This is a genomic window from Dysgonomonas sp. PF1-14 (genome assembly GCF_029892965.1).
Classification (GTDB): domain Bacteria; phylum Bacteroidota; class Bacteroidia; order Bacteroidales; family Dysgonomonadaceae; genus Dysgonomonas.
This window is the reverse complement of sequence record NZ_JARXWN010000014.1, coordinates 1-57671: the sequence shown is the minus strand read 5'-3', so window position 1 is coordinate 57671 and position 57671 is coordinate 1. Positions and strand designations below refer to the sequence as shown.

Here is a 57671-nt window from a genome sequence, read left to right as displayed (position 1 = left end):
CGTCCTAAATCGCTGTCCGGATCGAGAACCGTAAAATCTAACCCATATTCTATCATACGGCTAATAAGATTATTATATTCATCTATCGTTTCCAGTTCGATACCGACCAAAGCCGGACCATTTTCTTTTTCATTCTTCTTCATATATTCGAAACGGACAATGTCGTCACGTTCACCCAAAACCTTGTTCACAAAGTCTTTCAGTGCATTGGCACGCTGTGGGAAGCGAATGATAAAATAATGTTTTAACCGTTCAAATATAAGAGAGCGCTCTTTAATCTCCTGCATACGATCGATATCATTATTGCTTCCGCTAACAATGCAAACCACGTTCTTACCCCTGATCTCAGATGCATAATGATTCAATGCAGCTATACTTAGTGCTCCGGCCGGCTCAACTACAATTGCGTTCTCATTATACAGTTTCAGTATCGTAGAACAAGCCTCTCCCTCAGGTACAAGACAAATATCATCAACCACTTCAGAACAAATGGAATAAGTAATGTCCCCTACCCTTTTCACTGCCGCGCCATCCACAAATTTATCAATGTGCGCCAATGTCACCGGATGTCCTGCCTTGAATGCCGATCTCATACTTGCAGCACCCTCGGGCTCCACAGCTATAATCTTCGTCTGCGGCGAAAATTCTTTTACGTACGCACCGATGCCGGAACACAACCCGCCACCGCCGACAGGGATAAATATATAATCAATCGGAGTTTCACCCATCTGGCTAAGTATTTCTACAGCGATTGTACCCTGCCCTTCTATAATACGCAAATCGTCGAATGGAGGGATAAACGTCATACTATGCACTTCGGTATATTCCTTTGCGGCCTGTGCACAATCGTCAAACGTATCGCCGGTCAGTACAATCTCTATATTGCCATTACCAAACATACGGGTTTGCTTTATCTTTTGCTTAGGCGTGATCTTCGGCATGAAAACTACACCTTTTATACCTAGCTTATTGCAGCTATAAGCAAATCCCTGTGCATGATTTCCGGCACTGGCACAAACAACACCTCTTTCCAACAAATCTCTGTCGAGACTACTTATCATATTATATGCGCCTCTCAGTTTATATGAGCGTACTACCTGTAGATCCTCCCTTTTCAGGTAAACATTTGATTCGAAATATTCCGATAAAGTATTAATATATTGTAGAGGTGTTTGCTTTACAACATCCTTTACCCGCTGTTGGGCTTTTTGCATATCAAGCCCATATTTTTCAATAAGTTTTGAAGACATATTTTATTATTTATTCTTTTCAAAAAGTAACAACTATCAATTATAAAATCATATTTTATGTAAAAGTAACCGTTTTTTCGATTATTAGGAAGCAAAAAGGTAACAAAGGTTACAGCTTTTGTTGTTAGTAAATAGAACATATTATTCATCTTTACACTTTTGGCTGAGAATCATTTTAACTAAAACCTGACAAACCTTGCACATTTTACAGCATTATTCCAATGTTTTCTGACATTATCCGCTGACAACATCATTCTCCCTTATAGATAAAATCTCAGGAATATTATACACTCGTAAAACAGTCGTGCAATATAGTCGCATTATTGATTTTTTAAGACAAGCTTTCGTATCTTTTTTGTATATTTGCACCCTAATTTGGGGTAGTGCGTCTATTCCCATTTTTGAGATTATAATAAAGATATAAACACAGAATGAATAAAATACGTAATTTTTGCATTATTGCACATATCGATCATGGCAAAAGCACACTGGCTGACAGACTTTTAGAATACACCAAAACGGTAGAAGGAAAAGACTTACAAGCACAGGTACTCGACAATATGGACTTGGAACGTGAACGCGGGATCACCATAAAAAGCCATGCCATACAAATGGAATATGTGTATAAAAATGAAAAATATATACTCAATCTGATAGATACTCCCGGACACGTCGATTTTTCATACGAAGTTTCACGTTCTATTGCCGCCTGCGAAGGAGCTCTACTCATTGTAGATGCTGCACAGGGAATACAGGCCCAGACTATATCTAACCTGTACATGGCTATAGAACACGACCTCGAAATTATTCCTATACTGAACAAAATAGACTTACCCAGCGCTATGCCTGAAGAAGTCGAAGATCAGATAGTGGAACTGCTGGGCGTAAAACGTGAAGATATAATTCGTGCCAGCGGTAAAACAGGACAAGGAGTGTATGATATACTCGATGCTGTCATCGAACGCATACCTGCCCCGAAAGGTGATCCGGAAGCCCCTTTGCAGGCTCTGATTTTCGACTCGGTATTCAACTCTTTCAGAGGGATCATTGCTTACTTTAAGGTAGTAAACGGAAGTATCAAAAAAGGAGATCTTGTTAAATTCTTCAATACAGGAAAAGAATACGATGCAGACGAAGTAGGCGTACTCAAACTCGATATGTCTCCGCGCGATGTAGTCACCTGTGGAGACGTAGGTTATATTATATCCGGTATCAAAACGTCGAAAGAAGTAAAAGTAGGTGATACCATTACCCATGTGAAAAACCCATGTAAAAAGGCTATTGAAGGATTTGAGGAAGTAAAACCGATGGTATTCGCCGGAGTATATCCGATAGAAAGCGAAGACTTCGAAGACCTGCGGGCATCACTAGAAAAGCTGCAACTGAACGATGCTTCGCTGACTTTTCAGCCCGAATCGTCCGTTGCGCTCGGTTTCGGATTCCGTTGCGGATTTTTGGGACTGCTACATATGGAGATCATACAGGAACGCCTCGACCGTGAGTTCAATATGGATGTGATAACCACCGTACCAAATGTTTCGTACATTGTACACGACAAGAAAGGGAATACTAAAGAAGTACATAACCCTGCCGGACTCCCCGACCCTACCCAGATCGACTACATCGAAGAGCCTTATATACGCGCTTCGGTAATCACCAATACTACATATATAGGCCCTATAATGACCCTTTGTCTCGGCAAACGCGGCATACTTATCAAACAGGACTATATATCGGGGGACCGCGTGGAGATCATTTACGACATCCCTCTAGGCGAAATCGTTATCGACTTCTACGACAAACTGAAAAGTATATCGAAAGGTTATGCATCTTTCGACTATCATATGCACGATTATCGCGAATCGAAACTGGCAAAACTCGATATTCTGCTCAACGGTGAATCGGTAGACGCACTTTCTACACTTACACATGTAGACAATGCCGTAACATTCGGACGCCGTATGTGCGAGAAGCTGAAAGAACTGATCCCGCGCCAGCAATTCGATATAGCCATACAGGCCGCTATCGGAGCTAAAATCGTTGCGCGCGAAACGATCAAGGCTGTACGTAAAGACGTTACGGCCAAATGTTACGGAGGTGACATTTCCCGTAAGCGTAAGCTTCTCGAAAAACAGAAAGAAGGTAAAAAACGTATGAAACAGGTAGGTAATGTAGAAGTACCGCAGAAAGCGTTTTTGGCAGTATTGAAACTGGATTAAATAACAGGGAATTATGGCTGACTTCAAAAAAACGAACATAAAAGATTTCACACCCGACAGTTTCGGGCTAAAAAATAAATGGATGCTGATTACGGCTTCTAAACAGGACGGCACAGTCAATACCATGACAGCCAGTTGGGGCGGATTTGGTGTGATGTGGAACAAAGAAGTTGTCTTCGTGGTTATACGTCCGCAACGTTATACACGTGAATTTGTAGAAAACAGCGAATCGTTCTCGCTGACATTTTTCGACAAAGAGTATCTCAAAGACTTAGGATATCTGGGTAAAGTATCGGGACGCGATGAAGACAAAATAGCAAAAGCCGGACTTACTACCGTATTTGATAATGGAGTTCCGTATTTCGAAGAAGCACATACAGCTATCTTTGCAAAGAAACTCTTTGTACAACGCATAGAAGAAAATGCGTTCCTCGACAAAGACATTATAGATCGCTGGTATCCCGAGAAAGACTATCATTATCTGTATATAGCTGAAATAACAAACATTTTAGAAAGGGAATAATAATGGAACGTCAGGAAGTTGTATTGGAAAAGTTCGCTGTAGTAGGTGTTTCCGTTCGCACTACCAATCAGAACCATCAGTCGCAGGGAGATATAGCCGCGCTGTGGGAGGTATTCTTCAGGAATGCTTATTTGCAACAACTGATGCCTAATAAAGTATCGAATGATATTTACTGCATCTATACTGATTACGAAAGCGACTATACCGGCGAATACACGACTATTGTAGGCTACAAAGTATCTACACTGGAAGGCATTCCCACAAACCTGAGCCTGACAATAAAGGAAATTCCCGAAAGCAAATATTACAAATACGTTTCGGAGGGAGAGTTGCCCTATGCCATAGGCAGAACATGGGCACATATCTGGCAATCCGACATAGACAGGCGTTATCTGGCAGATTTCGATGTCTACGGAGAAGAAGCCAAAGACCCGAAGAACGCTAAAATAACGACATATTTATCAGTTAATCACCCCTCCCCGCCCCTACCCGAAAGGGAGGGAGACTGGAGTGGTAATAATTATTAATAACTAAAAACACTTTTCCCGCTCTCCTCCCCCTTTGGGGAGGCCGGGAGGGGTGATATTTATCACTTTACACAAAAGAATGAGAAAATGGCGCATCGAAGACTCGGCTGAGTTGTACAACATCGCAGGCTGGGGAATTAATTACTTTTCTGTCAACGAGAAAGGTAACGTTGTGGTAACTCCTCGTAAAGATGGAGTAGCTGTTGATTTAAAAGAGTTGATGGACGAATTGCAACTTCGTGACGTATCTGCTCCTGTTCTGATTCGTTTTCCGGATATTCTGGACAATCGTATCGAGAAAATATCGACATGCTTTAAACAGGCAGCTGAAGAATATGAATATAAAGCCCAAAACCATATAATTTACCCCATAAAGGTAAACCAGATGCGCCCGGTAGTAGAGGAATTGATCAGTCACGGAAAGAAATTCAATATCGGATTAGAAGCAGGTTCAAAACCCGAACTTCATGCCGTAATTGCGATCAATACCGATTCCAATTCCCTCATCATCTGCAACGGGTACAAAGACGAAAGCTATATAGAGCTGGCTCTTCTGGCACAGAAGATGGGTAAACAAATATTTATCGTAGTAGAGAAGCTGAACGAACTTCCCCTTATTACCAAAGTTGCCAAAAGGCTGAAAATAACTCCGAATATCGGCATCCGTATTAAACTAGCCAGTTCGGGCAGTGGCAAATGGGAAGAATCGGGAGGAGACGGCAGTAAATTCGGACTCAACTCAAGCGAACTGTTGGAAGCACTTGCATACCTCGAAAAAGCAAATATGCAGGATTCCCTGCGTCTTATCCATTTCCATATCGGAAGCCAGATAACTAAAATACGCCGTATAAAAACAGCCCTGCGCGAGGCATCCCAGTTCTATGTACAATTGCATTCGATGGGCTTCAAAGTAGAGTTTGTAGACATTGGCGGCGGACTGGGTGTAGACTACGACGGTACACGCTCGTCATATAACGAAAGCAGTGTGAACTATTCCATACAGGAATATGTAAACGACTCTATAGCCACTATGGTAGATGCAGCCAACAAGAACAATATCCCCCACCCTAATATCATTACCGAGTCGGGACGTTCGCTTACAGCACATCACTCGATACTCGTGTTTGAAGTATTGGAAACCGCTACATTGCCTGAATGGGACGAAAGCGAAGAAATAGCGGAAGACGACCACGAACTTGTACGCGAACTGTACGACATTTGGGACAACCTGAGCCAGTCGCGTATGTTGGAAGCATGGCACGATGCCCAGCAAATCCGCGAAGAAGGGCTCGACCTGTTCAGTTTGGGAATGCTTACACTGAAAACAAGGGCACAGGTAGAACGTCTGTACTTCTCTATTGCACGCGAAATATTCCATATGGCAGGGCGCTCTAAACATGCACCGGAAGAACTGAAACAATTATCGAAACTGTTGCCGGACAAGTATTTCTGTAACTTCTCGCTATTCCAGTCACTACCCGATTCATGGGCAATAGATCAGGTGTTTCCGATCATTCCTATCCACAGGCTTGACGAGAAACCCGATCATACAGCTACATTGCAAGATGTTACCTGCGATTCGGACGGGAAAATAGACAACTTCATATCTAACGGTAACCAATCATCATATCTGCCTGTTCATGGTAAAAAGAAAAACGAACCGTACTATCTGGGTGTATTCCTTGTAGGTGCATATCAGGAGATATTGGGCGACCTTCACAACCTGTTTGGTGATACCAATGCCGTACACATCTCCGTAGATAGTGACGGATACAAGATAGAGCAAATGATAGACGGTGAAACTGTAGCAGAAGTGCTCGACTATGCACAATACAATGCCAAAAAGCTTGTACGCACCGTAGAAGGCTGGGTTACCAGTTGTGTAAAACAAGGATCGATCACCGTAGAGGAAGGAAAAGAATTCCTGTCCAATTACCGGTCGGGGCTGTACGGATACACTTATCTGGAATAATTAATACACGATATCCCCTCCGGTCTGCTGTAAGATTGAGAGGGGATTTTTGTTTAATCTAAATAAATAATCCTGTGAAAAAATTAATAATTACAATCTTTTCTCTTTTCCTGTTACTTACCAGTTGCTCTGTATATGAAGACCTGTACTTTCTGGAAAACGGACAGGTAAAATATAACATGACCATAGATGCAGCCGAACTATTGGCAATAGCAGGTACTTCGTCTTTAAAAAACAGTAATAACAAATATCCGAAAGACAGTATTATGAATTTTTCGGAAATTATAAGAGAGACTGTAGATAGTATTCCATCCGGTATGGAGCAAGATATTAAAAATACGGAACCACTCTATATGAGGGTGCAAAATGACGATAGCCTGGGGATATTTAAAATATCAATTTATGGTGATTTCGACAATATAGATGCTTTCACAAATGCTTTTGCATCAATGTCTAAACTGGAAAAAGAAGGGAAAAGTAAAACGAATAATTCTTTTAGCAAGTTTTATGTAAATGATCCCTTTGGCAGGAATTCTTATTCATGGGACGGAACGATGTTCAAACGTGTTGTAACAGCAGCACCCGAAAAGATAGAATATGAAATAACTGACAATAATGGAATAAACGATGAGGAAGAGAATGACAATACAGGCCTAAGCCTGAAAAACAGTATTGATGGCTCTATGGACCGGTTATTCTCGCAAGGAAATATGGTAATAAAATATCATTTTCCTAAAAAAATAAAGAAAGTAAGCAACGAGAATGCTACTTTTTCGATGGACGGAAAAACGGCCATACTGAATTATTCTGCTGCCCTTTTCCTTAATGCCGATGAAAGATTGTCTATAGAAATTGAAACAGAGTAAAGAAGTCTCTTTTCACGTTAAAAGAACAAATGAGTAAACACAAAATCAGGCACAGTAAAACCTGCCTCAATTGCGGTAGTTTTGTAGAAAATAATTATTGCCCGAAATGCGGACAGGAAAATACGGAAAGCAGACTATAATGTTATTACTGATCACGATATTATACAGCCTGTTTACAGTCTATAAGATTTACGGTTAACCCTTCATATAGTTATTAAATTCCTGTGCTGCCTTATCTATCAGTTTCAGCATCTTCTTGTTTGGTTCAGAAAAGCATGAAGGTTCACTTATAACCTGATTCTTCTTCACTATCCTGTTCCAGATACCGATTACCTGTCCGTTATAGAATATAGTGGGCTTAAACACGCCGTTGCTTACAATGACTTTCTTGTGATGGTCTGTTGCCAAGACTTCTTTCCTGTCTTTATAGCTTACAAACAGCTCATCGAATGCCGGAAGGAAATGCACAAGATGATCTTCTATCTGGTGATCGAGACAGGAAGAATGAAATATATAGGTGGAATCTCCGACTGTTTCGAATATAAAATCCGGCCTGATCATCTCCAGCGCTTTTTTAGAATCTCCTGCCGTTAGTCCCGACCACCAGATAAAATCCTGTAATGTAGCCGGCCCATGACTGCGAAAATACTTATAAGCCAGTTTTCTTAATGCTTCATCTTTATCGAAAACTTCTGTCTTCGGTACTTTACGTTCGAGCAGATCATAGGTCTGTTTCTTCCCTCTGACTACACCGTTACATACCAAACCTGCCTGCTCAGCGTTGAACATGATATGGTTCAATATGGATGCATTTATAGAAATACCTGCTTCCACAAACTTCTCTCCTAATTCCTGCCGCGTCTGATTAGGTTCTTTTTCCAGAATATTCCTCAATAGCTTATGTGCGCGAGTCGTAATATCTTCTGTCAGCCCGATCATCTTATCATAGGTACGGCCTGTCGCCTTCAGGCGTGGAGCGCTCAATTCGAGCATCCAGTGTATATCGTCACGCGATACGAAGTGCCATGTAGGGCGAAGGATATGGGTACGTATTATTTCACCTTTGTTTACAGCATCTTCCACCTCTCTGTCGCTGATGCCGGGCAAGCGCGAGCCTACAGCCCATTTGCCCATATTGAAATCCTGAGCCTGTATAGCGCCCATCCATGAAACTACTTCGCGGGGTGTTTTCAATTCAGAACCTGCAAGCAGATGATTTGCAAGTCTCAGTTTAGCGATCAGTGAAGCATCCATAAGATCAGAGGGTATTATTTTTAAGCATATTAGTTGTCACGACTTTTAAGTCATGGAAAATTGATATATTGGATAATGACTTTAGTCGAAGTTACTTTGGCTAAAGCCTTTCTCCAACATTCCTTTTTCTCCTCCACTTAAAAGTGGAGGCAATTTGTATTACTTATATCCTAAATATTCCAAAGCATCGGCTACAATAAAGTTACTGCCTCCGATAAATATAAAGTCGTTAGCTGCAGCCCAGTCTTTAGCCGCCTGCACAGCTTCACCGACAGTAGCGTATGAGTAGCCTGTCAGGCCTTGCTTCTGAGCCAGTGTCTGTAACTCCCTTTCGTTCATCGAACGCGGTATAGATGCTTTTGTGAAATAATAAATGGCATTCTTCGGCAGCATAGCCAGAACGGCAGAAATATCCTTATCATTCACCATACCCAGTATGATGTGCAAAGTATGGCAGCGTTCGCTCGCAAGCTGTTCTACTATATATTTTATTCCGGCAGCATTATGGCCTGTATCACAGACTATCTTAGGGTTTATATCCTGGAGTATCTGCCAGCGTCCCATCAATCCGGTCAGTTCGTTCACGTATGCGAAGCCACTATATACAGCCTTCGATGGTATCACGTAGCCAACCTTTTGCAGTTCCTTAATGGCGCATAATACAGTAGCTGCATTCTTCAGTTGGGCATAGCCCGAAAGCTCCCCTTTAAGCTGTAAATAGTATTTCGTATCGAAGAGCCAGCCACTAGCTGTTTTCAGACTCGAAGTGATAATCTTTTCATCTTCGGCAAAGATTATAGGTGCTCCTACCCTTTCGGCTGTTTCTTCAAATACTGTACGTACTTCACCTTCGGCTTCTCCAATTATTACAGGTACATCTTTCTTTATTATACCCGCTTTTTCTCCTGCAATCTTCTCCAAAGTATTGCCAAGAAACTGCATGTGGTCGAAACTGATATTGGTTATAATGCTCAGATCGGGCGTAATTATATTTGTGCTGTCGAGGCGTCCGCCCAAACCGACTTCGACAACGGCGACATCGACTTCCATATCGGCAAAGTAGCGGAATGCCATCATCATAGTCAGTTCAAAGAATGAAGGCTGTACAGGCTCGAAATGCTCGCGGTGTTTTTCAACAAATTCCACTATATAATCTTTCGATATCTTCTCGCCGTTCACACGTATACGCTCCCTGAAATCGATCAGATGTGGAGATGTGTACAATCCCACTTTGTAGCCTGCTTCTTGCAATACGGCAGCAATGAGATGCGAAGTGGAGCCTTTTCCATTGGTTCCGGCTACATGTACCGTTTTATATTTACGATGTGGATGATCGAAATAATTGTCGAGTGTCAGGCTGTTGTCGAGCCCCTCTTTATATGCTGATCCACCTACCTTCTGATATACAGGTAGCCGGTTGTATAAATATTCTATTGTTTCCTCGTAATTCATTCTATAAAAATATAATAACCCACAAAAGGCTATAATTCAGGAATATATCATCAATTGCTTTCTACTATTTCTCAATCTGCCTGAATAAGATCGTTCAGGTTGTCCAGAAAGCGGGCAACATGGTAACCATCCATCAGTGCATGATTAGCCGTAACAGACACCGGAAGTTTCAAGGCAGCACCTTCTTTAAAAAGTTTCCCTGTCGATATTTTTGGGATAGAAAACTTCTTGCCAAACGAAGCCGGATGTTTCAGATCGGTAAACTGAATCCATGGCATCGGCGAATAGTGGATCACATCTTTCCGGTCGGTCTGCTCTTCGAATGTAATTCCGGTCAGGCTTTTTATCCGTTCCACCACTTTAGATCCTTCGCTGACAAAGGTATCTCTGTCAGTAAAATACTCCATTGTGGAAAAGCCGAATGTACCATCGGGTCTGCCTACTGTAGAAGAAGCATGGATAACATCGTAACATACAACATCGTCACCTTCTATCCTGTAGCGAAACTCTTCGGTCGCATTCGCCGCCTGCATTATTTTATGTAAGGAGAACAAAAAAAACGAGCTGTTTGTTCTCTTTGCCTCATTATAAACTGCTGTAAAATCTACATTGAAAGTAAGTCCGAACATCGGATCGTCGAAATCCTTAAAAAATTCGTAATGTTCTTTTCTTATCCAGGTATTTATGTCAATGATCTTATTCATCTTATTATTAAACTGCTCAAACTGCTAAGCGATTCCACCTTATAAAACTTATCATTCACAATATTTTCGTCCGCCACTTCATGCTTCCACATTGTATGGTATGGCACATAGGCAGCATACATACCGATGGACAATGGCGGGTAAATATCAGATTTCAGCGAATTGCCTACCATCAGTATATTTTCGGGCTGCGTATTCAGAGCAGATACAAGCTTACGGTATTCTTTTTCTGTTTTGTCGGGCATAATCTCTACATGATCGAAATACTTTGCCAGCCCCGAACGTACAAGTTTACGTTCCTGATCGAGTAAATCGCCTTTTGTGGCTACAACAAGTTTATATTTCTTACTGAAAGATGATAACGCCTCTTCCACACCATGGAGCAGCTGTATAGGCATATTGAGCAAATATTTACCTTTCTCAATAATCAGTGCTATCTTATCCGCAGAGATTTTATTACCACTCACTCTGAGTGCTGTTTCTATCATCGACAGCGTAAAAGCTTTTGCCCCATAGCCGTACAATTCCAGATTATTCATTTCTATATCGAACAGCGTGGAAGATATATGCTCCATATCGCCGTATTCGGTCAGCATGGTACATAATTCTTTTTCTATGCTCTGGAACAACGGTTCGTTGTCCCAAAGAGTATCGTCGGCATCGAATGCTATTATTTCAATATTCATTTAATCATAGTCTTTAACTAGCTGAACAACTGTCTGAAAGCCTCTTCTACTTTCCTCGCCTGAATAATTTCTATATTGACCTTCGATGTAAAGCCTTTCAGATTATTCTGGGGAATAAGGATTTTAGTAAAACCCAGTTTTTCGGCTTCCAATATGCGTTGTTCTATACGGTTTACGGGGCGTATCTCACCCGACAGTCCTACTTCGCCTGTCATACATACATGTTTCTCGATAGAAATATCGAGACTGGACGACAACACCGCACTGATAACCGATAAGTCCATTGCAGGATCATTCACTCTCAAGCCTCCGGCAATATTGAGGAATACGTCTTTTTGTATTAGTTTAAATCCGGCACGTTTCTCCAGCACTGCCAGCAACATATTCATACGTCGCAGGTCGAAGCCCGTAGCCGAACGCTGTGGCGTACCATAAGCGGCTGTACTCACCAGTGCCTGCGTTTCTATCAGGAAAGGGCGTATGCCTTCTATCGCCGCAGCAATAGATACACCACTCAGTCCTTCATGATTTTGTGTAAGCAATAGCTCTGAGGGGTTGCTCACTTCGCGCAACCCGTTCTGGCGCATTTCGTATATACCGAGTTCTGCCGTACTTCCAAAACGGTTTTTTATACTGCGAAGGATACGGTACATATAATGCAGATCACCTTCAAATTGCAGAACGGTATCTACAATATGTTCCAATACTTTGGGGCCGGCTATGCTGCCTTCTTTATTTATATGACCGATAAGTACAACAGGCGTACTCGTCTCTTTTGCAAACTTGAGTACGGCGGCCGAACATTCGCGCACCTGCGATACGCTGCCCGGTGATGATTCCACTGTATCGGTGTGTATGGTCTGTATAGAGTCTATAACCACAAAGTCGGGTTTCAGATTTTGTATATGCACGAAAATCTGCTCCAGATTGGTTTCGCAGACGATAAAGCAATTCTCACTGTTCGAATTGATACGGTCGGCACGTAGTTTGAGTTGTCGGGCACTCTCCTCACCCGATATATATAATGTCTTTATTGCATTCAGTCCCAGTACGGTTTGCAATACCAATGTAGATTTCCCGATACCCGGTTCTCCACCTATCAGTACCAATGATCCGGGAACAAGCCCGCCACCGAGTACCCTGTTGAGTTCGCCGTCGTGCAAGTCGATACGGGGTTCTTCACCCGTTTGTACATCTTTAAGCAGTAAAGGTTTGGCTTTGGGCGTCTCAAAAACATTCAGCCCGCTCTTAGCCGATGGCTTTTCTTTACTAATTACTTCTTCTACATATGTGTTCCATTCGCCGCAAACAGGGCATTTACCCAACCACTTGGGCGAGTCGTTGCCACAGTTACTGCAAACATATACTGTTTTGGTTTTTACCATAATATTTTTTCCCTCTTCGTAAGACCATTCACTGTCTTAATTTCTATAACATGAGCTGCACGGCGAATTAAATTCAGATTGATCGTATGCTCTTTTTCGCCTATATCTTTGCGGTCATACATTGTATTACCGTAAAGATTGATAAGCCTTACCCGGCTGATAGCATCGTCCGTATCGTACACGCTTACACGCAGATTCTTATTCTCGTCCAAAAAGAAATCTATATTCTGACGCACCTGTACATAGAGTTCTTTTGTCTTATTCCTTCCGTCTGTAATGGTCAGTACGGCATTACCCATATTTATGCCATTTATTGTAATCTCATTGCCTGATACACTCGCTGTAGCTATACGCTCATCAGCAGACGATATGCTATAGTTACCATTACCACTGAGAATGTTCACGACAGATGAAGACCTATAAATAACCTCTGCCTGTGTACGGTCTAAGACAAGCTCTTTATCTATGCTGTTGTTGTTATTCAGTCCAGCCAAGTTTTGCGCACCACTACCCAGCGGATCGAGGTATGTACTCATACGCAGGTTTGTGTCTGCCGATCTGTCGAAATGATACCAGAATTTGCCATAATAATCTGTCCCATCCGGATTTTCACACGAATTGCTTCCTCCCGAAAGGGTTCCTACTACCAATCCGTTCTGGTTGAATATAGCCGCACCGGAAGAACCTTTAGCAGTAGCTCCTTCCGAATAGTTAACCATCCAGAACGATTCTAACGGAGATGTGCTATCCCATCCTCCCGAACGTGGAGATTTATCGTATAATGTGATCTTTTTTATATCGCCTTTGGGGTGATGGAGTATTGCACCACTGGTCACACTATTTGTAGATGTCACCCTGTCCCATCCGTTAAAGTACACATCCCAGTAATCAGGAATAGTACCCGTCATCAACATCAGAGCACCATCACTTCCTCCATTCAGAGGATTAATGACTTTCACTTCCGCGCCTCTATGGTATTTATATGTAGGTCTCACACTGGTACAGGTAGGGGATTCATATTCAAAGAAAAAATGGAAATTATCGGACTGGGTAATATCTACATTTTCAAAACAGTGCGAAGCTGTCAATATGTAAGGTTTTTTATCTCCTGCCGTATTGTTTATAAGTGTTCCTGTACACAGGCTGAATATATCATCATTCCCACTGTCCTTTCTTTTCAGGCGAAGCCGTACAATGCCTCTTTTCTGGCTTTGCCACTGATCGCCCTGCGGACAGTTTACGTTGATCATGCATACATTATCCGAATGGTCGTATTCATCTTCTTTTCCGGACTGGTTGTCTTCGTATTTCAATCCTACATCCGCTATTTTTATACGGGGTTTTTCTGCTATTCCTGCGGATGCTACATATTCGAGCACTACATTGTCCCCTCTCAGGTTTTCGAGCGAGTAAGGACCGCCTTCCGGGTTATCCTCATGTTTGTATACTGTAGCTTCTTTCAGGTTATTACCGTTGTAAACATACAGGCGTGAACCTTCGGGCAAATAAAAGTCATCGAGACTAACGAAGAAGCCATTGGCATAAGGTGCTTCTATCTGTAGTTTCCATGTATTCTCAGATGAAGGCAACTTAGACCATACACCCAGCGTATCAGTATCTATCTTTAATGTGTATGATTTGGCTTCAATAAGCGGTTGTCCGCGTTTATTACTCAAGATATTGCTGACGGTGAATTTTGTTCTGTTAAAATCGACCTGTAAAGATACTTTAGACCTGTCTTCAGCTATTGTGTATTGTGTTTGTGAAATAAGCGGCATACCGTATGTAAACAATATTGCAGCACTTACAAAAAGTTTGTTCAAAAAATCAAATCTCATAATCGTTCTATTAATTGCCGTACATACCCCATTACGTCTTCGCGACTTACCAGTTCTTCGGTTTCAAATATTATCTCTGCCTGTGAATAGAACGGTTCTCTTTTCTCGAGGCTCTCTACAATGAATGCGTACAACTCAGCTTCATCTTTATCTTTTATCAACGGGCGTTTTTCTTTACATGTATTCAGTCGCGATGCCAATGCTTCGGGTTTAGCCTTTAGGTAAACAGTAGTGCCTACCCCGTTCATATATTCCATATTGTCGAAAAAGCAGGGAGCACCACCACCGGTAGCAATAACTACGTCTTCAAATTCTCCCACCTCTTTCAGTACATTACGTTCAATAACACGAAACTCATTTTCGCCCACATCCTGAAACAACTGACTAACAGTCTTTTGAAATCGAGACTGGATAAAATGATCAAGATCGATAAAATCGAGATTCAGCTCTTTTGCCAGTTCACGCCCGGCTGTTGTTTTACCGGCTCCCATATATCCTATAAGGAATATTCTTTTCATTTTTCAAAAAATCCGTTTAGCTATCGTACAAAAATAGGAATAAAAAAGCAAAGGCGATTATATCCTGTAACTTTATTATGCTTTCATATATATGTCTCGTCCTAAAAAATCGTTACAGTTTTTTTTAGGACTAGTCATACTTTATCTTTCCATTCAATTACGGCAAAATTACCTTTTGATATTTCATTCACTTTTTCTATCCATTGTATCTCACTTTGTGCCTTTGCTTTCAGGAACGGGCTGTTAGTCTGAGTAAGTAAGAGGCTCGAATTGACTACCCACCATTTATTTTTAATACCTGCACGCTGTAAATCCTGCTGTAAGCGTTGTGCCTCGAATACAGGCGTTGTTTCGGGCAGGGTAACGATAACTACTTCCGTTTCTTTCTCATTGCGTAAACGTGGCAAAAGGTTCTGAACGGCAGGGGTAATATTTCCCTGTGTACGCTCCACTTCCTTATGATAACTTTGGGTAGAATCTAATAATAACAAAGTATGCCCTGTGGGTGCTGTGTCTATTACCACTACTTCATTATCCGCTTTAGCCACAATTTCGGCAAAGGAATTGAAAACAGCAATTTCCTGTGTACATGGCGAACGTAAGTCTTCTTCGATATAGCTCAGGTCTGCATCACCCATTGTTTCCCTTGCCTTATCCAAAACATTCTTCTGATAGGCTGCCAATACCGCTTTTTCGTCTATATGGCTAACGGTGATACCGTTTACTTTTGTTTCGATGAAAGATAGATGGTTTGCAGGATCGGTAGTTGTCAGATGCACTTTTACACCTTTTTCTGCCAATCCTCTTGCTATATCCCCTGCAATGGTTGTTTTACCTACACCGCCTTTGCCCATTGTAAAGATTACACGTTTGTCCGAACTGTATAAGTCATCAATGATGTTATTTATGGTCTTAAAGTCATTTGTATTTATTTTTTTGTGTGTAACTTCTGATCGGACATCATTATTCAGCATATTACGTATATTATCAATGCCTGTCATATTGTAGGAACGAAGCGGAACTATATAGGTATTGAGTTTCAGCAAGGCTTCGGAACGGTTATTCAGTGCGCTTTGCTGTCGTTGGTATATCTGTTTTGATACCGTATCATTATCATCGTAATTTTCCAAAACTCCGTTTATAATCAGGTTTTGGGAAATAATATTCAAATCTAATAATTCATTGGATGAGCGTTCTACTTCTTTTAACGGGCTTTCATCGGGTCGACTTACGAGGATAAGCGTTGTTTGTTTACTATCAGATAATGTACTGACTGCATTTTTATATACTTCTTTCCTGTCTTCTAACCCAGATAGCTGACCTAAGCAGGATGCGCCTGTGGTATTTTCTGCTATAAAGGTATTCCAGGCAGACGGTAGTTGAAGCATCCGCAAAGTGTGCCCTGTGGGTGCTGTATCGAAGATTATAAAATCATAATTTTTTCTTTTTTCTTCATTGGTAATAAAGTCCGAAAACTCGTTGAAGGCTGCTATCTCCACAGTACATGAACCTGAAAGCTGTTCTTCCATATTCGTAATTACACTTTCGGGCAGTTTTCCCCTGAACGGTGCAATAACCGATTCCTTGTATTCGGCTGCTGCCTGTTCAGGGTCTAAGTTTACTACAGTCAGGTTAGGCACTTCTTTTATCTCTGTGCCTTTGTTATCCAAATCCATGTTAAAAACGTCCTGCAAATTAGATGCAGGGTCGGTACTTATTAAAAGAACTTTTTTCCCGTTATCGGCAAGGTTTACAGCTGTGGCACAGGCAATAGATGTTTTACCTACACCGCCTTTGCCTGTAAAGAATATGTACTTCGTTAAGTCAATACTTGAAGGATTATACTTTTTCATATCTTTTGTCTATTTAGTTGAGTTTTGAGATAATAAGCTCCCTTTCTGTTCTTTAAAAACAGATTTATTTGTTGATACAGAAAGGGTTTGAGATTTATTTTTTAACAGTAAGTTCTTCCTCTTTCACATTCAGCCATTCGGCTATCTGTGCATTTGACGGATATTGTTTTGTCAAGATTACTTCACCATCTAAAGTCGTGATAGGCAATACTTCTGCCGATTCTTTCATCAGGTATTCATTGATTACCTTATTATCGACATATACCTGTGGGTGGTCGCGTAGGTTAAACCTTTCAATAATAATCCCTTTCTTTTTCAGGCTTTCTATAACTACTGCTATACGCATTAATTCAGGGTCGATATTCACACCACACAATCCTGTCGGACAGCATAGTGCAGGGTCGTATATCTTTACCGCTTTGCGGGTATCTAATTTTAAATCTAACATCGCTTTATAATTTAATTGATTACTTGTTTTATTTCATCTTCGGTAGGTACATAGCCTTTTATTTTTACTTGACCATCAACAACTACGGCTGGAAGTGACATGATGTTGTATTTTACTATCTCCAGTATATCCTCTTCTTTCTTCAAAGTTGCTGTGCTCTTTGTATCTGCAATTACTTTGGCTACCCTGTCATAGGTTGTTTTACATTTGGCACAACCTGTACCCAATACGATAATTTCCATATCTTATTCTTCTATAAATTCATTACTATATAATATATTCCCACTATGATAAATACAGCCGAAACAATACGCCTAAACCATACTTCAAAGCTTTTCATTCTGTTGTAGAACTTGCCCACATTCGACATACTGTAAGCTAATAAATAAGCGATAATAATAACGGGCAGACCTGTTGCAATAGCAAATATAGGCGGTAGAAGCAAGCCTGATGCACTGCTGATTGTCATAGGTATAAGCACACCGAAATACAATACACCACTATAAGGGCAGAAAGCCAAGGCAAACAATACGCCCAAAAGAAAAGCGTTCAGATAGTTCTTTTTCATTTTCTTTTCGCTGACTTTCGATGTGAGTTTACTTAATGCAGGTATATTGAATTTGATTACATCTAACATCAATATGCCAATTATAATTAAGGCTATTCCCAGATACAGACCGCTAATGTTTTGCAGCATTTTGGCTACCTGGAATTTACTTGCACCAAAATAGAATAGCACTCCTAAAGCTGTATAACTGAAAGTACGCCCAAGTGTATAGAATATACCATTGAAAAGAACACGTTTTTTGTCGGCTATATCTTTACTCAAATAGGCTGTCGCCGTTATATTAGTAGCTAAGGGGCAAGGACTGATAGCTGTCATTAAACCCAGTATAAAGGCTGTAAGTACAGGAATATCCGAATTATCTACTATCTGTTGAAGGAACTCCATTAGTTAATACGTTTATTAACTTCTTCTTTTATAAGGTCGCTTAATACATCAGGGTTATTTACGGCATTGGCAAAAGCCTGCTCTGTAATATCAACGGAATTTTCGCCTTTGGCTATTATCAGAGCGTTCCACGATACTTCATATTTATTCACCAAATCTTCAAACTGTTTGTTGCTTGTATCAATTTCGATGAATTTTACTTTGTCATTGCCCGAATAAGTTTCTTCGATGGTTTTTTTCGCCAAATCACCTACGGCTATACAGGTTTTACAGCGTTGTTTACCATGAAAGTAATAGATATCCACAAGCGAAACGTCAGCCGTTGCAATGGTTTGGTTTTCCGCTTGTTTATTTTCTGTCTTGCTACCACAAGCGACAAAGAATACAGCTAAGAAAAGGACTAAAAGACTTTTGTTCATACGATTAATGATTTGTTCGTTTTATATGGTATTACTTATAATATTTCTTTTTCAGCCAAAAGGCAATATTTACCAAAAGGATAAGTACAGGCACTTCGACAAGTGGCCCGACTACACCTGCAAAGGCTTGTCCGCTATGTAAACCAAATACACCAATAGCGACTGCAATAGCCAGTTCGAAATTGTTGCCTGTGGCTGTGAAAGCTATCGAAGCGTTTTTATCATAGGATGCGCCCATTAATTTACCTGCAAAGAAGCTAAGAAAGAACATTACCACGAAATAGATAAGCAGTGGTATGGCGATACGCACCACATCTAACGGTATTTGTACAATTAATTCGCCTTTCAGGCTGAACATTAATACAATAGTAAATAATAGAGCTATAAGAGTGATAGGCGATATGGCAGGGATAAACTTTTCTTTATACCATTGTTCTCCTTTGATTTTAACCAATATCAGACGACTAAGAATACCCATGAGAAAAGGAATACCTAAATAAATAGCCACTGTTTCTGCTATCGTGCCAATGGATATATCCACTATCACACCTTCAAAGCCAAATAAAGGAGGTAATTTGGTTACGAATATCCAAGCGTAGAAACTGTAAAAGAATACCTGAAAGATACTGTTCAGGGCGACAAGACCTGCGCCATATTCGGTGTTACCTTCTGCCAAGTCGTTCCACACGAGCACCATTGCGATACATCTTGCAAGACCTATGAGAATGACACCAACCATGTATTCGGGATAGTCGTGTAAAAAGAGAATAGCAAGTAAAAACATTAATACAGGGCCGATAATCCAGTTAAGAATTAACGAAATAGATAATATCTTTACGTTTTTGAATACTTTCGGCAGTTGCTTATAATCCACTTTTGCCAGTGGTGGGTACATCATCAGTATTAGACCGATTGCCAAAGGTATGTTTGTTGTTCCGCTCGACATGGAATCTATATTGCTGCTGAAAGAGGGTACAAAATACCCCAATCCTACACCGATAGCCATTGCAAGGAATATCCAAAGGGTTAAGTTCTTATCCAAGAAACTCATTTTTCTTTTACTCATTGTAGTTTACATTGTTAATCCGTTCGTATTATACAAAACCACATCCATTCGCAATAACACGAACAATAAGGATAAATTTTTTATTTATTGTCGCAAACTTCTTCATTATTGATAGCAACAAAGAAAGAAGAAAACATATTTTTTGCTTTTTCCCAGTTCTCATGATTAATACAATATTTGACTGTCGGCAGTGTAATTGTACCGCGTATTAAGCCTGCATCTTTTAATTCGTTCAGATGCTGTGACAACGTACTTTTGGCAATAGGTAGTATTTCCGACATATCACCATGATAACAACATGATTGATTGGCAAGCATTTCCAAAATAGCTATACGAATAGGATGCCCCAATGCTTTTGCAAAGCGTGCAAGCTGTTCCTGTTCGGCTGTAAGTTCTTTCTTTGACATATCATTTTATATTTATCGTTCGCAAATATACGAATAGATTTTTAATTCGCAAGTTTACGAACGAATATTTAACAAAAAGATATAAACGGATATTTTTAGTTATTCAGATAAATGGAAAAGAATGCGAAATGTACTTTTCATAAACTCATTTTTTAATGTTACAAAATTACTGATAACTAAATAGAAATGAATTTTATGCGCTATTCCAAATTAGGTCAACATCCTGCCAATCTTGGACAAACTGCACCCCCTTCGTGTTTTTTCAAAAAGGGGGTACATTTTTTTACGTTGATCCCAAATTTGCACGACAGATGCACGACACTAAAAGAAAAACCTTGACAATCAATCGATTATCAAGGCTTTAAGCGGTATGGACGGGACTCGAACCCGCGACCCCCTGCGTGACAGGCAGGTATTCTAACCAACTGAACTACCACACCATTATTTGAACTTGCATTTTCTCTCAAATGCGATGCAAAGATAGGATAAGCATTTCAATCCTGCAATAGCTTTGAGAAGATTTTTTAATATAAAATTTCAATCTCCTGCATTTCAAGGATTTGAAAATGGAAGAAAAATCACAAAATTGTGGATTAGGTAGAGTTTAGCTAAAAAGATTTTAAATAAAATTCATATAGATTTCAATATTACAGGAAAATTATATTGATTTCTCAGTAAAATACTTTTAAGCTATTAGGGTTTTTCTATCTTCACCGATCTTAATAGTAGAAACCGGTTAATTTTCTAAATCACTTAAATCACACAGAAATGAAAACAATATACCTCAAAACAAAACGGTTGACTCTTTTACTGTTCGCATCGGCTGCATTTATTTCCATACAGGCGCAGATGTCATACACAACCATCAGCGGAGTGGTAAAAGATAAGAGAACCAACAAGAAACTGGAATATGTAACCATTACAGTTCCCGGAACCAGCATAGGAACGATAACCAATGCCGACGGCACATTCTCTATTAAAGTGAATGACTCACTACAGGCAGAAGTTCTCGAACTGCGACACATCGGCTACTCTAATCTGAGATTTCCGATAAAAGAGCAAATAGGCAGAGATGTAACCATATATATGACCTCTAACAGCAACCTGCTGAAAGATGTGATAGTGACACCTAAAGATATGGATGCACGCAAGGTAGTGCAAAGCGCGATACAAAAGATAGCAAACAACAACAGTCAGGCAACGAATCTGCTGACAGGATTTTATCGCGAAACAATTCGGAAAAGGCGCAATTATATAAACATATCCGAAGCTATCATCGATGTGTACAAAACACCATATACGCAAGGTGTAGCCGACGACAAAGTACAGGTATATAAAGGACGCAGAATACTCAGCCCGAAACCCGGTGATACCATTGCCGTTAAATTCATTGGTGGGCCAAACCTTTCCATCTTTCTCGATGTTGTAAAAAACAGGGATGTCCTTCTCGATGTAGAATCGCTGCCACTTTATAAATTCAAATGGGAAGAATCGGCTATGGTAGAAGAACGTCCACACTATGTTATCAGTTTCGAGCCACAGGCAATAGTACCTTACGCCTTACATTACGGAAAATTTTATATAGATCAGCAAACACTTACTTTCTCTCGCGTTGAATTCAGTCTCAGTATGGATGACCGCAACAAAGTGACACGAATGATATTACAGCGCAAGCCGTTCAATCTGCGCTTCAAACCCGAAGAAGTGTCATATATAGTTACTTATAAACTGGAAAACGGAATCAGCTACCTCAACTATATAAGAAACGAAGTACGATTTAAGTGTGACTGGAAAAGAAAACTATTCTCGACTGGCTATACCATCGTATCCGAACTGGTGATTACAGACCGGAAAGAAGGCAATGTAGAGAAAATACCGAACAAACTGGCTTTCGACAGGAAAAACTCATTATCAGATAAAGTAAGAGACTTTTACGATCCCGATTTCTGGGGCAATTATAATATCATAGAGCCAACTGAATCGCTGGAAAATGCAGTCAATAAATTGAAGAAGCAACAGAACAAATAACCGGTAAAAATTCATATATTTGATATTGATATTGTCTGAAATATAAGAATTATGCTGAATGATCTGATTGCATTCAAGAAGATAAAGGAAGGGGATATAGGCACGTTTGAGGAGGTCTTCCGGCGTTACTATGCCCCTCTTCATCTCTATTCATTCAGCATAACAGGCCGCAGGGATATATCGGAAGAGATAATACAGGATCTCTTTTATACCATCTGGAAAGACAGGGAGAATCTCAACATTCTCCGTTCGGTAAAAAACTATCTTTACGGAGCTGTCAGAAATCGCTCACTACAGTACATCGAACACCGCAATGTACAAGAACGCCACAAGGAAGCAACCCTGTATCAGGAAAATGAATTATACGACCCTACCCCTCACGAGCAACTGGAATACAAAGAACTGGAAGAAGTGATAAACCGCACTCTGGAACAACTCCCCGAACGCCGCCTCAAAATATTCAGGATGCACCGCATGGAGGGTAAAAAATATAAAGAAATAGCCGACTACTTCTCTGTATCGGTAAAAACTGTAGAAGCCGAAATGACTAAGGCATATCAGATATTGCGACAAGAAATAGAAAGATATACACATATATTATGACTTTAGATAATAAAAACGATAAGTTCACCGATCAAGCCTGGAATAAGCTCTACAGCCGCTTAGAACAAAATGGCTTGCTTGCAGACGCAACATCCGCATCCGAAGATCGGGGAAACATCATACACGAAGAAGCCAGAGAATCGATACAATTGATAGAAAGTATCGGGCTGAAATGGGTAATAAGCATAGCAGCCATCCTCACAGGTGTATTTATACTAGTACATATACTGTCCGACACCATCCCCGACAGGAAAATGTTTACCCTGCATAACGAGAAAGACGCCCCTACCCTTGTCACCACACTCGAAGACGGTTCTGTGATGTACATATCGGAACTCACTTCGATACAATATCCAATACACTTCGAGGCTGATAAGCGTGAAATAAACCTGCAGGGAGAAGCATTCTTCGAAATCAGCAAAAACAAAGACCGGCCGTTCTTTATAGATACCGAACTGGCTACAATAGAAGTACTGGGTACAGCATTCAATGTAGACAGCAAAGACAAATCCTACTTTTCATTATCCGTAAAGCATGGCGAAGTAAGGGTTACTATGAAAGAAAACAGCCGGTCTGTCAATGTAAAAGCCGGAGAAAGAGCATTGATACAATCGGGACAATTACGAACAGAACAATTTTCGGAAACTCATCTGTTCGACAGTTATTTCCGGCAAATACGATTCAAAGACGAACGGCTGGCCAATGTGATACATGCTATCAACATGAATTCAGATTCGGTACAACTGAAAGTATCGCCCGCCCTGGAAAACAGGTTGCTGACAATGACCATAACGAACGATTCGCCCGACACGACGGCAGAACTTATTTCGATGGCTCTCAATCTGCAACTAATCAGGGAGAAAAATGTTATAACAATAGTTGAAACGAAGTAATACATTTTCTTATTTATCTATACCATGTGCGGAACGGCTGAAAATACTTTTCATCGTTTATCTGTCTGGTTACTACTACTTTTCACAGTAGTATCGTTACAGGCAGACGATGGCAGTGTGCTGAACCGCAAAGTTAAACTCACCAAAAGCAAAGGGACAATCTATCAGCTTATCGATCAGGTATCGAGGCAATGCGGTTATCTCTTCATCTACGATAGCCAGATAATAGACAATGACAAAACGGTAAAGGTACGTAAGGGTGAATATACTGTCCGCGAGGCCATTTATACCATTACAGAAAACCGCAATCTCAGGATAAATGTAGTAGGAAATCACATCCTGCTACGTACGGCTGCCCCACAGAGCACATCTGTAACGCCGCCCACTACTAAAGCTGACATCATCGACAATAAACACTTTACACTCGAAGGCACACTTATCGACCGTATCACCAATGAGCCTATTATATATGGTACAGTAGGTATCAGCAACAGTACAATAGGTACAGTATCGAATCTGAACGGCGAGTTTAAACTTACGCTACCCGATTCCCTCAGGCAACACCCTGTCAAATTTTCCCATGTGGGCTATCAGACTCAGGAAATAGAAGCCTCGCTGCTTGCAGAACAGAATATAAAATTATCGCTCGATCCCAAAATAGTTTCCCTACAGGAAGTAGTAGTGCGTGTAGTAGATCCGTTAGCCGTAGTCAACGACATGCTAAGTAAACGCGTGCAGAATTATCCGTCAAAGCCATCGCTTATAGCTGCATTTTACAGGGAAGGCATCGAAATGAAAAACACAAACATAGACATGACCGAAGCTGTATTGCAGATTTATAAAACAGAATACAACAGAGCGACAAAGATAAACATGGATCAGGCAAGACTCGTAAAAATGCGGCGAATTACCAACAAACAGTTGACTGATACCATTCTTCCAAAAATGAAATCGGGAATAGAATCGTGCCTGATGCTGGATCTGGTAAAGAATCTACCCGACTTTCTCGAAGACGACAGAGAAGCCTATTTCAACTTTAGCCATTCCGATATCAGCATAATAGACGACAGGCGTGTAAATGTTATCTCTTTCGAACAAAAAGAGCACGTAAAAAATCCTATATATAAAGGAAAACTGTTTATAGATACCGAAAATTCAGCCTTAGTAGAAGCCCATTTCGAAATCAACCCTAAACACATAGAAAAAGCGACAAGCATGTTTGTCGAAAAAGTAAATTCGAAAGTAAAACTCACCCTTCAGCGTGTAGAATATATTGTAACATATCGTCCGGGCGGAGACGGTATATATTATATAAACCATATTCGCGGAGATATAAGGTTCAACGTGAAACCTAAAAAACTATTTTCATCCGGCTATCCCCTGCATCTGTGGCTGGAAATGGTAAGCTGCAAAACCGAATCGAATGAAAACATAAAAGGCTTTCCGCGTAAAGAGAGGTTATCGCCAAAGAAGATATTCTCCGAAACGAAATATCGTTACGACAGTGATTTCTGGGGCAGTTTCAATATCATATTGCCCGAAGACAGGCTGAAAAAGTCTATTTTGAACAATCTGAACGAGGTTATTGAAACCATTCCGTCAGAAAATCAATAACTATATGCAGCTTTTTGATCAATAAGTGCATCAATGCTATAGAACATCAAATAAAATTATGATTACGATGAAACTTATTTCGAGATTCCTCTTTATTACACTTCTACTTTTTACGGCAGCATGTTCATCCGACAATGATAACAGCAACTATCCGGATGCTAAACCGATAGTACTGAAAACGGAGTTTAACAATAAACTGCAAAACAGCGGCCGTTTTGCTATCGACCTGTTTAATGCCACCTATCTGCACGAAACCAAGACTAACATTTTCATATCGCCACTCAGTGTAGATATGGCACTGGGTATGGCATGGAATGGTGCGAACGGTGAAACCGCAAACGAAATGCAGGTTGCATTGCGCAATGAGGGTTATACACCCGAGCAGATAAATGAATATGCAAAAACCCTGCGTGAAGCACTGCTTAGTGTAGACCCCACTACCCAACTCAGGATAGCTAACTCTATATGGTATAAAACAGGATTTAGTGTAGAAAAATCATTTATAGACGTAAATCGTCTGAACTATAATGCCGAAGTCAACACTCTCGACTTCTCTTCAGGCGATGCTGTTACACGTATCAACAATTGGTGCGCTGATAATACAAATAACAAGATACCGCAAATCATTGAATCTATTTCCGATGATATGGTAATGTACCTCATCAATGCTGTCTACTTCAAAGGAATATGGAGATCGAAATTCGACAAGAGTCAGACAATTGACATGGACTTTACTACCGAAAACGGTACAGTACAAAGTGTGAAAATGATGAGACAAGAATCATTATTTCCTTATACCGAAGACCTGAATGCACGTTATCTGGAAATGCCGTACGGAAATAATGCTTTCAGCATGGTAGTCATACTACCGCAAGATGGTAAAACATTGGACAATGTTATTCATACCCTGAACAACAACTCATGGAATGAAGCCATAGACCGGCTAAGTGCACGCGATATAATTCTCAACATCCCTCGCTTTAAGGCTGAATGTGAATATAAAATGGAAAAAAAGATTTTACCTGAGATGGGTATGACGCTAGCTTTTCAAGCCGGTATGGCAGACTTTACAAAGATCAATCCGGCAGGTGGATTGTCCATTTCGGAAGTGATACATAAAACCTACATAAATGTAGATGAAGAAGGTAGCGAAGCAGCGGCAGCAACATCGGTAGGATTTGAATATACATCAGTACCGTCTACAACCAGATTTACTGTAAACGAACCATTCATTTTTGCCATTAGAGAGAAAAGTACAGGCGCCATTTTGTTTATCGGCAAAATAGGTGAAATAGAATAAAACAGGAGTAAGCCCAGAACAAATGAGAGAGTCCGGCCTAAAAACCGGCTCTTTTTGTTTTTATTATTTTTTTATACAATTTAATATAATAAATTTTATTACTTTTGTATCAGTATAAAAACACTATACAAAATACACAATAAACAGAGAGTTTAATAATTAAAGGAAATCCAGTACCAAATAACCGAAATATTATACCATAAGTCGACTATCTGAAATCTTTAAAGAAATAATCATATATTTGTATAGGTTTTACTGAAGACTACCTGAAATGGTTAGCGAAAGCATTTACGAAGATAGGGACAAGACACTATTGAATGAGACAATCTATACGCTGGACGACGATTTTAAGATATTTATCAATTCAAAATCAATCTCCATCCCCAAGTCTCCAATCTATCATCCGATGGGTATATTAGGTATTTGTCTTGAAGGAAATGCTTCAATAAAAGTACATCAGCAGGAATACCGCATCGAAAACGGCGGACTACTGGTAATACTACCCGGACAGGTAATCTCCTTAAATACGAAGAGTAACGATTTCAGGATAAGTTATTTCATTATATCCGAGTCGCTTATAAATGATGTATTGAGTGGAATATCGCGATTATCGCCTCTCTTCTTTATACATATACGTAAAGAATACTATTATAAGCTAGCTAAAGATGAAATATACCGGTACAATGAATATCACAATCTGATATACAGTAGGTTAACTTCCGGAAATGATTCGTTTCAGAAAGAGTTCATAGTAAACACACTACGGCTCTTTTACTTAGATCTTTATAATAATTATAAAAACAGTCTGTTGTCGCCGGATTTTGCTCGCGATAGTAGAAAGGAACAGTTAGCATACAGTTTCTTCCTGTTGATAATGAAGCACTATAAGGAAAATAGAGAGGTGACATTTTATGCAAAAAAGCTCTTTATTACACCAAAATATCTTTCGGCAGTTATCAAAGAGGTGAGTGGCAGAGCAGCAAAAGACTGGATTACAGAGTATATCCTGTTAGAGATAAAGTCATTACTAAAGACTTCGCCTCTGAACATACAGGAAATAGCAGTAAGAACTAAATTTTCGAATCAGGCTTCATTAGGTCGGTTTTTCAGAAAGCACACAGGCGTGTCCCCATCCGAATACCGCGTATTGGATGAACCAGATTAGAAAAAGGAAGATATATAAGGAAAAGCAATCACTCGATTGCTGTGTAGTTTTGTAAAGTTTGTGTTAAGGTTGAAGTCCTGTGAGTCGTGAGATTCACAGGATTTTGTTTTATATCTGTCCCTTACATCACCAACTCTTCGTACAATTTTTCGAATGTAGTATCCAGATTGTCCGAAAATCCTCTGTTAGAGCGCGATGTCTGTATAGATGTGCTGCGAACAGCCGTCAGCCAGCGAAAGCGTTCTGTTATATCCAGCGTAGCAATATATCCGCCTTGCCTGTCGCCCGAGCATATTTTATCAAATGCGCTAAGCCCCGAGCATAACGAATCCATATCCAGCTCGGACGAAAACAGATTCAGTTTCGCTTCATCTACAGAATAGCGGGCTTTGAGGTATTTCTCTCGTTTGCAAAGCATGATAATCCCCACATTTATAAACTCTTCGCGTTCGACTCTCGGCACAACACGAATAACGGCATATTCATATAAGTGTTTCCCTTGCATGCTGTGCTTCTTTAATAAATATATCGGAATGTTTCAGTCGTTCGTTCAGGAAGTCGATGTACACCTGCCTGATATCGTCGGGCGATTCCTCACTCCCACCCCAGTGCAGCCAGTCGTCAGGCAATAAGCCAACAATCTCCGTTATCTTTTCGGGTGTCAGTATTTTCTTAAATTCAACATCTACCTCATCCAGCATCGAAGCATAAGGCAACAGCACATGATCTTTCACCTGTACAAAAGGGCTCAGTGCATACTTTTTCCATCCTGCCCACGAATGATGAAAATAGAGCGAAGCCCCATGATCTATCAGCCACAGCTCTTTGTGCCACATCAGCATATTGGTATTCTTGGCCGTACGGTCTACATTGGTGAGCAACGCATCCATCCATACTATCTGAGAGGCTGTTTTTGCATCCACATTATTAACTACCGGATCGAAGGTAAGCGCCCCCGACAGAAAATGTAAACCCATATTGAGCCCTCTGCTGCCCTGCAACAGGTCTTGTATCTCCTCATCGCCTTCTAAGCGTCCGAAGGCCTCATCAAGGTTGATAAATACCATTTCGGGAAAACGAAAACCGAGCGTCTGAGCTACTGCCCCACCTACGAGTTCGCTCACAAGCATCTTTGTACCATGCCCCGACCCTCTGAATTTGACAACATACTTAAATCCGTCGTCAGCCTCAGCCAGTGCCGGCAATGAACCACCCTCGCGCAAAGGGGTTATATATCGTATTACATTTACTGTACGTAGTTCCATTGTTCTTTATTTATACCAATAAATATTTAATATTGAATTGAATAAACGTCTGATTTTTTTCTGCGCGCAATCACAGATTACTTGCCTCTTTTCTTCTAGAGTATGCACTGTCACAGATAGCTAAAAATTCTTCGTCCAACTCCTATTGTTACTTACACTTCACAGCTTTGCCATATATCGGCAACAGATTGATACCTTCGGGACAATCCTGAGCTTTTGAACAGACTGATAACATCAATAACAGTTACAACAATATACAGATTTGTATATTTACATCCCGGTTTACCGTTTAAAGTAGAGTTCGGTGAGTTGCTTATATCGTTTATCGCGGCGGATGTTTTTCAGATCGTCGTCCGAATCCATTTTCTCTTTCGTAAAGTTATACATCTTCGACTGGTATGCTCCGGCTTTGATCATCGACTTTTCGAGCCATTTGAAAGCCTCGTCTTTTTCCTTTATCAGCGAATAATAGCACGCCATATTGTAAGCTGCCGACTGGCTACCAAGCTGTTCGGCGCGGATAAGCGAAGTTTCCAGTTCAGTGCGGTATTTAGGATAATTCTTCTCGTATCGTCCAAGACTCAGATATGCATAACCCTTATCGCGCCATGCAGCCATAGAGTTTGCATCCTGCTCGAGCACCTTGTCGAACTTTTCTATACTCTGTCTGAAGTCGTCCGCCTTCTTTGTCTCCTTTGCATAATCAAGCAACGAACGTCCCCAATTCATATATGTTTCGGTTGCATTAGGTTCCAGTTCTACGGCTTTGGCAAATTTACTGAAGCTCTCGTCATACAAACTATCTTTCTTCGTTTCATGTGCATAGTATGACAGGCATATAGCCCATGTACTGTACACTTCGGCATAGTCTGGCTTTATTTCCAGAGCTTTACGGAACTTATCGAAACAGCTTTCCAGTAATTCGGTATTCTTGTTTTCTTCGGCATGTTTGGCTAGCACAAAACCCCATATCAGATAAGGGGATGCATCGTCGGGAGTAAATTGTACTGCCTGCTCAAACAGTGGATTAAACTCTTCGGGCTTACCTCCCTCAGCCTCTTTTTGTACGGCCATAGCTATCATCGACTCGGCTCTGAGCTTGTTATCCTGTGCATTAAGCGAGATTCCTAACAGAAAAATCAGAGTAAATACTAGTATGCGCATCTGTAAGCAATATTTTGTTTATGAGTGTAAAGATAATTATAATATTCTTATATTTGTTTATCTAGAAATAACCGTACTGGAAGAGGGATACGATACCTTCCTGAAACAACAACAGCCGAAAGAGTTTTTCACCGAACAGGAACTAAAATCGAAGAACATATCACTAGTCAACGAATGGAATATACGCTGCAAGAATCCGTCACAGTACGACCCTGCCATTTACGAAGCACCGATAGATTACAGTCCGACAACAGACTACGGGCTCAATGTGGAATGCAATATCTATATGTTCCTTAAGTTTATAAACGAAAAGTATAGTCTGAGACTGAAATAAAAAAGGCCGTTCAGTAGAACAGCCTTTTTCGTATAAATCATATTTCTTATAACGGAATTATAATCTTTTGTCCCGGATGAATCAAATTAGGATCTTTGATAGTATCCTTATTTGCCTCAAATATCTTTTGCCATGTCATATTCGGATATTTACCGGCAATTTTGCTAAGGCTGTCGCCCGGTTTGATTTCATAGATTTCCTCTCCGCCCGGTATAACTTCGATATTCAATACCAAGTCTCCGGCACGCATATCAGGATCTATTTCGTTGTATATTTTCCACATTTCATCTTTTTTAGATGATGTAGCTGATCCTGTGATATAAAGAACGTTGTTTTGCTCAGTAGCAACAAGATTCTCTACTCCCGATTGTTGCGCAAACTGAATCAGTCTGGCATATTTATCTGTCAAGCTCATTTATTTCAGATTTAATTTGTTGATTACTTGTTTAGGTTTAGCTTCGTTAGCTATCTGTAATACCTTCTGAAGGTCTGCTCTCTTAAGGTCACCTGTCAATGTAACGATACCGCTGTCAACAGCAGCTTTTACATCGGCAAATCCTCCGGCTGTAAGCAGGGTGGTAATAGCTGTAGAAAGCACTTCGTCAGGATTGATAACAACAGTGGGTTTTACTTCTACGTTGTTCACAACAGATTTCACATCTTTAAGAGCTTTCAACGCAGTTTCAGCAGCAGCCTTAGCCTCTTCTGACTCTACTGCACCCGAAAGTGTAACAACACCGTCTTTCACCACAGGAGTTACTGTAGACTCAATAGCTGTAAGAGCTGTTTCTACTTGTTTCTGAATTTTTTCGTCGCTTGGTTTACAAGAGAACAACATAACGCTTATTAATAATGCGCTAACATAAAATAAAACTGATTTTTTCATTTTCATTAAGGGTAAAGTTTATACTAAATAGTTTGCTTCTCTTTGATTTACAGTTCTTCTTTGTATAAGTCTTGTCAAATAAGTTTCAATCCAATGTTTTTCAACAGCACCAAAGATACAATATTATTATTATCTTCAAATATAAAAAGGGCAAAATTTTATAATAGATAAAATTGATATATAGTAAGATATTCCCTACTGCCTGCCGGATATATCCGATAATATATGTTTCTTTGCTTAAAATGCCGTTCATTTAGTAACTGTTTAAATTTGATTGGCACTCTTATTTTGTATTATTTCAAATATATTTTTTTCTTTTTATTCGCAGGTTTAGCGGGCTAAACCAAGAGTGGAAAGTAGAAAATAGAGAAGAAAGAAGAAAAATAAGAGCCAAAGAATAATCTGAAACAGTTATATGAAATATTTTCGCTCAAATTTAAACAGTTACTTATACGAATACCGTCCGTTTAACGTTCTGAAAATGTAAACATCTACCATTATGAGTGTCCCGAAATTTGTGATCGTCATTATATGTACATTCTCGGCAGGAGTATTAAATATATACTCTCAGGTAGACAGCACTTATATTGGTTTTTTCGAACAAGAATTTGCCATACGTCCCTACTTTCTGGATAAATACACCGCACTATCTCACGAAACAGAAGATGGTAAAGAAACAATATACCGCCCTAACGATCCCTATGCTTTGGGGATAGGCTTCACATATAAAGGGATTTCACTGAGCGGAGCTTACGGCTTCGGGTTTATGCGCGACAAAAAGCGTGGCAAAACCAAATCGCTCGATTTCCAATACCACTATTATGGACGTAAATTTGTAATGGATCTTTTCTTTCAGAATTATAAAGGCTTTTTTGTAGAAGACGAGGGTAATGACAAAAAAGTACATAACGATGATATATACCATCTTTATCCCGACATCAGGCTGGAACAGTATGGCGGATTTGCCCAATATATATTCAATGGCAACAAGTTTTCGTATCAGGCGGCATTCAACCAGAACGAAAAACAACTGAAATCGGTAGGAAGCTTCCTGCTCGGCGGCGGCATCTATTACAACAGGGCGCGCTCCGACAGCTCTTTGCTCTTCAATGACAAATCGGAACTTGATAATTTTCAGTTCGGCGTCAGCGGCGGATATGCCTTTACCTGGGTAATAAATAAGCGTGTGTATATCTCAGCCTCTATGTCAGTCGGTGCAAATGTAGGTGTCGACCACTCGGGCGAGAAAGATAAATGGAAAGTCTACCCTACCATGTTTCCGCGTATTTCGGCCGGATACAATCACGATAACTGGTCGCTGGGAGTATCCTTTGTCAACAACAGAATATATATACTGCATTCCGAACAATCGAAAATGTCGTTCGACACCGGCGCGCTCCAGTTCAGCTTCACCAGACGGTTTGGAAAAGCACCTAAATTTTTGGAAAAGAATCAGAAAATTATAGACACCTACAACCACTATAAGTTCTGGTAAGTATGTGCTTATCCGCACCGGTTATTCTTCCTTGATGAGCAATATACCACTCAGAATAAGGCTTATAATATCGGCTTTCTTGAACACCATCAGATGGTCGCCACCTTCGACAGGGAAAGCATTGCGAATAAGATCGTAAGGAAATATCTGATCGTTGGTGCCATGTATATGATACAGATGCTTTGTATCGGCAGCAGGTATCCATTCCGTTATCTGCTTAGCTGCCCATTTTATATATCGGGCATCGGTCACTGTCATATATTGAGCTAGTTCTGCATTAGGCATGTGATACACAAGGCGATTGAAGGTTTCGGTAACAAATTCGGTATCGGAATATATCTGGTCGGGAACCATGTCTACAAGATTTGTATGCTTCACCGCTTTGAACAGCATCGGGATCTCTTCCTTGCTTTTGAATGAAGAAATAATTACGCTTTTCTGAGGGTTGAGGAATGTATCCATCTCCTGCATGATGACTGCCCCAAACGAATAGCCAACCAGTATGAACGGACGCGATGTATCTATTGCCTGCGCCATTGTACGTGCATATTCGCCAAGCGACTCTCCGGCATGAGGTATATGCCATTCTATATATTTCTTGCAGAAACCTTCAGGAAGGGTAAGTTTGTCAAAAACATTACAGTTATAGCACATACCCGAAATGAAATAGACATTCACATCGGTTTTCCAGATACGTTTTACCTGTTTCCACATACCTGTGAACTTTCCGGATGCCCGCTGATTGGAATTCTTGTTTTGTGACATGATGTTCCTCTCTTATTTATTCAAGTATATAAAGATACTATTTTTAGTTTAAAGAACTCAATAAATGCACGCTCGCCATATTGTAAATATATCTTTCATATAGTTAAATAAATATTTTAACAGAACAATCTTAGTCCTATATTTTTTTATAATAAGTAATGAATAATAAATATTATGTATTACTTAAAAGGATTATAGAGATTTCAAGTTAAGATTTTGGTTATTAAAAAAGCACTTCATTATGACTAATATATTTGGATATTTCATCAGCAAAAATAAAGAAACCTACAGGGAAATTGCTAAAAAAGAGCAGATGAATCCATTGCGGGTATATCTGCTGGCACATGGTATGAGAGTAAAATCAGACAAGGATCATAAAGTTATACATTCGCTGATAGAAAAGGGAATTGTATCGGGATGGCACGGGTAAATACCATAATATGAGTAAAGCTTATCTGAAAACTATTTTATCTGCTTTCAGATAAACATTTGTTTCTCGTTATACGTTTAATTACTATAAGGAATCTTTACTATAAACGTAAAACCACAAAACAATGGCGACAATAAATCCTTACCTTTCATTCAACGGTAATTGCGAAGCGGCTTTCAACTTTTACCGATCTGTATTCGGCACCGAGTTTGTCTTTGTCGGGCGATATGCCGATATGCCAGCAGAGTATCCGGTACCCGAATCGGAGAAAAATAAAATTATGCATATTGCGTTACCTATAAGTGGCAAAAGTGTACTCATGGGAGGCGATTCGTCCGAAGCCTTTGGTGGATTATCCGATGCCGGAAGCAACGTTTCACTGTCGGTAAATACCGAATCGGAAGACGAAGCCAAACGTATCTACGGAGCACTTTCGGCAGGAGGCAAAATACTGATGCCTCTCGAAAAGATGTTCTGGGGTGCGTTATTCGGTCATTTTATTGACAAATTCGGTATCCTGTGGATGGTCAATTATGATTATGAAGACTATCCGAAAAAATAAAAGCAGATTTCCCAACTTATATCAAATTATTAAAATTACATTTGTTCCGTACTATTCCGTTGCGATTATTGGTTCAATCGACACGGATGGAAAGTACGGAACTTTCTTTTGTATAATCTTGAAATAAAAAGACCATGAATGAAAGCATTGTACACAGGTTGCAACTTAAAAAACATACCGATAGGCTTATCCTGAACAAGCCGGAAAACATACACCATTTTGATACGCTGCTACCGTATGATGCAGCAGAGAAAAAAGAGGCTTACGACCTTATCGTTGCCTTTGTATTCTCCCTCGACCAATTCATGAAAAATCTACAACATGTAATAGATAAAAAACTATTGAAACCCAACGGAGCTTTATTCTTTGCATATCCCAAAAAAGGTAATAAGGAATACAAAGAATATATAGGGCGTGACGATTTTTTTGAATGCGTAGAAGTAGATAATGACGGATATGTGAAAAGCAGTCAGCTTAAATTTTTCAAAATGGTCGCTCTTAACGATACATTTACTGTTATAGGATTAAAACATGAAGTTATACGCAAAAGCAGGGCAAATCAACTCAGCCAGTGTGTAAGTGACTATATAGACCGCATTCCCGACTTACAGAAATATTTTGCTGAGGAAAATGACATCCTTACATTTTTCAATAATCTGACTCCCGGCTATCAGCGCGGATGGGCGCGCTTTGTGTACAGCACCCGATAGGAAGCGACTATTGCTAAGCGTCTTGCCGAAATGCGGAATGTAATCAGTCAGAAATATAAATCAATGGATATGTACAAGGCTGCTAAAAGGTCACAATAGGAAATAAACGAAAGAAGGCCGCTTCGTCCCGAAGCAGCCTTTTTCACTGTGTAGAAAAGATTTAGAGAAATTGAAACTTAAAACACAAAATTTATCCTATTCTAAATATGGCTTAAAATGAAGTTAAAAACTACCTATACCTTATATATTTTTCTTTTTGATAACCTAATCTCTATTAGTCTTTATTAACTGCAATTTGATTTGTACTTGTTGTAATCCTCTCGACTACATTGCAAAGATCATATAAATAATAGCGTGAAGAAAGTCCTGTGATGCTGTAAAAATGTTCTATTTTTCGTATTTATACAAAAAGTGCCGGGTAACAGTGTATAGCCAATGTCCTGTTCTTCCTTTCATCTGTCCTGATAATCGGATAGGGTAAAAAAGAAAGGATGCTTCGAAATGAAGCATCCTTTCGGAATATTCTATAATTTAAGAGTCTGTGTAGGTTGTAAGGACTGCTTTTAGAATATAAAGCTTACACCAACCAAAGCCTGGCTAAAGTCGAAGTCGAAACCAAAAGTGTTTCTTTTCGCATTGCCCTCTTTGCTGTACTCATATCCTAAGAAACCGTATTTAGCTGACAAAGAAAGTCTGTCAGATACTTTAACGGCAACACCCGGTCTGAAACCGATTTCAAGATCGTGATTTTTTGTATCAGAACCTTTAGTTTTGCTGTACATATATCCTACACCTCCGTCAATAAACATGCTACCTATATCACCCTTAAGGAATGAGTAGCGTACGAAAGGATTAACCTTAAATCCGTCAGTTTTTCCTGTTCCGAAAAGAGTATTTCCTTCTACATCTTCGTAAGATACAGTTCCTTCATTATGTTCGTATCCCAAGCTAACAGCGATAGCTACATTGTCTGTAAGGATATAACCGATTTCAGGAAGGATTCTGTAGCTTGTGTTAGCATCCATGCCTTTAACTTTGCTCGATTTGATACCTACTGCACCTCCAACCCAGATTTGTCCCGGATTTTGAGCGTTAGCCATTGTTACTACACCAAACATAATTGCTAATGTAAATAGTAATTTCTTCATTTTCTTAAAATTTTAGTGATTATTAATTTTATAAAGTGCTAATTTTTAACTATTTTGTATTATTTGTACATACATTGCATATATAATATGTAACTCGTGTATGGTTTGTGTTCTGTTTAACTTCTTTTTGTTAATTTCGGCGACAAAGATATATGAAAATCTATAACCACAAACATAATTAAATGTTAAATAGGATTTTTTTATGAATTTTTGTTAAAATAATTTAATCTTTATATCTGTAACCTGCATTATTTCAGGCATATTATATAGTTATACCTAAAAAAGATTATGTTTGCCAATAGAGAAATTTTTATTTACACGCTGTTCGGCATCACAAAAATCAGTATCGTAATATGGCTTTAGCAAGAATACAACTCGATGAAATATCGGAACATATAGACCCTTATGCTATAAAGAACTTTATCATATCGGACAAGTCTGTAGCGCTGCCGCCAATGACATCCAACTACCCGTTTGTGGTAGACGGGGTAATATTTGCCATCTGCATAAAAGGCAGGGGGAAGATAAAGATTAACTTCAAAGAATATGAGATAAAAGCGAATACCATTATCACTGTCCTACCCTCTTTTGTGATCGAGTACCTCGAACGGACGGAAGACCTGATGGTGGAGTTTCTCATTTTCTCCATCGACTTTATGACTCAGATGCCTCCATCGACCAGAGACATAGACATTTCGCGAAGCCTTGTACAATCGCCCTGTATAGAGATTTCGGCTGACGAAGCAGAACGGTACGTCGAATTCCACTCGTTCATTGTAAAGCAATATAAACGAAAAGACCATCCTTTCAGGGTGCAAATGGCTAAAGGATTGTTGTATTCCCTGCTTTCCGAAGTGGGTGGGTTTTATTATAGCAGGATGCAGGAAACAGGTCAGGAAGTAAAAGCATCGTCGCATCAGGAAGAACAGGTATCTGCTTTCTTCAGACTCCTCTTGCAACACCATAAGGACGAAAAATCATTACAATTCTATGCCGACAAAATGTTCCTTACGCCCAAATACCTGTCTACAATCGTTAAAGACCGTACAGGGCGAACAGCCTTCACATGGATCAACGAAGCATTGATAGCATCGGCAAAATATTTACTCAAAACAACGAATAATACGATATTGCAGATTTCTGATGAACTTAACTTTCCGAATGCCTCATTTTTCGGCAGGTTTTTCAAAAAGCATACAGGACTAACTCCGGTGCAGTACAGGGAAAGGGATATATGAGGCTGTAAGAAGATAGGGACAAATTGTATAGTCTTATGAGATAAACTCTTTCAATAGTGGATTTTTGTCTATTTCGTCGTATTTGCGGACGGTAACACCCAGTTTTTCGAATAATCTTTTTACGATAGAATCTATATCTGTCACGTAAATTTCTTTGATACGCTTGGTCAGCAACCAAAGTGCAAGGTAGTTGATATCCTTTTTCACAACGATGTCCTTTTCTACTTCAACCACCGAATTATGATTCGTATGAAGTACAATTATCGCGATTGTATCCACATAGGCTTCATCTATCTTATCGTCTTTAAGGAACAATGCTATTTTCATCAGACTTTCTTTTGTGTAAAGTACATCAATTCATTTTATTACCGAAAGCCCTAAAGAACGCGGGATATGTTCTAAAAGTCGAAAAATCACATTAGAGTCTGTATCAAGAAACTATATAGGATTATTTCTTGTGAGTTTATCTGTTTCCACGCCTTTTAAGGCGTGGAATCGTATCTTTTATCAACATGACTTTAGTCAAAGTTGTTTTGGCTAAAGCCCTTTACCAATATTTTCTTACCCCCTCCACTTAAAAGTGGAGGCAACTAAGAGTCTGTTTAAATTTTACCAAAATATTTTATTACAGATTCTTTTTCATTCATTTTTAGGCTCTTTTGGTTTAATTTATCCCTTTTATCAGCTTAAATAGCCCGCTATTATCACCTCAAAAAAGAATAAATTATTCCCAAAATGGCTCTAAAAATCTGAATGAATAAAATTTAAACAGACTCTAAATTTCTTTATAGGTTATGCCTTTTCAGCCAGTCAAATATTGTATCGTGTACTTTTTGTCGAACGGTTTCTTCCGATAACATCAGGTCGTGAATACCTCCGCTTATGGAGACTGTTTCCACATTGCTGCCCATATCGCAGGATATACGCTCTATATCATCTACATTCAGTATAATATCCATGCTTTTTGCCTGTTCTTTATCATACCTATTGGTTCCCGACCTTTCAGAGTGCATCACCAGAGTAGGCTTGGCTATGATAAAGTTTTTCCTCACCTCCTGTTGCGCCCTGTATATAGCCCTGATCCAGCCCAGATTTACTTTTGGTGCGATATTGGGCTTCCACGATGTATCGTAGTTCCACTCGCCGTAGTAAGACTGATGGATGCTTTTACCATATTCTTCACTGAAACCGCCCGAAACCCGCACGCGAGGGAAAAAACGCCCGAGAAAAGATACAAAGGGCAGGAATATTTTAATATGGCGGCTGAGGTTGAAATCGAAGAACGGGCTGTTGAGTATAAGTCCGTCATACCGATCACTTTCGGGGTGGTCTTTAGCAAACAGTGTAACGATGAGCCCGCCTGTGGAATGCCCTACTAATATCACTTCGCTGTTCCCCTCATCGTGAATAATATCGAGTGCTTTCCGCATCTCTTCATAGTAGGCTTTCAGATCGCGTATGTCATTAAACTTCTGATGCGGAAGATAAGACCGCCCGTATTTGCGCAGATCAAGAGCATAAAAATTATATCCCTGATCGACAAAGCGCCCTGCCATTTCGGCCTGAAAAAAGTAATCGTTGAAACCATGTATGTATAGTACGGCTTTGGCGACACCGGCTTCTGCCTTTTTGCGTATAAGTGTTGCTACATTTTCACCTTCGTAATCGTCATTCAGCGGAATGGTAAGTTCCTCAAATCCGTTACGAAGAATATCTTCGGTATATAATAAACTTGCTGTCATATCTTCGATTTTTAGATATAAACTATGCGCATACAGGTTTTGTTCATTGCGTTAAGCTTTTGTATGTTAGTTGTTAATAAAACATTGTCTTGACTGTCATCAAGCAGTTGCCACGACTTTTAAGTCGTGGGTAAAGGGGGAACCATTGTCTCCAAATCGTAAAGGAGGATATAATTAGCGACAGATTCTTATTCATATATCCTGCCATCTTCGAGCAGATTGCCGATAAAAGACCAGTCGGGAATGGTTATTTCGTCATCATTGTCGAGCATACAGGTAACGCCACATCCGAGATTACCGAACGGATCGAAGTTATACCAGCGGTGACCTGTTTCCGAATCGATACCGAAATAACGGTATTCATCTTTCAACTGTTTATCATGCATTTTGTGAAGTTCGGCTATCTGAAATTTCAATACTTCCATCGTAAACTCCATCCCTTGAAGAGCAGACATATTCATTTTATCAAATTCGTCTTTCAAGTCAGGGCTTGTAAATTTACGGCTCAGCCTGTTGGCATCGGGACATTCGGTTATGCTCAGCCAACTATTATCAAAAGCAGCAGGCTCCGATCCGAAACACTCTTTCAATATACAGAGAATGAGTTCGAACGAAGGTTCTTCATTCAGATAAATAATCTGATTGTCGTTCAGGTTTTTATACAAGGCAAGCAGGTATTCTTCCAGATCCCTGTTTTTAAATTCGTCTTTAAGCTCGTAAATATAATCCGCAAACTCATTTAAAGTCATAATTATCCATCCTTATACAGTAGTGTAAAGGTAGTAAGAATCTTCGTTTTTTATTTTCCTATACTACGCTTATTCATGTTATTGATATAAACTTATACAACATTTAACAAAATTATAAAAACCGATTAAATTATTCGCCTGTTATAATCCTTAAGGTGTAAAGTATGACAAAAGATTTGCATTGTTAAGATTTTACAGCACCACTTCATATTATTTAATCACCGAAAGCAGCACATCATGAAAATTATTAAAAAAATCAGGACAATCCTTTTTTATATTCTCATTATCGGCGGATTCTCCGCTCTTGTGTATTGGATCATAACAGTAGGTAAAGGTCTCGAGAAGGGAGAAAAAATCACGACAAAGGCCATATCGGCCAATTCGTTCAATGAATTTACCGACTCGTTTGTCGAAAATCTGCACCATCCGGCAGGCATATTATTACTTCAGGTCATTATCATCATTATAGCCGCCAGGCTGTTTGGTGCCGTATTCAAAAAAATGGGGCAACCATCCGTCATTGGCGAAATACTGGCAGGAATCGTATTGGGACCATCTCTACTAGGGCTTTACTTCCCCGAAGTGTCACAGTTTATTTTCCCGGCTCAATCGCTTGGCAATCTACAGGTACTAAGCCAGATCGGGCTTGTCCTGTTTATGTTTATAGTAGGGATGGAACTCAACCTGAACGTATTGAAGAACAAAGCTCACGAGGCAGTCGTCATCAGCCATGCCAGTATCATCATTCCATTCGCGATGGGTGTAGGGTTGGCATATTTTATATACGCATCCTTTGCTCCTAAAGGAATTGAATTTGCCTCTTTCGGCCTTTTTCTGGGTATATCGATGAGCATTACAGCCTTTCCCGTTCTGGCACGCATTATTCAGGAGCGCAATATGCAAAAGAGCCGTTTGGGAGCTATTGCCATCACCTGTGCAGCTGCCGACGATATCACAGCGTGGTGCCTGCTGGCTGTTGTGATAGCTATTGTTAAAGCCGGATCGGTATTCAGTGCCTTATATACCATTTTACTGGCAGTGGCATACGTACTGATAATGCTGAAAGTAATACGCCCTTTCCTGCAAAAGCTCGGCAATACGCACGATTCGGCAAAAGGCGTCAGTAAATCGCTTATTGCTACCGTCTTCCTTGTGTTACTTATTTCTTCTTTCGTTACCGAAGCCATAGGCATACATGCCTTGTTCGGAGCATTCATGGCTGGAACCATTATGCCCGAAAACACGAAACTGAGAAGCCTGTTTACAGAAAAAATAGAAGATATAGCACTGGTCATGCTGCTTCCGCTGTTTTTTGTGATCACCGGACTACGAACACAGATAGGCTTGCTCAACAGCCCCGAACTGTGGGAGGTGACAGGAATGATTATTCTGGTAGCCGTATTGGGGAAATTCGGCGGCAGTGCTATTGCAGCCCGCTTTGTAGGGCAGAACTGGAAAGACAGTTTTACCATAGGCGCACTGATGAACACCAGAGGACTGATGGAACTGGTGGTGCTCAATATCGGTTACGATCTGGGGGTACTCAATGCCGAAATATTTGCTATGATGGTGATTATGGCACTCGTCACTACCTTTATGACAGGCCCTATACTGAACCTTATACAGAAAGCATATAAGAGTAGTACGGCGGCACAAGCGGCTTCTACAATGGATAAAACAATTTAAGCCCGGATTGTAAAATACTCCAAATTTGACTTGGTCGATTAAAAACAGAACTTAATAACTATGCAATATAAAGGGAGTATAAAAAACAAGAGTCCGCGACATCACATCGCAGACTTCCCTAAACTTTAACTCAAACTTTACAAAACTTTTATATACCTTTAGAACAACGATAGTCGAAATAAGTTCAGTCAGGATATATATATTTTTTCGATAAGCTATAAAATTCTATTTATATCTATTCACTAGCACTTTACATCTCCTTATATACCTGTTCGTTATACAAATATCCCTTCGTGAAAACATAAAACATAGCCGCCACAAAACAAAATCCGGCTACTGTAGAGAAAAGTGTAAGATTTTGAGCCACACTATCGACAGCCATTGCATCCATATTGGTACTTATCATGTATAATGTATAGTAGGTCTTTGCAATATCTGTGAGCAACGAAACTCCGTTGATAGCGGTAAATATCCCCAGCAGTCTGAGTCCTCCCACATAATATTCGTTATGCAAAAACAGTATCCCACCTACTACCACATACGTTAGAGCCCGTACAAAAACAAGAATATGGGATAACAACTGTAGTGAGCTTTTCACAGAAGATAGGCTCCCGGCAAACACCTTATAAAGCAATATATACACAAATACCTGCAACAGGAGTATACAAACTGCTGCATAGATCAACGAGCCTGCACCCTTTAGGTCTATTGCAGTCAGGTATTGCCCCAGCAAGAGCAATAAGAAAACATGCAAAAGACCGTACGGGACAAAAATCCAGGTACTGAACAAATCGATACCTAATTGCTCTGTCACATATTCCGATAAGATGACATCGGTGAGAAAAACCACTACTGATAAAATAATAGCCAGCAGTAAGTTCGGTCTTTCGATAGGTTGCAAAGACGCATTGTTTGCCTTCATTATTTCTTTGTCTTGTCTTGTTTGTCTTACTAAGCTGCTATACAGTCCATGTATCCCCCAAATACATTAAGAGCCTGTTTAAATTTTACCAAAACATTTTGTTATCGTTCTTTTTTCGTTCATTTTCAGTCTCTTTTTGTCCGATTTTCCCCTTTCTTCAGCTTGAATAGCCCGCTATTCGCGCTTCAGATAAGAAAAAAATCATTCCAAAAATAGTGCTGAAAACCTAAACGAATAAAATTTAAACAGGCTCTAATACCTTTCAGCAACTATTCTCTATCCATTTTTCTAATTCGTAATGTTTGTATCAATCAATAAAAGAATAAAGATAGTAAATAAATTAACTTAAATTCCTATAAATCAAAAAATAAAATATGATTTCCCGTTTAACACTTCATTATTTTTTTCCCGCTCGTTTATCTATAGAATAAAACAGCCTATGGACTTAGTATTTTTATGCATCGCCCTTGTTCTGACAACAGTAGTTTCTCTTTATTTCGGAAAAATATTATCTATAAAATTACCTGAATATCATAAATGGTTTGACCGAAAGCCTTTCAATTGCAGACCATGCCTTACATTTCACACAATATGTTGTATATCAACAATTATAAGCATATACATATCATACACAGGGATTATAGTATCAGGAATTTTTATAGCATTCGTAACATTTTTCATCCTAAAATTTATTGATAATAAAAAAATAATAAAATGAACAAAACAGACTTAAAACAAGAAGTAGAACAACTTTTAGCTGATATTGACAGAACACATCGCTACTCGATGAGCCGGATATACACCCTCGCGAATACAGTATTCAACAAAACAGACAAACCTCAGTCGTGCGCAAGCTGCCTTATAAGGAAAGTACGCGAACTCAGAAACTGGCTCGAAACTCAGAAAGTTGAAGAACAGCCAACAGCGACTAAAGTAAAGCCTAAAAGAGTAAACAGGAAAAAGAAAGATTGAAAATACCGCCCTCAACGGCAAAACTAAGTAAAAGCTTGTTGCTTTTTGTTAAAAAGATAGCGTTTTGCGGTTTATAATCAGAATAGTTTTTAGTAAATTTGTTATAAAAGGAGATCATAACAAATAAACACCAAAAATATGAAAGACAATCTGATTACATTAGCTGTACATACAGCTCCCAAAGCGCATATCTTACAACAGACGCTAAAGGAAAGAGGTATTGAGGCACATCTGATAGACATACCCGGCCCCGAAAACATATCGGGTGGCATAGCTGTAAAAATAGACGAAGCAGACCTGACCAAAGCACTCACGATCATCGAAGGTGTCGGGCTATTCAGATACAACGATGAAGGGATACATAAGATAGATGACGGACGCAAACGTATTCTGGTTGCTATCGACTTTTCCGACTACTCGCTCAAAGCCTGCCGCGCAGCATTTACCGTTGCCCATCAGATGAATGCCAAAGTAAAGATTCTGCATGTGTACAGATTGCATTATCCGATGACCTTTCCGTTCGCCGATGTGATAAACAACGACGAACACGATATGCTCGACAAGGCCAGAAGCAAGATGTTGAACTTCTGTCTCGAGATAGACAAGAAAATATCAGAAAAAGACTTCCCTTCTGTCAACTACTCCTATTCGCTAAGGGAAGGTATCGTAGAAGAAGAGATCGAAAACTTCGTGGACGAATACAAGCCCTTCCTACTGGTACTGGGGAAAAAAGGAGCCAGCAATGTCGCCGAGCATCCACTAGGTAATGTTACGGCAGACATCATAGAAATGACTAATGTGCCGGTGATGGCAGTACCCGAAAACTCGCCTGTGAAGAAAGTAGAAGATGTGAAACACATCGCATTCCTTACCAACTTCCAGAAGAAAGATCTGGAATCGTTCGACCATCTGGTAAACATACTCAGGCCATATCCCGAAGTTCGTATCACGCTGCTGCATATCAATGCCATAAATAAGAAAGGCGACAAATGGTCAGAAACCGAACTGCTGGGTATGAAAGAATTCTTTAAAAGGAAATATCCCGAACTGAATATAGGATATGAAATGATAGACAGCCCCGATATGCTTGAGGCTGTAAATTACTATATAGATACTGAAGAGGTAAGCGTTGTAGCAATGAATACACGCCGGCGCAATCTGCTGGGACGCATATTTATGCCTAGCTTGTCGCGCAAGGTACTGGTAAACAACAATGTGATACTGGTTATCTTTAGAGGATAAATATAAGAGCCTGTTTAAATTTTATTCGTTTAGGTTTTCAGAACTATTTTTGGAATGATTTTTTTCTTATCTGAAGCGCGAATAGCGGGCTATTCAAGCTGAAGAAAGGGGAAAATCGGACAAAAAGAGACTGAAAATGAACGAAAAAAGAACGATAACAAAATGTTTTGGTAAAATTTAAACTGGCTCTAAAAGGGGCGGAAATCTTATCCGCCCTGTATTTCCACCCTATATGTTAAAGCATAAATAATCTTAAACACTGACGGCATTTGCCGCTGTTATAAATAACTTGCGCAAAAAATATAACACTACGAATGTTTGCACGCATATTCACCATCGTATTCCTTATACTGCTGATTGCAGATATATACATTTTCGTACTTTACATCAGAAAGCTCACCGAAAAAACCTTGTTGCGCGTGCTCTGGTTTGTACCATCTCTGATACTGATGGGCGGATTGTATTTCTTCTTTTATGCTGAAGGCAGATACAGCCACAGGGAAGTGTTTATGATCATATTCATGGCAATAGCGCTCCCCAAGATCATTTTCACTATTGTCTCCCTACCCGACCTGTTGCTTCGCCCATTCTTCAAATGGAAAGCATATCCGTTTACCATACTCGCCCTGCTAGCCGGACTAGGCACTATATATGTCGTAGTCTACGGCAGTACCGTAGGCAAAACCCGCTTTACGGTAAGGGAAGTTGAGTTTTCTTCTCCCGATTTACCTGCATCGTTCGACGGTTACCGTATCGTACAATTGTCTGATCTGCATATAGGCAAATGGGAAGGAAAGAAAGAACCGATAAAACATCTGGTAGAGATAGTGAATGCGCAACGCCCCGATGCCATAATGATAACGGGCGATCTGGTGCACAATGTAGCTACCGAACTCAACGGATACGAGGATATACTGTCGGCACTGAAAGCTCCCGATGGTGTGTACTCGATACTTGGCAACCACGACTATGGTATGTATAAAAGCTGGGGCAGCAAGGCAAAAGAAAAGGAAAACCTCTCAAGCCTGAAAAAACGGCAACAAACAATGGGCTGGAAACTGCTCAACAATGACCATACTTATCTCACTAAAGACAACGAAAAGATAGCGCTGATAGGTGTTGAGAACGATGGAGCACCGCCATTCCCTAAGTATGGCAATCTGCCCGAAGCAATGAAGGGAACCGAAGATAGTAAATTTAAAATTCTATTGAGCCACGACCCTACCCACTGGCGGCGCGAAGTGTTGAAGACAGACATAAACCTTATGCTGGCAGGGCACACGCATGGCACACAGTTTTCACTTTGGGGCTTTTCGCCTGCATCGTTCGTCTATCCCGAGTGGGGCGGAATCTACAAGGAAGGTAAACAAGCATTGTATGTGAATGTAGGTATAGGTACGGTAGGTGTTCCGTTCCGCTTCGGCGCATGGCCGGAGATTACTGTTATTACACTAAGGAAGAAATAAAAGCTTTAAGTACAAGATGTAAATTAGTTTATATTATTTAACGTGAGTTCGATATAAAAATAGTATGTAATCAATTGTTTTCCAAAATATATGGTGCAAATTTCGTGCCCTTTGTGGTTTTTCTTTGTGTCCTTTGTGGTAAAAGAAATAAGATTTAACCACAAAGAGCACAAGGTTTTACACAAGGCTCACAAAGAAAACATATAACTAGCTGATATTTAGATACTATTATTTCGAACTCACGTTATTTAAAGGAATACTACATTCATAATTACATATGCTGCGCTCCTGTGACCGTTGGTTCATAATTCTTAATTCATAATTCATAATTTCTTTTTACCTCTTCCCTTTCATCAGGTTGCTCAGTGCATCATCGAGGTGTTCAAACCTGAAACGATAGTGCAGGTCTGTCAGGTGCTGCGGTATAGCACGTTGTCCATCGAGCAGCATTGTAGCCGATTCTCCCATAAACCATTTTACCAGAAATGCCGGAATACGGAATATCTGCGGACGGTACAACGTAGACGACAGTATGTTTGTAAACCGCTTATTGGTGACCGGATTGGGGGCAGTAAAATTGAAAACGCCACGCGCTTCGGGGGTATTCAACAGGAAAATAATACCATCTATCATATCCTGAATATGTATCCACGATATATATTGAGTGCCTTTGCCCAATACACTGCCCAGCCCCAAGCGGAAAGGATAAGTGAGCAAGGCCAGCATCCCTCCTTTTCGGGATAGGACAATCCCTGTCCTAAGCAGACATACGCGTGTGTGGTCACTATCGGCAGCTATAGCCAGTGCTTCCCACTTGCGGCAAAGCCGGAATGTAAATTCGTCATGCGGCTGGGCAGCTTCGGTTATCACATTATCGTCTTGTGCCCCATAGAATCCGATAGCTGATCCCGATATAAATACGGATGGCGGATTGTCACCGGCCTGTATCAGCTCGGTAAGCTTGCGGGTAATATTCCAACGGCTGTTGCACAGTTTCTCCTTTTGCTTATCGGTCCACCGTTTTCCTGCCATAGATTCACCCGCCAGATTTATCACAGCATCGTATTCGTCGAGCGATGGCAAGGCACCCAACGTGGAATACAGAGTTACTTTATCTCCCAGTTTTTTCATCGCCCTGATTTTATTACGGGTCAAAACGGTTATTTCGTGCCCTTGTTGCAGGAGTGTACGTATAAGGGCACTACCGATGAGTCCGGTGCCTCCGGTAATAAAGATGCGCATAGTAATTTACTTTTGTCAGACAACTTGTCTTTATAATAAACAGCGAAACAAGGGCTAATGTTTTTATTGGGCAGGCTTATTTTTGCCATATTGAGAAATAAAGCTAAATGGGCTGTAGAATAATAAATTGAATATACAATTTCAACGACTGATCCGCATTAATGACAGATAAAATAAGTGTACTGAATCACTTTTCCTTGTATTCGCGCCCTCCTTTAAAGGTAATCAACACGTTTTTGAATCCCATCGCTCCCAGTATCGGGCGAAGCAGTGTGACGGCATTGTCGCGGCTCTGTGTCTCTATATCCAGTTTCACTGCCTGTTCTTTCAATTGAGACTCAGCCGAACGGTATGCCTCGTCTACCAGTTCGGTTGTTTCCCACAGGCTAAACTGCATATTGTAGACGCGCGAACGTGAATGGTCTATCTTCACATGGCATATTTCGGGAGCAGGCAACTGTAGCCTGATGGAGTCGCCTGAGGTGTATATATCTTCCGGTTTCAGCTTAGTGAGGTCTATACAGCCTATCACTTCGCCTGAAACAATCAGTGCTGTTTTAGCATTTGGCAGCCACCGGCGTACCTTCTTATATTCCATTATGTCCTGAATGCTGAATTTCACCACCTCGAGATTGCCCAGACTTTCTATCTTCTCCACAATCATATTGTGCGAAACTTCGGCATTGCTGCTTTTACTCTTTCCACTGAAAGTGTACATCAGCAGCATACCGATAACAATGCCGGATATTAATATAATGATACCTGATTTTCTTTCTTTCATAAGTCCTTTTGCTATATGATGATAAAAGTACAAAAATGATCAGGCGGAAGCAAATTACAGTGTGTTTTCTTATATATTGTTATGTTACCGGATGTAGGATATATCACAGATTTATTCTTACTTTGTTCTCAAACAAAATAATACAGAAATGAGCTATTGCGATTATGTAAAAGAACATTGCCGATGCGGATAATGTACACAAAAAGTATCACGACCATCATTATGGTTTTCCTATCAGCGACGACAACGAATTGTTTGAAAGGCTGGTACTGGAGATCAATCAGGCAGGACTGAGCTGGGAAACGATATTAAAGAAACAGGCAGGCTTCAAAAAAGCATATCACAATTTTCACATCGCCACAGTAGCTGCCTACGGCGAAGAAGACCGCAACCGCCTGCTGAATGATGCATCGATCATCCGTAACCGCCTTAAAGTAGATGCCGCAATACACAATGCTAATGTTATATTGGGGCTGCAAGCCGAATTCGGCTCGTTCAAAAGCTGGCTCGACACGCATCATCCCAAGACTAAAGATGAATGGGTCAAGCTGTTCCGAAAGACTTTCAAATTTACCGGAGGAGAGATTGTAAACGAGTTTTTGATGAGCACCGGCTATCTGCCCGGCGCCCATGACAAAAGCTGTGTTATATACAAGGAAATAAGCAAATTAAGCCCTGCATGGATAATAGTTGATTAATTAACTATTTAAAGCGTTATTTTAACACAATATATTTTTAAGGAACAATATTTATATCTACATTTGGATAGAGAATTCGATATTAATATCGAAAAAGGGGATAAAAGGCCGATTCATACATTTATGACGTATTTGCTTTCCAATTTTTGTTCTTCATCTGCAAATACAGCCAAACGGTCTTTAGTTAAGTAACTTCACTTCTAGATAAAACTTGCAGTAACTATATATTTATATGGATATTGTAAGTTTGTTATGTTCATATAATATTGTTTATTAGATATAAGCCACCTTCCCCCTTAACAAACTATTATAAAACTTTACAATGAGTAATTGTTGGAAAAGCTTGTAGTAAAACAGATTTATTACAAGCTTTTTGCTTATAGAAGTTTAGTAACTATTTTAATTTAACCGAAAATATTTCATATAACTGTTTCTGATTATTCTTTGGCTCTTATTTTTTATTCTTTCTTCTCTATTTTCTACTTTTCACTCTTGGTTTAGCCCGCTAAACCTGCGAATAAAAAGAAAAAATATATTTGAAATAATACAATATAAGATTACCAAACAAATTTAAACAGTTACTTATTCCGGCCGGCATATCCAGGTGCCGGAAAAATATGTTCCTTAATGCGGGGTTGCACTATGTGATATCGTGCAACCCTTTTCTGCTTTGTTAACCTTATTTTATAATCTTCTTGTAGAATCGAAAAATAATGTTTTAATTTGCAACATGGTTAGTATCACTAATCTAAATATATAAAAGGCGACAAACAAGACACGCTTCGCTCTACTATCGGAAAATCTCGAATTTCAGATTTGTATAAGCCCAGAAGAATTAAGAATAAAAAAGACAGATACACAAAGAATTTACTATATAACAAAAGTAACTATAAAAAATGGCGGTCTTTATAGACCTTCCATCCGGCAACAAGAAAAAAATTATTACCTAAAAAATATAACGGAGCCCGTAACAGTTATACAGGAGTTTTTCCTGATACGGATTGCTTTCCTGTACATGTCTTCAGATAACTCACCATTTGCGAAAACCAGGGTCTATCGTCTGCAATCAGTATATATAACTGTTTGGCTTCGCTATATTGAAAAAAAAATCTATGCCTGTAAAAGCATAGATTTTTCCATTTATCTACTTACTCGAATTTATTTAACAGCATCGATAGCAGCCTGATAGTTTGGTTCGGTAGTTACTTCCGGAACCAGTTCGGTATATACCACCTTACCATCTGCATCGATAACGACTACCGATCTTGCCAAAAGTCCTTTCAACGGGCCATCTGTCATCAGCACGCCATAGTCTTTTGCAAAAGATGCATTTCTGAATACAGATGCCGGATGTACATTTTCGATACCTTCGGCCGAGCAGAAACGTCCTGCTGCGAATGGAAGGTCTGCCGAAACAGCCAGTACAACTGTGTTGGGCAGGCCGGCTGCTTCTTTATTGAATTTGCGTACAGAAGCCGCACATACTCCGGTATCGATACTAGGGAAAATATTGAGGACAACTTTTTTGCCTTTCAGGTCTTTCAACGACACTTCCGACAAGTCTGACTTTACCAGTGCAAAATCCGGTGCTACTGATCCTTTTGCAGGAAGTTCGCCACTTGTGTTTACCTTAATTTCTCCTTTAAATGTAATTGTTGCCATAATTTCTTTAATTTAAATTGGTTATATGTTTATTTTATTTCAATAAGAAAATCTTTTTTAGGGTGGCGCACTTTTTTCAGATTCACCAACCAGTCGTTTGCTTCGTCCCTGTAGCCTAGCGGCAGCATAAGGACACTCTTCAGACCGAGTTCTTCGAGGTGCAGCAAACTGTCTAATGCAGCATTGTCGAAGCCTTCCATCGGCGTAGTATCTACTTTCAGTTCGGCAGCCATAGCAATAGAGAATCCGAAAGCAATATATGCCTGGCGTGCAGTGTGAGCAAAATTCTCACTTTCGGCACGTTTCAGGTAAGTTTTTTTCAATCGGTCGACATAGCCTTTGTAACGGTCGGGCGCCTGCTCCCTGTCAGTAGTGGTATGCTGGTAAATAGTATCTATGCGATCTTCGGTATAGTTGTCCCATGCCGCAAAGACTAGCAAATGTGAACTGTCGGCTACCTGATGCTGATCCATAGCAATGGGAACTATCTTTTCTTTCAGTTCCTGATTGGTAATTTCTATCACCTTGAAGGGTTGCAAACCTGACGAGGTAGGGGCAAGCCATGCAGCTTCTACAATCTGATCGACTAACTTTTGATCCACTTTCTTTGCAGGATCGAATTTCTTTGTGGCATAACGCCATTTTAATGTATCGAGTAAACTCATATTATTCTTCATCTATTATTTTTGATAATATTTCTTTTATTTGCTGACGCAGATCATCTATCTGCACATCAGACATATTCAATCCTTTTTTTATAAACGGAGATATTTCTTCCGCTTCTTTTTGCAGTGCTTCGCCTTTGTCGGTGATGGTGATATCTACCAAGCGTTCGTCTTCGGCAGAGCGTTTCCGTACCAACAGATTATTGGCTTCCATTCTTTTCAGCAATGGGGTAAGCGTGCCACTATCGAGCCACAGCAACTCCCCTAATTGCTTTATCGTAACCGAATCATGTTCCCAAAGTACCATCATCACAAGATATTGCGGATATGTAAGCCCCAGTTTTTCGAGGTGGGGACGATACAGCGCCGTTATCTGTCGCGAGAGAGCATACAGGGGAAAACATAACTGATTTTCTAATTTTATATTTTCTGACATTATTTATTTATTCAAATTATATTTTGCAAAATTAAATAGTCTAAAATTATAAATGCAATTTTTTGAGTTAAAAAAGAATAAAAGATTATACGGAAAAAGTATTTTATGCACCCCATCTGTATCATTTCCGATATGGTATATGGTACACTTATGGCTACACTCTGCTATATGCTCGCCTGTACATTCACCAGTACGCTCACCTATACCATACATAAGACAAGAAAAGACAAGAATATTAAAAAAGAAAATTAAGATAAAAGAAAAAGATTGTTCTAATTTTTTTTTTGAAAAATCTGCATTTTTTTCAAACGAGATTATCTATAACGAAAACACAGAAGAAACAATGAAAAATATGGAACAATATCCGGCTGAAAACAATTATGCAGTGATAAAACTGTCTCAATCTGTAAAATCCTATCCTACATTCGTGAAAAACCATAAGGGATGGATAAATTATGACAACGACAATCTGCTGCCGCAACGCATCATCGAGCTTAACAACGAATCGGCTATCAACAAAGCGGTTATCAACAACAAAGTGACCTACATCTGCGGAACGGGTGTGAGAGAGGGCGAATACTACGGGCAACCCAATCCGATAGACGACTGGGATGCGCTGATAGAAAAGATAGCGACCGACTATGTCACTTTCGGTGGATACTGCTTTCAGGTGATACTCAACGAGAACGGTAAGACGGTGAGCCTGTATCATACCGATTTCAGCAAAGTACGTGTGGGCGAGGTGAATGAGTACGGTGCATACCTTAGTTTTTATCTGGCAAATGACTGGCGAAAAACCTATGGTAAATATGCGCCTGTAGAGATAAAAGCTTACGGATCGGAAGAGATGCGGAAAGGTGTGCCTTATCTTTTCTACTACAAAGATTATGAGCCAAGTCTCGACTACTACCCGATCCCTCAATATTACTCGGCACTGAGTTACATAGAAGCCGACGGGCTGCTGGGGAAATTTTACCGAAACTCTATCAACAACGGCTTTGTGCCCTCTACCATCATTACCATGCCGAGCAATCCCACAAGTAAGCAAAAGGAGCAGTTTCAGCGGGATATAGAAAACAGTTATGCAGGTACAAACGGAGCAAACAGCATTGTGGTGCTGTGGGGCGAAAGTCAGGAGATAAAGCCTGTGGTGACGTCATACACTGCCAGCAACAACGCCGACCTGTACAACAATGTGGACGAGATCATTTTCCAGAAGATCATTTCGGCTCACCGCCTCACCTCTCCTACCCTAGCGGGATTATCGGGATCGGGCAATCTGAGTGGAAATGCCAACGAGATCATCAATTCGTATATACTGTACAACCATACCGTAATACATCAACTAAGACGAAAGATACTGGACACGCTCAGCATATTCACCATCAACAATGGTTACCGGAAACTGGCGGTGGACGATCTTACCATAACTAAAGAACTGACAGCCGACAACACTTTATAAAAATACTACTAGTTTTTCACTGATATTTTGCCGGCAGGCATGGGCTGAGAAGTTCGTGCCTGCCATTTTTTTAGTGAATTTATTGTAAAAAACACACAATCGCAAACATTCTCCTTCCGTTAACGTTGGCAGTACCTTCCGGAATATCTATATTTGGTATGGTTGCCGATTTGCCCGAAATGCCGGTACGGCTGCAACGTCAGATTATTCATTTCACATTGTATAGATATGAAAAAGTATTTATTTATTCTATTGTTTTCTATCCTGTCTATAGGAAAATCGTTTTCGGCCGATCAGTTACCCGATATACTGATCATTGGAAATGATACGGTATTTCTGAAATCGTTTCCACTCGAAGACCTGAAATTCAAACTCTATCCGTTCGATTACGGCGGCGGTGTAGGTTCGCCCAACGATGCCTGCCTGAGAGGCTATCAGGCTACATGGGTAGTTATCGATTACAAACTGTATCTGAAACGGATAGCCAAAGTGGGTGCGCCGGACGAGACAGTCGACCTGCAACCTTATTTTACCAGAAACAGTTATACGCCCGAAATGAAGGACGGAATGATATTTGCCAACTGGTATTCGGCAAGCCTCGTTTACTATTTCAGCAACTCTACAAGGTATATATACAAGCCGGGACTACGTTTTTTCTGGGACAAACCAAAGGTGAAGTTCGAAAACGGTCTGATGACCATTAATATACTGAACGAGTCGCAGACTCCATAAAATAGCGCATCAGTTGCCTCCACTTTTATATTTAGGGCCTGTTTAAATTTTACCAAAATATTTTATTATAGATTCTTTTTCATTCATTTTTAGACTCTTTGGGTTTAATTTAGCCCTTTTATCGGCTTAAATAGCCCGACAGACTCTTAGGTTATTGAATAAAATAATGGGCTTACAAAAAGAAAGCTACTTCTTATTAGTCTGACATTGTTTGTTGCGAAAGGTTTAATAGCGGGAATGATATAAAAAACTTTGCTTGTGAATATTAAACTTCGGACGGAAAGGATAGTCTATATTTGTAAAGGAAACAGCCCCTCTTAGTCTCCCCACAGGGGAGACTAAGAGGGCAAAAAGACTATAATTATGAATAGCATACTATCCTATATCCGTTCCAAATCCCCCCTACGGGGGCTAGGAGGCCTATTGTTGGGCTTGCTTTTACTGACAGCCTGCGATGGCGGTGACGATCCTTACAATCCTGAACCAACGCCGACACCAACTCCCGAACCTACCCCGAAAGAAAATATCGTCTTCAACCTTGATGGTGACCTTATCCGTGCGGGAAAGGAAAAGTCGGGCGATGCCGTCTTTAACTTCGACGGAGACTATGTGCGTGCGGGAAAGGACAAAACAGGCGACATCGTATTCAATATAGACGGCAAACTGATACGGGCGGGAAAGGAAAAGACAGGCGATGCAGTCTTTAACCTCGATGGCAACTATATCCGCGCAGGGGCGGATGCCAAAGGCGATATTGTGTTTAATATAGATGGGAAGTATGTGAGAGGGGGTGAGGGGAAAATAGCTTCCTTATTATACACAATGAGTTTTGATAACTGGTCGGATGGATCGTTATATGCAGGTAAAATTTACATAGGCTCAACCTTATTATACACAATGAGTTTTGATAACTGGTCGGATGGATCGTTATATGCAGGTAAAATTTACATAGGCTCAACCTTATTATACACAATGAGTTTTGATAACTGGTCGGATGGATCGTTGTATGCAGGTAAAATTTACACAGGCTCAACCTTATTATATGCAATGAGTTTTGATAACTGGTCGGATGGATCGTTGTATACAGGTAAAATTTACACAGATAATTAAAGTATAAGAGGATATATCGAATTTTTGAACATAATCTTCGTCACTGGGGATTTATCATCCCCAGCAACTAAAAGATTAATCATATCCCCGACCAGCCATCTACCTGAGTCATTTCATCGTGTACACGCATAATATCCGTTACGGCAACTTTCATATTCATTGATTTTATTGCTTTTAGCAGTTCTTCGTTATTCATTGTCTCGCTAGGTACGTCTATAATGGGAGGCGTTAGGCGTCCGCCTACTTCAAAAATATTTCCCAAAACTTTGCTTGTGAATATTAAACTTCGGACGGAAAGGATAGTCTATATTTGTAGAAGCTAAAGATTAATAATTATGAAACAATTAATATATCTGTTTTTTATATGTAGCTTTTTCCTTTTCAATGCTTGTGGGGAAAAGGAGGAAATAGACTATGGAGATGATAATGAAGTAATACTTCCTTCCACAAATAAGATTACTTTTTATTATAGCTCTGATGAATTGAGTTATGCATATTTATATACGAAAGAAGACTCTTATAAGATCACTTTCTATTATCGTTATGACCAATTGGATTATGCACGTTTATATACAAAAGATGACTCTTATAAGATCACTTTCTATTATCGTTACGATCAATTAGATTATGCGTATCTGAATACGAAAGAAGATTCTTATAAAATCACTTTCTATTATCGTTATGACCAATTAGATCATGCACGTTTATATATAAAAGATGACTCTTATAAAATCACTTTCTATTATCGTTATGACCAATTAGATCATGCACGTTTATATATAAAAGATGACTCTTATAAAATCACTTTCTATTATCGTTACGATCAATTAGAGTATGCGTATATAATATAAAATAGCCGAAAGACTTCGGCTATTTTATATGGAATTATATTCCTGACCATCCATCAACCTGTGTCATTTCGTCTTGTACACGCATAATATCCGTCACTGCAACTTTCATATTCATTGATTTTATTGCTTTCAGCAGTTCTTCGTTATTCATTGTCTCGCTAGGTACGTCTATAATGGGTGGTGTTAGCCGTCCGCCTGCTTCAAAATATTTCCCAAAACTTTGCTTGTGAATATTAAACTTCGGACGGAAAGGATAGTCTATATTTGTAGAAGCTAAAGATTAATGATTATGAAACAATTAATATACTTGTTTTTTATATGTAGCTTTTTCCTTTTCAACGCTTGTGGGGAAAAGGAAGAAGGAATAGACTATGGAGATGATATCGGAGTAATAATTCCGTCTGCAAATAAGATCACTTTTCATTATAGCTTCAATATATTAGATTATGCAAATTTAAAAACCAAAGACGGAACTTATAGAATTGATTTCCATTATAGCTTCAATATATTGGACTATGCAAACTTTAAAATTAAAGACGAAACTTATAGAATTGATTTTCATTATACTTCCAACATATTATATTATGCAAATTTAAAAACCAAAGACAAAATTTATAAAATTGATTTCTATTATACTTCCAATATATTGGACTATGCGTATATAAGATAAAATAGCCGAAAAATTTCGGCTATTTTATATGGAATTATATCCCCGACCAGCCATCAACCTGTGTCATTTCATCGTGTACACGCATAATATCCGTCACTGCAACTTTCATATTCATTGATTTTATTGCTTTTAGCAGTTCCTCGTTATTCATTGTTTCGCTAGGTACGTCTATAATGGGTGGTGTTAGCCGTCCGCCTGCTTCAAAATATTTCCCAAAACTTTGCTTGTGAATATTAAACTTCGGACGGAAAGGATAGTCTATATTTGTAGAAGCTAAAGATTAATGATTATGAAACAATTAATATACTTGTTTTTTATATGTAGCTTTTTCCTTTTCAACGCTTGTGGGGAAGAGGAAGATATATCTTTACCTAATAAAGAAGAAGAAATAGAAATAAAACCATCATTAGGTAAAATAGACTTTCATTATGCTTATGATAGATTGAATGTCGGTTATATAACTGTAAATGATGAAAAATATAAAATAGACTTTCACTATGCCTATGATAGATTAGATGTTGCCTATATAACTGTAAATGATGAAAAATATAAAATAGACTTTCATTATGCTTATGATAGATTGAATGTCGGTTATATAACTGTAAATGATGAAAAATATAAAATAGACTTTCACTATGCCTATG

At 39.6% G+C, this 57671-nt stretch carries 61 protein-coding genes and 1 tRNA gene (1 of these 62 running past the window's edge); 29 read left to right on the top strand and 33 right to left on the bottom strand.

Annotation, left to right across the window (positions count from 1 at the left end):
- Nucleotides 1-1250, bottom strand: the 5' portion of a protein-coding gene (gene ilvA, locus M2448_RS15505) for a threonine ammonia-lyase IlvA (RefSeq protein WP_280647072.1). It extends 13 nt beyond the left edge of the window; only the first 1250 of its 1263 coding nucleotides appear in the window; its start codon is at nt 1248-1250; its stop codon lies off the left edge, out of view.
- A gap of 431 nt (nt 1251-1681) precedes the next feature.
- Between ilvA and lepA the strand changes: the two genes are divergently transcribed.
- The 5 genes from lepA (at nt 1682) to M2448_RS15480 (ending at nt 7357) form a co-directional block, all read left to right on the top strand.
- A complete protein-coding gene (gene lepA, locus M2448_RS15500) occupies nt 1682-3469 on the top strand; it encodes a translation elongation factor 4 (protein ID WP_280647071.1) in 1788 nt (595 codons plus the stop codon).
- Nucleotides 3470-3482: 13 nt separating this feature from the next.
- Nucleotides 3483-3992: a flavin reductase gene (locus M2448_RS15495; protein WP_280647070.1), complete on the top strand. Its 510-nt coding sequence runs from the start codon at nt 3483-3485 to the stop codon at nt 3990-3992.
- A gap of 2 nt (nt 3993-3994) precedes the next feature.
- Nucleotides 3995-4519 carry a GyrI-like domain-containing protein gene (locus M2448_RS15490; RefSeq protein ID WP_280647069.1) on the top strand — a complete coding sequence of 175 codons (525 nt, stop codon included), beginning with the start codon at nt 3995-3997 and terminating at the stop codon, nt 4517-4519.
- Between the two features lie 79 nt (nt 4520-4598).
- Nucleotides 4599-6491, top strand: coding sequence for a biosynthetic arginine decarboxylase (speA, locus tag M2448_RS15485; protein ID WP_280647068.1), 1893 nt, complete (start codon nt 4599-4601; stop codon nt 6489-6491).
- Nucleotides 6492-6565: 74 nt separating this feature from the next.
- A complete protein-coding gene (locus M2448_RS15480; protein WP_280647067.1) occupies nt 6566-7357 on the top strand; it encodes a hypothetical protein in 792 nt (263 codons plus the stop codon).
- Between the two features lie 195 nt (nt 7358-7552).
- On the opposite strand, the gene M2448_RS15475 is transcribed toward M2448_RS15480, so the two are convergent.
- From M2448_RS15475 to M2448_RS15405, 15 genes are all read right to left on the bottom strand, one after another.
- Nucleotides 7553-8611, bottom strand: a complete 1059-nt coding sequence (locus M2448_RS15475; protein WP_280647066.1) for a winged helix DNA-binding domain-containing protein — start codon at nt 8609-8611, stop codon at nt 7553-7555.
- Between the two features lie 159 nt (nt 8612-8770).
- On the bottom strand, nt 8771-10063 hold the full coding sequence (locus M2448_RS15470) for a folylpolyglutamate synthase/dihydrofolate synthase family protein (protein WP_280647065.1): 1293 nt from the start codon (nt 10061-10063) through the stop codon (nt 8771-8773).
- A 71-nt stretch (nt 10064-10134) separates the two neighbouring features.
- Complete coding sequence (locus M2448_RS15465; protein ID WP_280647064.1) at nt 10135-10767, bottom strand: chloramphenicol acetyltransferase; 633 nt, start codon at nt 10765-10767, stop codon at nt 10135-10137.
- Nucleotides 10764-11453 (bottom strand): HAD family hydrolase, encoded by a 690-nt coding sequence (locus M2448_RS15460; protein ID WP_280647063.1) that lies wholly within the window; start codon nt 11451-11453, stop codon nt 10764-10766. The genes M2448_RS15465 and M2448_RS15460 overlap by 4 nt, the downstream gene beginning before the upstream one ends.
- Nucleotides 11454-11470: 17 nt before the next feature.
- Nucleotides 11471-12838: a DNA repair protein RadA gene (gene radA, locus M2448_RS15455; RefSeq protein WP_280647062.1), complete on the bottom strand. Its 1368-nt coding sequence runs from the start codon at nt 12836-12838 to the stop codon at nt 11471-11473.
- Nucleotides 12832-14676 carry a trypsin-like serine protease gene (locus M2448_RS15450; protein ID WP_280647061.1) on the bottom strand — a complete coding sequence of 615 codons (1845 nt, stop codon included), beginning with the start codon at nt 14674-14676 and terminating at the stop codon, nt 12832-12834. The genes radA and M2448_RS15450 overlap by 7 nt, the downstream gene beginning before the upstream one ends.
- Nucleotides 14673-15194: a shikimate kinase gene (locus tag M2448_RS15445; RefSeq protein WP_280647060.1), complete on the bottom strand. Its 522-nt coding sequence runs from the start codon at nt 15192-15194 to the stop codon at nt 14673-14675. Before M2448_RS15445 ends, M2448_RS15450 begins: the two co-directional genes overlap by 4 nt.
- 134 nt (nt 15195-15328) lie before the next feature.
- Entirely contained in the window at nt 15329-17047 is a 1719-nt protein-coding gene (gene arsA / locus M2448_RS15440) for an arsenical pump-driving ATPase (protein WP_280647059.1), read from the bottom strand.
- Nucleotides 17048-17141: 94 nt separating this feature from the next.
- On the bottom strand, nt 17142-17495 hold the full coding sequence (arsD, locus tag M2448_RS15435) for an arsenite efflux transporter metallochaperone ArsD (protein WP_280647058.1): 354 nt from the start codon (nt 17493-17495) through the stop codon (nt 17142-17144).
- An 11-nt stretch (nt 17496-17506) separates the two neighbouring features.
- Entirely contained in the window at nt 17507-17737 is a 231-nt protein-coding gene (locus M2448_RS15430; protein ID WP_280647057.1) for a thioredoxin family protein, read from the bottom strand.
- 11 nt (nt 17738-17748) lie between these two features.
- Nucleotides 17749-18447, bottom strand: a complete 699-nt coding sequence (locus tag M2448_RS15425; protein WP_280647056.1) for an aromatic aminobenezylarsenical efflux permease ArsG family transporter — start codon at nt 18445-18447, stop codon at nt 17749-17751.
- A complete protein-coding gene (locus tag M2448_RS15420; protein WP_280647055.1) occupies nt 18447-18866 on the bottom strand; it encodes a nitrophenyl compound nitroreductase subunit ArsF family protein in 420 nt (139 codons plus the stop codon). Before M2448_RS15420 ends, M2448_RS15425 begins: the two co-directional genes overlap by 1 nt.
- Nucleotides 18867-18897: 31 nt before the next feature.
- The gene (gene arsB, locus M2448_RS15415; protein WP_280647054.1) at nt 18898-19932 is read right to left on the bottom strand and encodes an ACR3 family arsenite efflux transporter; all 1035 of its coding nucleotides are present in this window, start codon (nt 19930-19932) and stop codon (nt 18898-18900) included.
- Nucleotides 19933-20012: 80 nt separating this feature from the next.
- Nucleotides 20013-20339 carry a metalloregulator ArsR/SmtB family transcription factor gene (locus M2448_RS15410; protein WP_280647053.1) on the bottom strand — a complete coding sequence of 109 codons (327 nt, stop codon included), beginning with the start codon at nt 20337-20339 and terminating at the stop codon, nt 20013-20015.
- A gap of 366 nt (nt 20340-20705) precedes the next feature.
- Nucleotides 20706-20779: transfer RNA gene (locus tag M2448_RS15405), tRNA-Asp, on the bottom strand.
- A 409-nt stretch (nt 20780-21188) separates the two neighbouring features.
- Here M2448_RS15405 and M2448_RS15400 point away from each other — a divergent pair.
- The 6 genes from M2448_RS15400 to M2448_RS15375 all read left to right on the top strand — a co-directional run bounded on the left by M2448_RS15400 (nt 21189) and on the right by M2448_RS15375 (nt 27942).
- On the top strand, nt 21189-22367 hold the full coding sequence (locus tag M2448_RS15400; RefSeq protein ID WP_280647086.1) for a carboxypeptidase-like regulatory domain-containing protein: 1179 nt from the start codon (nt 21189-21191) through the stop codon (nt 22365-22367).
- Between the two features lie 51 nt (nt 22368-22418).
- A complete protein-coding gene (locus M2448_RS15395; protein ID WP_280647052.1) occupies nt 22419-22970 on the top strand; it encodes an RNA polymerase sigma-70 factor in 552 nt (183 codons plus the stop codon).
- Complete coding sequence (locus tag M2448_RS15390) at nt 22967-23863, top strand: FecR family protein (protein WP_280647051.1); 897 nt, start codon at nt 22967-22969, stop codon at nt 23861-23863. The genes M2448_RS15395 and M2448_RS15390 overlap by 4 nt, the downstream gene beginning before the upstream one ends.
- A 24-nt stretch (nt 23864-23887) precedes the next feature.
- Nucleotides 23888-25477: a carboxypeptidase-like regulatory domain-containing protein gene (locus M2448_RS15385; protein WP_280647050.1), complete on the top strand. Its 1590-nt coding sequence runs from the start codon at nt 23888-23890 to the stop codon at nt 25475-25477.
- Nucleotides 25478-25544: 67 nt separating this feature from the next.
- A complete protein-coding gene (locus M2448_RS15380) occupies nt 25545-26777 on the top strand; it encodes a serpin family protein (protein ID WP_280647049.1) in 1233 nt (410 codons plus the stop codon).
- Between the two features lie 271 nt (nt 26778-27048).
- Nucleotides 27049-27942, top strand: a complete 894-nt coding sequence (locus M2448_RS15375; protein WP_280647048.1) for a helix-turn-helix domain-containing protein — start codon at nt 27049-27051, stop codon at nt 27940-27942.
- Nucleotides 27943-28063: 121 nt separating this feature from the next.
- Here the strand turns inward: M2448_RS15375 and M2448_RS15370 are convergent, their stop codons facing one another.
- The 3 genes from M2448_RS15370 to M2448_RS15360 all read right to left on the bottom strand — a co-directional run bounded on the left by M2448_RS15370 (nt 28064) and on the right by M2448_RS15360 (nt 30371).
- Nucleotides 28064-28447 carry a DUF3037 domain-containing protein gene (locus M2448_RS15370; protein ID WP_280647047.1) on the bottom strand — a complete coding sequence of 128 codons (384 nt, stop codon included), beginning with the start codon at nt 28445-28447 and terminating at the stop codon, nt 28064-28066.
- Nucleotides 28425-29207 carry a HipA family kinase gene (locus M2448_RS15365; protein WP_280647046.1) on the bottom strand — a complete coding sequence of 261 codons (783 nt, stop codon included), beginning with the start codon at nt 29205-29207 and terminating at the stop codon, nt 28425-28427. Before M2448_RS15365 ends, M2448_RS15370 begins: the two co-directional genes overlap by 23 nt.
- A gap of 282 nt (nt 29208-29489) precedes the next feature.
- Nucleotides 29490-30371, bottom strand: a complete 882-nt coding sequence (locus M2448_RS15360) for a hypothetical protein (protein ID WP_280647045.1) — start codon at nt 30369-30371, stop codon at nt 29490-29492.
- On the opposite strand from M2448_RS15360, the gene M2448_RS15355 reads away from it, so the two are divergent.
- Nucleotides 30364-30705, top strand: coding sequence for a DUF6146 family protein (locus M2448_RS15355; RefSeq protein ID WP_280647044.1), 342 nt, complete (start codon nt 30364-30366; stop codon nt 30703-30705). The two genes, M2448_RS15360 and M2448_RS15355, sit on opposite strands and share 8 nt — an antisense overlap.
- A gap of 46 nt (nt 30706-30751) precedes the next feature.
- On the opposite strand, the gene M2448_RS15350 is transcribed toward M2448_RS15355, so the two are convergent.
- Together M2448_RS15350 and M2448_RS15345 are read right to left on the bottom strand one after the other, a co-directional pair.
- The gene (locus M2448_RS15350; protein WP_280647043.1) at nt 30752-31120 is read right to left on the bottom strand and encodes a LysM peptidoglycan-binding domain-containing protein; all 369 of its coding nucleotides are present in this window, start codon (nt 31118-31120) and stop codon (nt 30752-30754) included.
- Entirely contained in the window at nt 31121-31591 is a 471-nt protein-coding gene (locus M2448_RS15345) for a BON domain-containing protein (protein ID WP_280647042.1), read from the bottom strand. It lies immediately after the preceding gene.
- Nucleotides 31592-32090: 499 nt separating this feature from the next.
- Between M2448_RS15345 and M2448_RS15340 the strand changes: the two genes are divergently transcribed.
- The gene (locus tag M2448_RS15340) at nt 32091-33086 is read left to right on the top strand and encodes a DUF4421 domain-containing protein (RefSeq protein WP_280647041.1); all 996 of its coding nucleotides are present in this window, start codon (nt 32091-32093) and stop codon (nt 33084-33086) included.
- A gap of 21 nt (nt 33087-33107) precedes the next feature.
- Here the strand turns inward: M2448_RS15340 and M2448_RS15335 are convergent, their stop codons facing one another.
- Complete coding sequence (locus tag M2448_RS15335; RefSeq protein WP_280647040.1) at nt 33108-33851, bottom strand: alpha/beta hydrolase; 744 nt, start codon at nt 33849-33851, stop codon at nt 33108-33110.
- A 241-nt stretch (nt 33852-34092) separates the two neighbouring features.
- On the opposite strand from M2448_RS15335, the gene M2448_RS15330 reads away from it, so the two are divergent.
- The 3 genes from M2448_RS15330 (at nt 34093) to M2448_RS15320 (ending at nt 35553) form a co-directional block, all read left to right on the top strand.
- Complete coding sequence (locus tag M2448_RS15330) at nt 34093-34281, top strand: hypothetical protein (protein WP_280647039.1); 189 nt, start codon at nt 34093-34095, stop codon at nt 34279-34281.
- Nucleotides 34282-34405: 124 nt separating this feature from the next.
- Nucleotides 34406-34843, top strand: coding sequence for a VOC family protein (locus tag M2448_RS15325; protein ID WP_280647038.1), 438 nt, complete (start codon nt 34406-34408; stop codon nt 34841-34843).
- A gap of 134 nt (nt 34844-34977) precedes the next feature.
- The gene (locus M2448_RS15320) at nt 34978-35553 is read left to right on the top strand and encodes a YdeI/OmpD-associated family protein (RefSeq protein ID WP_280647037.1); all 576 of its coding nucleotides are present in this window, start codon (nt 34978-34980) and stop codon (nt 35551-35553) included.
- Nucleotides 35554-36116: 563 nt separating this feature from the next.
- On the opposite strand, the gene M2448_RS15315 is transcribed toward M2448_RS15320, so the two are convergent.
- Entirely contained in the window at nt 36117-36701 is a 585-nt protein-coding gene (locus M2448_RS15315; protein ID WP_280647036.1) for an outer membrane beta-barrel protein, read from the bottom strand.
- Between the two features lie 353 nt (nt 36702-37054).
- Here M2448_RS15315 and M2448_RS15310 point away from each other — a divergent pair, with 353 nt between their 5' ends.
- Nucleotides 37055-37939 (top strand): helix-turn-helix transcriptional regulator, encoded by an 885-nt coding sequence (locus M2448_RS15310; RefSeq protein ID WP_280647035.1) that lies wholly within the window; start codon nt 37055-37057, stop codon nt 37937-37939.
- Nucleotides 37940-37972: 33 nt separating this feature from the next.
- On the opposite strand, the gene M2448_RS15305 is transcribed toward M2448_RS15310, so the two are convergent.
- The 3 genes from M2448_RS15305 to M2448_RS15295 all read right to left on the bottom strand — a co-directional run bounded on the left by M2448_RS15305 (nt 37973) and on the right by M2448_RS15295 (nt 40430).
- Nucleotides 37973-38266, bottom strand: a complete 294-nt coding sequence (locus M2448_RS15305) for a hypothetical protein (RefSeq protein ID WP_280647034.1) — start codon at nt 38264-38266, stop codon at nt 37973-37975.
- 458 nt (nt 38267-38724) lie between these two features.
- Entirely contained in the window at nt 38725-39681 is a 957-nt protein-coding gene (locus tag M2448_RS15300) for an alpha/beta hydrolase (RefSeq protein ID WP_280647033.1), read from the bottom strand.
- A 188-nt stretch (nt 39682-39869) separates the two neighbouring features.
- A complete protein-coding gene (locus M2448_RS15295; RefSeq protein ID WP_280647032.1) occupies nt 39870-40430 on the bottom strand; it encodes a hypothetical protein in 561 nt (186 codons plus the stop codon).
- 237 nt (nt 40431-40667) lie between these two features.
- Here M2448_RS15295 and M2448_RS15290 point away from each other — a divergent pair, with 237 nt between their 5' ends.
- Nucleotides 40668-42116, top strand: coding sequence for a cation:proton antiporter (locus M2448_RS15290; protein WP_280647031.1), 1449 nt, complete (start codon nt 40668-40670; stop codon nt 42114-42116).
- Nucleotides 42117-42366: 250 nt separating this feature from the next.
- Here M2448_RS15290 and M2448_RS15285 read toward each other — a convergent pair whose 3' ends face one another.
- The gene (locus M2448_RS15285) at nt 42367-43038 is read right to left on the bottom strand and encodes a hypothetical protein (protein ID WP_280647030.1); all 672 of its coding nucleotides are present in this window, start codon (nt 43036-43038) and stop codon (nt 42367-42369) included.
- Nucleotides 43039-43752: 714 nt separating this feature from the next.
- On the opposite strand from M2448_RS15285, the gene M2448_RS15280 reads away from it, so the two are divergent.
- The 3 genes from M2448_RS15280 to M2448_RS15270 all read left to right on the top strand — a co-directional run bounded on the left by M2448_RS15280 (nt 43753) and on the right by M2448_RS15270 (nt 46718).
- Entirely contained in the window at nt 43753-44010 is a 258-nt protein-coding gene (locus tag M2448_RS15280; RefSeq protein WP_280647029.1) for a hypothetical protein, read from the top strand.
- A gap of 138 nt (nt 44011-44148) precedes the next feature.
- Nucleotides 44149-45252 carry a universal stress protein gene (locus M2448_RS15275; protein WP_280647028.1) on the top strand — a complete coding sequence of 368 codons (1104 nt, stop codon included), beginning with the start codon at nt 44149-44151 and terminating at the stop codon, nt 45250-45252.
- A 314-nt stretch (nt 45253-45566) separates the two neighbouring features.
- Complete coding sequence (locus M2448_RS15270; RefSeq protein ID WP_280647027.1) at nt 45567-46718, top strand: metallophosphoesterase; 1152 nt, start codon at nt 45567-45569, stop codon at nt 46716-46718.
- A 336-nt stretch (nt 46719-47054) separates the two neighbouring features.
- Here the strand turns inward: M2448_RS15270 and M2448_RS15265 are convergent, their stop codons facing one another.
- Nucleotides 47055-47960 carry a TIGR01777 family oxidoreductase gene (locus tag M2448_RS15265; RefSeq protein WP_280647026.1) on the bottom strand — a complete coding sequence of 302 codons (906 nt, stop codon included), beginning with the start codon at nt 47958-47960 and terminating at the stop codon, nt 47055-47057.
- 187 nt (nt 47961-48147) lie between these two features.
- Complete coding sequence (locus M2448_RS15260; protein ID WP_280647025.1) at nt 48148-48741, bottom strand: DUF4230 domain-containing protein; 594 nt, start codon at nt 48739-48741, stop codon at nt 48148-48150.
- 176 nt (nt 48742-48917) lie between these two features.
- Between M2448_RS15260 and M2448_RS15255 the strand changes: the two genes are divergently transcribed.
- The gene (locus M2448_RS15255) at nt 48918-49439 is read left to right on the top strand and encodes a DNA-3-methyladenine glycosylase I (RefSeq protein WP_280647085.1); all 522 of its coding nucleotides are present in this window, start codon (nt 48918-48920) and stop codon (nt 49437-49439) included.
- 1158 nt (nt 49440-50597) lie between these two features.
- Here the strand turns inward: M2448_RS15255 and tpx are convergent.
- Genes tpx through M2448_RS15240 form a run of 3 tightly spaced genes read right to left on the bottom strand, consistent with a single transcriptional unit; the run spans nt 50598 to nt 52202 of the window.
- Complete coding sequence (gene tpx / locus M2448_RS15250) at nt 50598-51101, bottom strand: thiol peroxidase (protein WP_280647024.1); 504 nt, start codon at nt 51099-51101, stop codon at nt 50598-50600.
- 29 nt (nt 51102-51130) lie between these two features.
- Complete coding sequence (locus M2448_RS15245) at nt 51131-51766, bottom strand: NAD(P)H-dependent oxidoreductase (RefSeq protein ID WP_280647084.1); 636 nt, start codon at nt 51764-51766, stop codon at nt 51131-51133.
- 1 nt (nt 51767) lies between these two features.
- A complete protein-coding gene (locus tag M2448_RS15240; protein ID WP_280647023.1) occupies nt 51768-52202 on the bottom strand; it encodes a MarR family transcriptional regulator in 435 nt (144 codons plus the stop codon).
- Nucleotides 52203-52307: 105 nt separating this feature from the next.
- Here M2448_RS15240 and M2448_RS15235 point away from each other — a divergent pair, with 105 nt between their 5' ends.
- The 4 genes from M2448_RS15235 to M2448_RS15220 all read left to right on the top strand — a co-directional run bounded on the left by M2448_RS15235 (nt 52308) and on the right by M2448_RS15220 (nt 55506).
- Nucleotides 52308-52454, top strand: coding sequence for a hypothetical protein (locus M2448_RS15235; RefSeq protein ID WP_280647022.1), 147 nt, complete (start codon nt 52308-52310; stop codon nt 52452-52454).
- A 91-nt stretch (nt 52455-52545) separates the two neighbouring features.
- A complete protein-coding gene (locus M2448_RS15230; protein ID WP_280647021.1) occupies nt 52546-53664 on the top strand; it encodes a phage portal protein in 1119 nt (372 codons plus the stop codon).
- 228 nt (nt 53665-53892) lie between these two features.
- Entirely contained in the window at nt 53893-54396 is a 504-nt protein-coding gene (locus M2448_RS15225) for a hypothetical protein (RefSeq protein ID WP_280647020.1), read from the top strand.
- A 363-nt stretch (nt 54397-54759) separates the two neighbouring features.
- On the top strand, nt 54760-55506 hold the full coding sequence (locus tag M2448_RS15220; RefSeq protein ID WP_280647019.1) for a hypothetical protein: 747 nt from the start codon (nt 54760-54762) through the stop codon (nt 55504-55506).
- Between the two features lie 79 nt (nt 55507-55585).
- Here the strand turns inward: M2448_RS15220 and M2448_RS15215 are convergent, their stop codons facing one another.
- Nucleotides 55586-55768: a hypothetical protein gene (locus tag M2448_RS15215; RefSeq protein ID WP_280647015.1), complete on the bottom strand. Its 183-nt coding sequence runs from the start codon at nt 55766-55768 to the stop codon at nt 55586-55588.
- 73 nt (nt 55769-55841) lie between these two features.
- Between M2448_RS15215 and M2448_RS15210 the strand changes: the two genes are divergently transcribed.
- The 3 genes from M2448_RS15210 to M2448_RS15200 all read left to right on the top strand — a co-directional run.
- Nucleotides 55842-56357, top strand: coding sequence for a hypothetical protein (locus M2448_RS15210; protein ID WP_280647018.1), 516 nt, complete (start codon nt 55842-55844; stop codon nt 56355-56357).
- Between the two features lie 289 nt (nt 56358-56646).
- On the top strand, nt 56647-57027 hold the full coding sequence (locus M2448_RS15205) for a hypothetical protein (RefSeq protein ID WP_280647017.1): 381 nt from the start codon (nt 56647-56649) through the stop codon (nt 57025-57027).
- A gap of 289 nt (nt 57028-57316) precedes the next feature.
- The coding region (locus M2448_RS15200; protein ID WP_280697171.1) for a hypothetical protein at nt 57317-57671 on the top strand (355 nt) is incomplete at its 3' end.

Bases quoted from the DNA above. Each gene is read 5' to 3' on its own strand.
- M2448_RS15365 (WP_280647046.1), bottom strand. From the start codon at position 29,207: ATGGAACTACGTACAGTAAATGTAATACGATATATAACCCCTTTGCGC.
- M2448_RS15470 (WP_280647065.1), bottom strand. From the start codon at position 10,063: ATGAATTACGAGGAAACAATAGAATATTTATACAACCGGCTACCTGTA.
- M2448_RS15425 (WP_280647056.1), bottom strand. From the start codon at position 18,447: ATGGAGTTCCTTCAACAGATAGTAGATAATTCGGATATTCCTGTACTT.
- M2448_RS15460 (WP_280647063.1), bottom strand. From the start codon at position 11,453: ATGAATATTGAAATAATAGCATTCGATGCCGACGATACTCTTTGGGAC.
- M2448_RS15445 (WP_280647060.1), bottom strand. From the start codon at position 15,194: ATGAAAAGAATATTCCTTATAGGATATATGGGAGCCGGTAAAACAACA.
- M2448_RS15300 (WP_280647033.1), bottom strand. From the start codon at position 39,681: ATGACAGCAAGTTTATTATATACCGAAGATATTCTTCGTAACGGATTT.
- M2448_RS15325 (WP_280647038.1), top strand. From the start codon at position 34,406: ATGGCGACAATAAATCCTTACCTTTCATTCAACGGTAATTGCGAAGCG.
- M2448_RS15240 (WP_280647023.1), bottom strand. From the start codon at position 52,202: ATGTCAGAAAATATAAAATTAGAAAATCAGTTATGTTTTCCCCTGTAT.
- M2448_RS15495 (WP_280647070.1), top strand. From the start codon at position 3,483: ATGGCTGACTTCAAAAAAACGAACATAAAAGATTTCACACCCGACAGT.
- M2448_RS15320 (WP_280647037.1), top strand. From the start codon at position 34,978: ATGAATGAAAGCATTGTACACAGGTTGCAACTTAAAAAACATACCGAT.
- M2448_RS15330 (WP_280647039.1), top strand. From the start codon at position 34,093: ATGACTAATATATTTGGATATTTCATCAGCAAAAATAAAGAAACCTAC.
- M2448_RS15340 (WP_280647041.1), top strand. From the start codon at position 32,091: ATGAGTGTCCCGAAATTTGTGATCGTCATTATATGTACATTCTCGGCA.
- M2448_RS15245 (WP_280647084.1), bottom strand. From the start codon at position 51,766: ATGAGTTTACTCGATACATTAAAATGGCGTTATGCCACAAAGAAATTC.
- arsD (WP_280647058.1), bottom strand. From the start codon at position 17,495: ATGTTAGATTTAAAATTAGATACCCGCAAAGCGGTAAAGATATACGAC.
- M2448_RS15290 (WP_280647031.1), top strand. From the start codon at position 40,668: ATGAAAATTATTAAAAAAATCAGGACAATCCTTTTTTATATTCTCATT.
- M2448_RS15390 (WP_280647051.1), top strand. From the start codon at position 22,967: ATGACTTTAGATAATAAAAACGATAAGTTCACCGATCAAGCCTGGAAT.
- M2448_RS15465 (WP_280647064.1), bottom strand. From the start codon at position 10,767: ATGAATAAGATCATTGACATAAATACCTGGATAAGAAAAGAACATTAC.
- speA (WP_280647068.1), top strand. From the start codon at position 4,599: ATGAGAAAATGGCGCATCGAAGACTCGGCTGAGTTGTACAACATCGCA.
- M2448_RS15260 (WP_280647025.1), bottom strand. From the start codon at position 48,741: ATGAAAGAAAGAAAATCAGGTATCATTATATTAATATCCGGCATTGTT.
- tpx (WP_280647024.1), bottom strand. From the start codon at position 51,101: ATGGCAACAATTACATTTAAAGGAGAAATTAAGGTAAACACAAGTGGC.
- M2448_RS15205 (WP_280647017.1), top strand. From the start codon at position 56,647: ATGAAACAATTAATATACTTGTTTTTTATATGTAGCTTTTTCCTTTTC.
- M2448_RS15395 (WP_280647052.1), top strand. From the start codon at position 22,419: ATGCTGAATGATCTGATTGCATTCAAGAAGATAAAGGAAGGGGATATA.
- M2448_RS15305 (WP_280647034.1), bottom strand. From the start codon at position 38,266: ATGAAAATAGCATTGTTCCTTAAAGACGATAAGATAGATGAAGCCTAT.
- M2448_RS15275 (WP_280647028.1), top strand. From the start codon at position 44,149: ATGAAAGACAATCTGATTACATTAGCTGTACATACAGCTCCCAAAGCG.
- M2448_RS15230 (WP_280647021.1), top strand. From the start codon at position 52,546: ATGAAAAATATGGAACAATATCCGGCTGAAAACAATTATGCAGTGATA.
- M2448_RS15430 (WP_280647057.1), bottom strand. From the start codon at position 17,737: ATGGAAATTATCGTATTGGGTACAGGTTGTGCCAAATGTAAAACAACC.
- M2448_RS15380 (WP_280647049.1), top strand. From the start codon at position 25,545: ATGAAACTTATTTCGAGATTCCTCTTTATTACACTTCTACTTTTTACG.
- M2448_RS15335 (WP_280647040.1), bottom strand. From the start codon at position 33,851: ATGTCACAAAACAAGAATTCCAATCAGCGGGCATCCGGAAAGTTCACA.
- M2448_RS15420 (WP_280647055.1), bottom strand. From the start codon at position 18,866: ATGAACAAAAGTCTTTTAGTCCTTTTCTTAGCTGTATTCTTTGTCGCT.
- M2448_RS15265 (WP_280647026.1), bottom strand. From the start codon at position 47,960: ATGCGCATCTTTATTACCGGAGGCACCGGACTCATCGGTAGTGCCCTT.
- M2448_RS15280 (WP_280647029.1), top strand. From the start codon at position 43,753: ATGAACAAAACAGACTTAAAACAAGAAGTAGAACAACTTTTAGCTGAT.
- M2448_RS15410 (WP_280647053.1), bottom strand. From the start codon at position 20,339: ATGTCAAAGAAAGAACTTACAGCCGAACAGGAACAGCTTGCACGCTTT.
- M2448_RS15450 (WP_280647061.1), bottom strand. From the start codon at position 14,676: ATGAGATTTGATTTTTTGAACAAACTTTTTGTAAGTGCTGCAATATTG.
- M2448_RS15315 (WP_280647036.1), bottom strand. From the start codon at position 36,701: ATGAAGAAATTACTATTTACATTAGCAATTATGTTTGGTGTAGTAACA.
- M2448_RS15355 (WP_280647044.1), top strand. From the start codon at position 30,364: ATGCGCATCTGTAAGCAATATTTTGTTTATGAGTGTAAAGATAATTAT.
- M2448_RS15225 (WP_280647020.1), top strand. From the start codon at position 53,893: ATGAAAAAGTATTTATTTATTCTATTGTTTTCTATCCTGTCTATAGGA.
- M2448_RS15385 (WP_280647050.1), top strand. From the start codon at position 23,888: ATGTGCGGAACGGCTGAAAATACTTTTCATCGTTTATCTGTCTGGTTA.
- M2448_RS15400 (WP_280647086.1), top strand. From the start codon at position 21,189: ATGTCATACACAACCATCAGCGGAGTGGTAAAAGATAAGAGAACCAAC.
- M2448_RS15370 (WP_280647047.1), bottom strand. From the start codon at position 28,447: ATGCAAGGGAAACACTTATATGAATATGCCGTTATTCGTGTTGTGCCG.
- arsB (WP_280647054.1), bottom strand. From the start codon at position 19,932: ATGAGTAAAAGAAAAATGAGTTTCTTGGATAAGAACTTAACCCTTTGG.
- M2448_RS15475 (WP_280647066.1), bottom strand. From the start codon at position 8,611: ATGGATGCTTCACTGATCGCTAAACTGAGACTTGCAAATCATCTGCTT.
- M2448_RS15235 (WP_280647022.1), top strand. From the start codon at position 52,308: ATGCACCCCATCTGTATCATTTCCGATATGGTATATGGTACACTTATG.
- M2448_RS15285 (WP_280647030.1), bottom strand. From the start codon at position 43,038: ATGAAGGCAAACAATGCGTCTTTGCAACCTATCGAAAGACCGAACTTA.
- M2448_RS15310 (WP_280647035.1), top strand. From the start codon at position 37,055: ATGGCTTTAGCAAGAATACAACTCGATGAAATATCGGAACATATAGAC.
- M2448_RS15350 (WP_280647043.1), bottom strand. From the start codon at position 31,120: ATGAGCTTGACAGATAAATATGCCAGACTGATTCAGTTTGCGCAACAA.
- M2448_RS15490 (WP_280647069.1), top strand. From the start codon at position 3,995: ATGGAACGTCAGGAAGTTGTATTGGAAAAGTTCGCTGTAGTAGGTGTT.
- lepA (WP_280647071.1), top strand. From the start codon at position 1,682: ATGAATAAAATACGTAATTTTTGCATTATTGCACATATCGATCATGGC.
- M2448_RS15345 (WP_280647042.1), bottom strand. From the start codon at position 31,591: ATGAAAAAATCAGTTTTATTTTATGTTAGCGCATTATTAATAAGCGTT.
- M2448_RS15295 (WP_280647032.1), bottom strand. From the start codon at position 40,430: ATGACTTTAAATGAGTTTGCGGATTATATTTACGAGCTTAAAGACGAA.
- M2448_RS15375 (WP_280647048.1), top strand. From the start codon at position 27,049: ATGGTTAGCGAAAGCATTTACGAAGATAGGGACAAGACACTATTGAAT.
- M2448_RS15360 (WP_280647045.1), bottom strand. From the start codon at position 30,371: ATGCGCATACTAGTATTTACTCTGATTTTTCTGTTAGGAATCTCGCTT.
- radA (WP_280647062.1), bottom strand. From the start codon at position 12,838: ATGGTAAAAACCAAAACAGTATATGTTTGCAGTAACTGTGGCAACGAC.
- M2448_RS15270 (WP_280647027.1), top strand. From the start codon at position 45,567: ATGTTTGCACGCATATTCACCATCGTATTCCTTATACTGCTGATTGCA.
- arsA (WP_280647059.1), bottom strand. From the start codon at position 17,047: ATGAAAAAGTATAATCCTTCAAGTATTGACTTAACGAAGTACATATTC.
- M2448_RS15220 (WP_280647019.1), top strand. From the start codon at position 54,760: ATGAATAGCATACTATCCTATATCCGTTCCAAATCCCCCCTACGGGGG.
- M2448_RS15210 (WP_280647018.1), top strand. From the start codon at position 55,842: ATGAAACAATTAATATATCTGTTTTTTATATGTAGCTTTTTCCTTTTC.